Annotated in this window: 57 protein-coding genes and 2 tRNA genes; 30 read left to right on the forward strand and 29 right to left on the reverse strand. The window is 55.4% G+C overall.

All coding sequences use genetic code 11. The features are described 5' to 3' along the window. From VGK23_05225 to VGK23_05235, 3 genes are all read left to right on the forward strand, one after another. Positions 1–939, forward strand: a 939-nt coding sequence (locus tag VGK23_05225; GenBank protein HEY3419936.1) for a phage/plasmid primase, P4 family, incomplete at its 5' end; no start/stop codon positions are given. A 193-nt stretch (positions 940–1,132) separates the two neighbouring features. Then, positions 1,133–1,738 (forward strand): recombinase family protein, encoded by a 606-nt coding sequence (locus VGK23_05230; GenBank protein ID HEY3419937.1) that lies wholly within the window; start codon positions 1,133–1,135, stop codon positions 1,736–1,738. 230 nt (positions 1,739–1,968) lie between these two features. Further along, entirely contained in the window at positions 1,969–2,958 is a 990-nt protein-coding gene (locus tag VGK23_05235; GenBank protein ID HEY3419938.1) for a site-specific integrase, read from the forward strand. 3 nt (positions 2,959–2,961) lie between these two features. Here VGK23_05235 and VGK23_05240 read toward each other — a convergent pair. Further along, positions 2,962–3,034 (reverse strand) — tRNA-Gly (locus VGK23_05240). A 147-nt stretch (positions 3,035–3,181) separates the two neighbouring features. On the opposite strand from VGK23_05240, the gene VGK23_05245 reads away from it, so the two are divergent. Further along, complete coding sequence (locus tag VGK23_05245; protein ID HEY3419939.1) at positions 3,182–3,553, forward strand: hypothetical protein; 372 nt, start codon at positions 3,182–3,184, stop codon at positions 3,551–3,553. A gap of 33 nt (positions 3,554–3,586) precedes the next feature. Here VGK23_05245 and VGK23_05250 read toward each other — a convergent pair whose 3' ends face one another. After that, entirely contained in the window at positions 3,587–6,211 is a 2,625-nt protein-coding gene (locus VGK23_05250) for a valine--tRNA ligase (protein ID HEY3419940.1), read from the reverse strand. 492 nt (positions 6,212–6,703) lie between these two features. Between VGK23_05250 and VGK23_05255 the strand changes: the two genes are divergently transcribed. Then, a complete protein-coding gene (locus VGK23_05255) occupies positions 6,704–7,081 on the forward strand; it encodes a YciI family protein (GenBank protein HEY3419941.1) in 378 nt (125 codons plus the stop codon). Positions 7,082–7,193: 112 nt separating this feature from the next. On the opposite strand, the gene VGK23_05260 is transcribed toward VGK23_05255, so the two are convergent. From VGK23_05260 to VGK23_05280, 5 genes are all read right to left on the reverse strand, one after another. Continuing rightward, complete coding sequence (locus VGK23_05260; GenBank protein ID HEY3419942.1) at positions 7,194–8,381, reverse strand: CBS domain-containing protein; 1,188 nt, start codon at positions 8,379–8,381, stop codon at positions 7,194–7,196. A 90-nt stretch (positions 8,382–8,471) separates the two neighbouring features. Beyond that, positions 8,472–10,208 (reverse strand): glycine--tRNA ligase, encoded by a 1,737-nt coding sequence (glyS, locus tag VGK23_05265; GenBank protein HEY3419943.1) that lies wholly within the window; start codon positions 10,206–10,208, stop codon positions 8,472–8,474. A 33-nt stretch (positions 10,209–10,241) separates the two neighbouring features. Continuing rightward, complete coding sequence (locus VGK23_05270; protein ID HEY3419944.1) at positions 10,242–11,081, reverse strand: CBS domain-containing protein; 840 nt, start codon at positions 11,079–11,081, stop codon at positions 10,242–10,244. 5 nt (positions 11,082–11,086) lie between these two features. Beyond that, positions 11,087–11,527, reverse strand: coding sequence for a universal stress protein (locus tag VGK23_05275; GenBank protein ID HEY3419945.1), 441 nt, complete (start codon positions 11,525–11,527; stop codon positions 11,087–11,089). 7 nt (positions 11,528–11,534) lie between these two features. Then, positions 11,535–12,602 (reverse strand): amidohydrolase family protein, encoded by a 1,068-nt coding sequence (locus tag VGK23_05280; GenBank protein ID HEY3419946.1) that lies wholly within the window; start codon positions 12,600–12,602, stop codon positions 11,535–11,537. A 240-nt stretch (positions 12,603–12,842) separates the two neighbouring features. Between VGK23_05280 and VGK23_05285 the strand changes: the two genes are divergently transcribed. Together VGK23_05285 and VGK23_05290 are read left to right on the forward strand one after the other, a co-directional pair. Next, complete coding sequence (locus VGK23_05285; protein HEY3419947.1) at positions 12,843–13,277, forward strand: universal stress protein; 435 nt, start codon at positions 12,843–12,845, stop codon at positions 13,275–13,277. A gap of 139 nt (positions 13,278–13,416) precedes the next feature. Further along, positions 13,417–13,587 carry a 4Fe-4S binding protein gene (locus VGK23_05290; GenBank protein ID HEY3419948.1) on the forward strand — a complete coding sequence of 57 codons (171 nt, stop codon included), beginning with the start codon at positions 13,417–13,419 and terminating at the stop codon, positions 13,585–13,587. Positions 13,588–13,691: 104 nt separating this feature from the next. Here VGK23_05290 and VGK23_05295 read toward each other — a convergent pair whose 3' ends face one another. From VGK23_05295 to VGK23_05330, 8 genes are all read right to left on the reverse strand, one after another. Then, positions 13,692–14,054, reverse strand: coding sequence for a hypothetical protein (locus VGK23_05295; protein HEY3419949.1), 363 nt, complete (start codon positions 14,052–14,054; stop codon positions 13,692–13,694). A 285-nt stretch (positions 14,055–14,339) separates the two neighbouring features. Further along, complete coding sequence (locus VGK23_05300) at positions 14,340–15,278, reverse strand: NAD(P)/FAD-dependent oxidoreductase (protein HEY3419950.1); 939 nt, start codon at positions 15,276–15,278, stop codon at positions 14,340–14,342. Positions 15,279–15,456: 178 nt separating this feature from the next. After that, the gene (locus VGK23_05305; GenBank protein HEY3419951.1) at positions 15,457–15,615 is read right to left on the reverse strand and encodes a hypothetical protein; all 159 of its coding nucleotides are present in this window, start codon (positions 15,613–15,615) and stop codon (positions 15,457–15,459) included. A gap of 278 nt (positions 15,616–15,893) precedes the next feature. Then, positions 15,894–16,061, reverse strand: a complete 168-nt coding sequence (locus tag VGK23_05310) for a hypothetical protein (protein ID HEY3419952.1) — start codon at positions 16,059–16,061, stop codon at positions 15,894–15,896. 212 nt (positions 16,062–16,273) lie between these two features. After that, complete coding sequence (locus VGK23_05315) at positions 16,274–16,603, reverse strand: hypothetical protein (GenBank protein ID HEY3419953.1); 330 nt, start codon at positions 16,601–16,603, stop codon at positions 16,274–16,276. Between the two features lie 198 nt (positions 16,604–16,801). Beyond that, a complete protein-coding gene (locus VGK23_05320; protein ID HEY3419954.1) occupies positions 16,802–17,197 on the reverse strand; it encodes a hypothetical protein in 396 nt (131 codons plus the stop codon). A gap of 97 nt (positions 17,198–17,294) precedes the next feature. Next, complete coding sequence (locus VGK23_05325) at positions 17,295–18,035, reverse strand: ABC transporter permease (protein ID HEY3419955.1); 741 nt, start codon at positions 18,033–18,035, stop codon at positions 17,295–17,297. Further along, positions 18,032–18,955, reverse strand: a complete 924-nt coding sequence (locus VGK23_05330) for an ABC transporter ATP-binding protein (GenBank protein HEY3419956.1) — start codon at positions 18,953–18,955, stop codon at positions 18,032–18,034. Before VGK23_05330 ends, VGK23_05325 begins: the two co-directional genes overlap by 4 nt. Before the next feature lie 176 nt (positions 18,956–19,131). Here VGK23_05330 and VGK23_05335 point away from each other — a divergent pair, with 176 nt between their 5' ends. Together VGK23_05335 and thpR are read left to right on the forward strand one after the other, a co-directional pair. Continuing rightward, the gene (locus VGK23_05335) at positions 19,132–19,305 is read left to right on the forward strand and encodes a hypothetical protein (GenBank protein ID HEY3419957.1); all 174 of its coding nucleotides are present in this window, start codon (positions 19,132–19,134) and stop codon (positions 19,303–19,305) included. A gap of 19 nt (positions 19,306–19,324) precedes the next feature. After that, positions 19,325–19,888: an RNA 2',3'-cyclic phosphodiesterase gene (gene thpR / locus VGK23_05340; GenBank protein HEY3419958.1), complete on the forward strand. Its 564-nt coding sequence runs from the start codon at positions 19,325–19,327 to the stop codon at positions 19,886–19,888. Here thpR and VGK23_05345 read toward each other — a convergent pair. After that, a complete protein-coding gene (locus VGK23_05345; protein HEY3419959.1) occupies positions 19,876–21,264 on the reverse strand; it encodes a biotin carboxylase N-terminal domain-containing protein in 1,389 nt (462 codons plus the stop codon). The genes thpR and VGK23_05345 overlap by 13 nt on opposite strands. Before the next feature lie 522 nt (positions 21,265–21,786). Here VGK23_05345 and ftsZ point away from each other — a divergent pair. Then, positions 21,787–22,974 (forward strand): cell division protein FtsZ, encoded by a 1,188-nt coding sequence (ftsZ, locus tag VGK23_05350; protein HEY3419960.1) that lies wholly within the window; start codon positions 21,787–21,789, stop codon positions 22,972–22,974. A 117-nt stretch (positions 22,975–23,091) separates the two neighbouring features. Here the strand turns inward: ftsZ and VGK23_05355 are convergent, their stop codons facing one another. From VGK23_05355 to VGK23_05375, 5 genes are read right to left on the reverse strand one after another with little or no spacing between them, the layout of a single operon-like run. Then, on the reverse strand, positions 23,092–23,631 hold the full coding sequence (locus VGK23_05355) for a thiamine pyrophosphate-dependent enzyme (GenBank protein ID HEY3419961.1): 540 nt from the start codon (positions 23,629–23,631) through the stop codon (positions 23,092–23,094). Positions 23,632–23,636: 5 nt separating this feature from the next. After that, positions 23,637–24,161, reverse strand: a complete 525-nt coding sequence (gene comD / locus VGK23_05360) for a sulfopyruvate decarboxylase subunit alpha (GenBank protein ID HEY3419962.1) — start codon at positions 24,159–24,161, stop codon at positions 23,637–23,639. Then, positions 24,158–24,784, reverse strand: a complete 627-nt coding sequence (locus tag VGK23_05365; protein HEY3419963.1) for a (Fe-S)-binding protein — start codon at positions 24,782–24,784, stop codon at positions 24,158–24,160. Before VGK23_05365 ends, comD begins: the two co-directional genes overlap by 4 nt. A 4-nt stretch (positions 24,785–24,788) precedes the next feature. After that, positions 24,789–25,487 carry a GTP-binding protein gene (locus tag VGK23_05370; protein ID HEY3419964.1) on the reverse strand — a complete coding sequence of 233 codons (699 nt, stop codon included), beginning with the start codon at positions 25,485–25,487 and terminating at the stop codon, positions 24,789–24,791. Next, entirely contained in the window at positions 25,484–25,903 is a 420-nt protein-coding gene (locus tag VGK23_05375) for a pyridoxal-phosphate dependent enzyme (protein HEY3419965.1), read from the reverse strand. Before VGK23_05375 ends, VGK23_05370 begins: the two co-directional genes overlap by 4 nt. 549 nt (positions 25,904–26,452) lie before the next feature. Here VGK23_05375 and VGK23_05380 point away from each other — a divergent pair. From VGK23_05380 to VGK23_05420, 9 genes are all read left to right on the forward strand, one after another. Then, positions 26,453–26,683 (forward strand): sulfurtransferase TusA family protein, encoded by a 231-nt coding sequence (locus VGK23_05380; GenBank protein HEY3419966.1) that lies wholly within the window; start codon positions 26,453–26,455, stop codon positions 26,681–26,683. A 5-nt stretch (positions 26,684–26,688) separates the two neighbouring features. Continuing rightward, entirely contained in the window at positions 26,689–27,108 is a 420-nt protein-coding gene (locus VGK23_05385; GenBank protein ID HEY3419967.1) for a DsrE/DsrF/DrsH-like family protein, read from the forward strand. Between the two features lie 9 nt (positions 27,109–27,117). After that, positions 27,118–28,278 carry a cysteine desulfurase family protein gene (locus VGK23_05390; GenBank protein ID HEY3419968.1) on the forward strand — a complete coding sequence of 387 codons (1,161 nt, stop codon included), beginning with the start codon at positions 27,118–27,120 and terminating at the stop codon, positions 28,276–28,278. A gap of 9 nt (positions 28,279–28,287) precedes the next feature. After that, positions 28,288–28,929 (forward strand): iron-sulfur cluster assembly scaffold protein, encoded by a 642-nt coding sequence (locus VGK23_05395; GenBank protein ID HEY3419969.1) that lies wholly within the window; start codon positions 28,288–28,290, stop codon positions 28,927–28,929. A 153-nt stretch (positions 28,930–29,082) separates the two neighbouring features. Next, positions 29,083–29,496, forward strand: coding sequence for a hypothetical protein (locus VGK23_05400; protein HEY3419970.1), 414 nt, complete (start codon positions 29,083–29,085; stop codon positions 29,494–29,496). Next, entirely contained in the window at positions 29,483–29,851 is a 369-nt protein-coding gene (locus VGK23_05405; protein HEY3419971.1) for a hypothetical protein, read from the forward strand. The genes VGK23_05400 and VGK23_05405 overlap by 14 nt, the downstream gene beginning before the upstream one ends. Before the next feature lie 332 nt (positions 29,852–30,183). Beyond that, positions 30,184–30,660 (forward strand): carboxypeptidase-like regulatory domain-containing protein, encoded by a 477-nt coding sequence (locus VGK23_05410; protein HEY3419972.1) that lies wholly within the window; start codon positions 30,184–30,186, stop codon positions 30,658–30,660. Between the two features lie 4 nt (positions 30,661–30,664). Then, entirely contained in the window at positions 30,665–31,114 is a 450-nt protein-coding gene (locus VGK23_05415) for a hypothetical protein (GenBank protein HEY3419973.1), read from the forward strand. Next, entirely contained in the window at positions 31,114–31,356 is a 243-nt protein-coding gene (locus tag VGK23_05420) for a hypothetical protein (GenBank protein ID HEY3419974.1), read from the forward strand. The genes VGK23_05415 and VGK23_05420 overlap by 1 nt, the downstream gene beginning before the upstream one ends. A gap of 158 nt (positions 31,357–31,514) precedes the next feature. Here the strand turns inward: VGK23_05420 and VGK23_05425 are convergent, their stop codons facing one another. Then, the gene (locus VGK23_05425; GenBank protein ID HEY3419975.1) at positions 31,515–32,726 is read right to left on the reverse strand and encodes a cysteine desulfurase; all 1,212 of its coding nucleotides are present in this window, start codon (positions 32,724–32,726) and stop codon (positions 31,515–31,517) included. Between the two features lie 137 nt (positions 32,727–32,863). On the opposite strand from VGK23_05425, the gene VGK23_05430 reads away from it, so the two are divergent. The 5 genes from VGK23_05430 to VGK23_05450 all read left to right on the forward strand — a co-directional run bounded on the left by VGK23_05430 (position 32,864) and on the right by VGK23_05450 (position 37,139). After that, entirely contained in the window at positions 32,864–33,646 is a 783-nt protein-coding gene (locus VGK23_05430) for a hypothetical protein (GenBank protein HEY3419976.1), read from the forward strand. Between the two features lie 134 nt (positions 33,647–33,780). After that, entirely contained in the window at positions 33,781–34,944 is a 1,164-nt protein-coding gene (nifS, locus tag VGK23_05435; protein HEY3419977.1) for a cysteine desulfurase NifS, read from the forward strand. A gap of 1 nt (position 34,945) precedes the next feature. Continuing rightward, positions 34,946–35,392, forward strand: a complete 447-nt coding sequence (locus tag VGK23_05440) for an iron-sulfur cluster assembly scaffold protein (GenBank protein ID HEY3419978.1) — start codon at positions 34,946–34,948, stop codon at positions 35,390–35,392. 69 nt (positions 35,393–35,461) lie between these two features. Beyond that, positions 35,462–36,376, forward strand: coding sequence for a dihydroorotate dehydrogenase (locus VGK23_05445; GenBank protein HEY3419979.1), 915 nt, complete (start codon positions 35,462–35,464; stop codon positions 36,374–36,376). After that, the gene (locus tag VGK23_05450; GenBank protein ID HEY3419980.1) at positions 36,369–37,139 is read left to right on the forward strand and encodes a dihydroorotate dehydrogenase electron transfer subunit; all 771 of its coding nucleotides are present in this window, start codon (positions 36,369–36,371) and stop codon (positions 37,137–37,139) included. The genes VGK23_05445 and VGK23_05450 overlap by 8 nt, the downstream gene beginning before the upstream one ends. Before the next feature lie 9 nt (positions 37,140–37,148). Here VGK23_05450 and VGK23_05455 read toward each other — a convergent pair whose 3' ends face one another. Further along, on the reverse strand, positions 37,149–38,309 hold the full coding sequence (locus tag VGK23_05455; protein HEY3419981.1) for a 2-isopropylmalate synthase: 1,161 nt from the start codon (positions 38,307–38,309) through the stop codon (positions 37,149–37,151). 91 nt (positions 38,310–38,400) lie between these two features. On the opposite strand from VGK23_05455, the gene VGK23_05460 reads away from it, so the two are divergent. Then, a complete protein-coding gene (locus tag VGK23_05460) occupies positions 38,401–38,943 on the forward strand; it encodes a hypothetical protein (GenBank protein HEY3419982.1) in 543 nt (180 codons plus the stop codon). On the opposite strand, the gene VGK23_05465 is transcribed toward VGK23_05460, so the two are convergent. From VGK23_05465 to VGK23_05475, 3 genes are all read right to left on the reverse strand, one after another. Next, entirely contained in the window at positions 38,839–39,717 is an 879-nt protein-coding gene (locus VGK23_05465) for a hypothetical protein (protein ID HEY3419983.1), read from the reverse strand. The genes VGK23_05460 and VGK23_05465 overlap by 105 nt on opposite strands. 73 nt (positions 39,718–39,790) lie before the next feature. Then, the gene (locus VGK23_05470; protein HEY3419984.1) at positions 39,791–40,477 is read right to left on the reverse strand and encodes a hypothetical protein; all 687 of its coding nucleotides are present in this window, start codon (positions 40,475–40,477) and stop codon (positions 39,791–39,793) included. Positions 40,478–40,642: 165 nt separating this feature from the next. After that, complete coding sequence (locus VGK23_05475; protein HEY3419985.1) at positions 40,643–41,881, reverse strand: ComEC/Rec2 family competence protein; 1,239 nt, start codon at positions 41,879–41,881, stop codon at positions 40,643–40,645. An 85-nt stretch (positions 41,882–41,966) separates the two neighbouring features. Between VGK23_05475 and VGK23_05480 the strand changes: the two genes are divergently transcribed. Together VGK23_05480 and VGK23_05485 are read left to right on the forward strand one after the other, a co-directional pair. Then, positions 41,967–42,848 (forward strand): hypothetical protein, encoded by an 882-nt coding sequence (locus VGK23_05480; GenBank protein ID HEY3419986.1) that lies wholly within the window; start codon positions 41,967–41,969, stop codon positions 42,846–42,848. Positions 42,849–42,928: 80 nt separating this feature from the next. Beyond that, positions 42,929–43,017 (forward strand) — tRNA-Cys (locus VGK23_05485). 2 nt (positions 43,018–43,019) lie between these two features. On the opposite strand, the gene VGK23_05490 is transcribed toward VGK23_05485, so the two are convergent. After that, complete coding sequence (locus VGK23_05490; GenBank protein ID HEY3419987.1) at positions 43,020–43,634, reverse strand: hypothetical protein; 615 nt, start codon at positions 43,632–43,634, stop codon at positions 43,020–43,022. Between the two features lie 202 nt (positions 43,635–43,836). On the opposite strand from VGK23_05490, the gene VGK23_05495 reads away from it, so the two are divergent. Beyond that, positions 43,837–45,075, forward strand: coding sequence for a PQQ-binding-like beta-propeller repeat protein (locus VGK23_05495; GenBank protein HEY3419988.1), 1,239 nt, complete (start codon positions 43,837–43,839; stop codon positions 45,073–45,075). 62 nt (positions 45,076–45,137) lie between these two features. Here the strand turns inward: VGK23_05495 and VGK23_05500 are convergent, their stop codons facing one another. Then, complete coding sequence (locus VGK23_05500) at positions 45,138–45,563, reverse strand: NIL domain-containing protein (protein HEY3419989.1); 426 nt, start codon at positions 45,561–45,563, stop codon at positions 45,138–45,140. Continuing rightward, the gene (locus VGK23_05505) at positions 45,560–46,726 is read right to left on the reverse strand and encodes a homocysteine biosynthesis protein (GenBank protein ID HEY3419990.1); all 1,167 of its coding nucleotides are present in this window, start codon (positions 46,724–46,726) and stop codon (positions 45,560–45,562) included. Before VGK23_05505 ends, VGK23_05500 begins: the two co-directional genes overlap by 4 nt. A gap of 725 nt (positions 46,727–47,451) precedes the next feature. Between VGK23_05505 and VGK23_05510 the strand changes: the two genes are divergently transcribed. Then, on the forward strand, positions 47,452–48,234 hold the full coding sequence (locus tag VGK23_05510) for a cobalamin-dependent protein (GenBank protein ID HEY3419991.1): 783 nt from the start codon (positions 47,452–47,454) through the stop codon (positions 48,232–48,234). Positions 48,235–48,251: 17 nt separating this feature from the next. Then, the coding region (locus VGK23_05515) for a methyltransferase MtaB domain-containing protein (GenBank protein HEY3419992.1) at positions 48,252–49,109 on the forward strand (858 nt) is incomplete at its 3' end.

Genomic DNA, 49,109 nt, shown 5'->3' on the forward strand with positions numbered 1-49,109 from the left:
CCATCTGATAAGGATTTACTGTATGAAATAATGGGTTATTGCCTTCAACCGGGTTATCCATTCCAGAAGGCTTTCCTGTTCATCGGCAACGGCGATAATGGGAAGACTACATACCTCAACCTTCTCAGAAGATTTATTGGAGAACGTAACTGTTCTCATGTCTCTCTCCAATCGTTGGATTATGATCGCTTCGCGATTGCCGACCTGTATCAAAAAATGGCCAACATATGCGCCGACATTTCGGCAAACGACTTAACTCAGGTTAATCGGTTCAAAGAACTTACAGGCAACGATTGGATAAGAGCGGAATTTAAAAATCAGCAGGCTTTCAATTTTCAGAATCATGCTAAACTAGTTTTTAGCGCCAACATGCTGCCCCGCACCGCCGATGACACAGACGCGTTCTTCAAAAGATGGATAATCCCAATTTTCCCCAATTCTTTTCCTACTGGAAGTCCGAAGAGGGATGAAGACAAACTGGAAAAGATAACAGTTGAACGCGAGCTGTCTGGATTATTCAATCGTGTGGTTGCAGCATATGAAGGCGTCGTTGCACGCAGGTACTTCACTGGTTCTTCAACTGTGGAAGAGACCAGAGCTAGATGGCTGCAACTGAGCGATTCGTTATATTGCTTCTTGCAGGAACGCTGCCACATTGACACCGGCGAGGTGCTCGAAGAGGAAGACGTAAGGACTCCAATCCGGCATGCACCCAAGACCATCAAGCAGGATTTTTTGGATGCCTATTTACAGTACTGCAAGGAAAAGAAGATTCCGCCTATTCGTGAACGTGAACTGAAAAATCGTTTATTCAAGCTGACCAACGGTGTAGTGATCGGGGGCCAGGTCAGCAATAAAAACGGGATCAAAGTTTGGCGTAATATCGAATTGTTGGAATCGGAGGAACAGGAGAGGGGGGAGCAGTTATCTATCCTCTAGCAACTTGGCCGAATCTATCGATAACTCTGGCCAGCATCGCAGGGTTATCGATGTTATCGACTTTTCTCTATTCCCTCTGTAGAATGAAAGGTGAAAGTAGAAATGGAGATGTGAAAGAATCGATAACTGGGATAACCAAGCCTGGCTGGCACGGGTTATCGATAAGTAGGTTTCACTTCGGGGGATGGTTCTCATGAAGGTCGGCCTCTATGCCCGCGTATCCAGGCATGACAAGGATCAAAATCCAGAGAATCAAATCATTAAGCTAAGAGAGTTTGTTGAGAGACATGGCTGGAAAATTCATGATACTTATATCGATTTTGCTAGTGGAGCAAAAACCACCAGAATAGGGTTCGATCAGATGCTCAGGGATGCCCGGGCACGAAGATTCGACGCAATCCTTGTAGTCCGGATTGATCGTCTAGCGCGGTCGACAAGGCAGCTCCTGAACCTGCTCGATGATATGAGGCAGAAGGGCGTCGAGTTGATATGCACGGATCAGCAGATCGACACGACCACCTCGGCGGGAAAGCTGCTATTTACGGTCCTAGGGGCTGTCTCCGAGCTAGAGCTTGATCTGATAAGGGAAAGGACCAAGGACGGCCTAGTGAGGGCGCGGGCCGAAGGCAAGAAGCTGGGGAGACCGCCCTCAACGGCAAAGACGGACCAAATTATGAAACTTAGAGCCGAAGGGCTGAGCCTTCGCGAAATAGGCAAAGTAGTCGGTCTGAGTCATCAGGCGGTTAAACAGCGACTCCGCCGGAACCGGGTACAAAAACGGTCGGAAAAATTGGATTGAGGCCAGGTGTGAAAATGAAATCGTCCAGCAAACAGGCTACAAAAACGGACGATAAGTTTACAGTCTGTTCCGTCAATCGTTCCATCGAGGGTCTATATGCTACGCGAGATCGTAGCGGCAGTAAGCCCTCCGTGGACAAAACGGTGCACAGACAGCGTGGACCTAAGAGGGGGGCGAGGTCAATGGGCCGATACCCTTTCTTAGACGCTGCCAACCAGTATCTTGAGGCGATGAAAGGATTACTGGCGGAAGCAACTTGGATTGAGTACAAAAGACGGCTGAGGCGCATGGACAAGGATTTCAGATCGTTGGTGGAATCTGGTGAAATTAGCCAATATAGTCCATGGAAAATGAACGAAAAAGAAATACTGGCATACCTGAAACTATTGAGGGCTAGAGGGTTGAAGCCATCGGGAATTAGTCACAATATTGACTCGCTTAACAGTCTGCTCCATTTCATCGGAAACGGTGCGATGGACATGACTAGGATGCGATTCGCCCAGAGTTTCCCTAAAAGGGCATTCCAGAGATATGACCCGATTTCAGATGAGGACCGAACGAAGATAATCCAGGCTGCCAACATAGCGAACGAATCTGACTGGCAACTAATGCTCGGCTACGGGATAACTGTAGTCGGTATCTGCACCGGTCTGAGACCAAAAGAGCTAAGATTGGCAAATATCGGAGATCTCAACCTGGTCAGAGGAACAATCCATACCGAGCACGTCAAGGGAGAAGACAGCTACGGGCTGGCCAGAGATACTGGTATTCATCCCGATGGAATACCATTTCTCATACGGTATGTCAAGGCTAGGGCTTCTGTCATCGCCAAGAAAGCTCCAACCTGTGAAGCACTTTTCCCCGCCGTACAAGACATCAAGAATGGCGGGGACGGGTACTACTCCCCGAACAGCCTGACCAAGCTCAGAGCGAAGGTAATCGCGCAGATCGGAGTCAAGTTCGACAATCGCGCCTGTCGTCGAACTTTCGGCCAGACAAACGTTAACTTGGGCGTCCCTATCGATTCCGTGTCCAGGATGATGGGGCATTCAAGCACGAAGACCACGGAGAAATATTACTGCCGGAAAACAACCGAATCCGCTATCTCGGATGCACAAAAAGTGTGGGGAAATGCACCGAAACCCCAAGAGGTAGCCAGATTCGAAAAGGTCAATACCCCCCTGATTGAAAAGAAATTTGACTTTACTGGATATGTATAAGAGTGCGGGCGTCGGGATTTGAACCCGAGTCTCGTGCTTGGCAAGCACGAGTGATAACCAGCTACACTACGCCCACACGGTGTGTGCCTATCCACGAATATGCAAATCCCATTTAAACTTATTGCCCCTGACTGGCACACCCATCTCCAAGTAAATCAGCAAGAAATAAAGTTTGTTTCGTCTCTTTTAATAAGCAAAACTCCATTCTGCGTTAGGGATGGGAATGGCGAGACGTAGGAAACGCTATCGTTCAGTAAAACCGATTATCTCAATGTTCACCTTCGGTCTCTTCGGCACGCTGGGCTTCAGCCCCGGCGGAGTGCTGTTCAACACCTTCGTCAATGAGACCGAGAAGTACGTGCAATACGCCGCCATCATCATGCTCCTGATCATCGTGTGGTTCATGCACGATTCCATCCTAACGCCGATCAAACAGATGTGGCGCGGCTACCGGGTGTGCGGCGGGCTGGGCATAATCGGGATGCTGTTGGCCTTCCTCTCCGGATTCACCATTGTCGGGCACCTGCAATCCGGCCTGATCCTTCTCGGGGCTGGACTGGGCATATGGTTCGTCGCCATAGTGGCACAGAGATGATCGGGAAAATATGATGTAAGGTGTTTCAGCCGTTCAAGGCTGGATGGCGATGAGCAGTTCCCCGACCTGGACGGTATCGACCGCCTTTCCCTGGAGCGTCATCTTCTTCTCGATGTCGACCAGCTCCCGGCTCAGGACGACCTTGGTGCCGTCGGACAGTTCGAACTCGTAGGTGCCGTTGGCCACCGCCTCGGAATCCTTCTCGGTGTCCAGCGCCTTGATGCGGTCAGTCACTTCCTTGGCCTTCTGCTTGAAGGTGGGGCCGATCTTCGCCAATAACGGTTTCAGCGCGATGACCTTCTCCTCCAGGTTCAGCTTCGACGCCAGCTTGAGCTCCTTGGCCCGGACGGTCGACGAGATGTCCTCCTCCGAACCGACGAACTTCTCCGAAGCGTCGCCAATGATCTCCACCATCTCGATCTCCGAGTTGAGCGACAGCTTCCGTTCTGACTTGTAGGTGCGTATCGCCCCGATGACGTCCCGGACCAGGTCGCCGTCCTTCTCCGCCTGCTCGTCGAACAGGACCGCGACGGGCCATTTGGCCACATGGATGCTCTTCGCCCCGTCCAACGCGGCGAAACCGGACTGGTAGGCATCCTCGGTCACGTGGGGCATCATGGGCGCCATCATCTTGATGATGCCCAGGTAGACAGTGTAGAGCGTGTAACGCACTCCTTCGTCGTTCTCGTCCTTGACCCTCGACTTCACCATCTCCACATAGTGGTCTGCGAACTCATGCCAGGCGAACTGCTCGACCTCCTTCATCGCCTTGTCGAACTGGTAGTGGTCGTAGCATTCGGTCGTAGCCAGCACCATCTTGGAGAACTTGGTGAGGATCCACTTGTCGATCAGGTGCAGTCCCTTCTCCTTCGGTCTCTCCTTGACCACCATCTCCACGAACTTGCCCAGGTTCCACATCTTGGTGGCCAGCTTCTTGCCGTGGATGACGTCCTTCTCCCGGAAGGCGTTATCTTCGCCGAGAGCGCAGGTGCATGCATAATAACGGATCGCATCCGCGCCATACGTTTCCAGCAGCGGCATCGGGTCGATGACGTTGCCGGCGGAGGTGTGCATCGGCGTACCGTCCGGCGCCATGATGAACCCGTGGATCATGATGTCCTTCCAGGGGATCTGCCCGGTGAGGAGGCACTCGCGCAGTATCGTGTAGAACGCCCAGGTGCGAATGATGTCGTGCGATTGCGTCCTCACGGACATCGGGTAGAGCTTCTTGAACTTGGCCTCATCCCTCATCCAGAAGGTGTTGTACAGCGGCGAGACGGAGGAGTCCATCCAGGTATCGAACACGTCCGGGCAGCCTATGAGCTTGCCGGTGCCGCACTTGGGACATACGTCGTACGGGGCGGGCGTCACCGTGGGGTCGATGTAACAGTCCTTCTCCTGGGCGGCGACGACATGCTTGCAGGTATCGCATTCCCAGACCGGGATCGGCGTGGCAAAGTAACGTTGACGGGAAACGACCCAGTCCCACTGCAGGGAGTTGACCCAATCCTGAAGACGGACTTTCATGAACTCGGGGAACCACTCGATCTCGTCCGCCTTGGCCAGCACTTCCTTCTTGAAGTCCATGATCTTGACGAACCACTGCTCCACCTGCAGGAACTCGATCGTCTCATGGCATCTCCAGCACACCGAGACGTTCTGCGGTTGGACCTCCTGCTTGATGATGAGGCCCTGCTTTTTCAGCAGCTCGATCGCCGCTGCCCGGGCCTCCTTGACCTTCATGCCGGCGAACGGTCCGGCGATCTCGGTCATCTTTCCCTGCTCGTCGATCCCCTTCTCCAGCGGCAGGTTGTACTTCATGACCCATTCCAGGTCGGTCTTGTCGCCGATGGTGCAGATCATGACGATGCCGGAGCCGAACTTTGGGTCCACCTTGTCATCGGCAATGATCTTGACCTTCTTGCAGAATATCGGCGTCTCTATCTCCTTGCCCACCAGGTGCGTCAGCTTCGCGTCCTTCGGATGAACGGCGATGGTCTGGCAGGTGCAGATGAGCTCCGGACGGGTGGTGGCGATGACGATGTGCTCGTCCGAACCGGCCACCTTGAACTTGATGTAGTTGAGGTTGGTGACCCCTTCCTGGTACTCCACCTCGGCGTCAGCCAACGCCGTAATGCAGCGGGGGCACCAGTTGACCGGGTACTTGCCTTTGTACGCCAGCCCGCGTTCCAGCATCTTCAGGAACGAGATCTGGGTTATTCGCCGGTAGTAGGGCGCGTCGGTCTGATAGTAGACGCTGGGGTCCATGCTCTCGCCCAGTATCTCGAACTGCTTGGTCATCTCCCCGATGAAGGTGTTGGCGTACTCCTCGCACAGCTTGATGTACTCCTGGCGCGGCTTGGTCAGCTTGGTGATGCCGTACTTCTTCTCCACCTTCACTTCGACCGGCGTCCCGTTGACGTCGAAGCACAGCGGGAACATGACGTTGAAGCCCTGCATTCGGTGGTAGCGGGCGGTGAAATCGATCAATGAATATCCAGTGGCGTGACCCAGGTGCAACGAGCCGGAAGCGTACCGCGGCGGGTTGTCGATGGAATATACCGGAGCGTCCGATCCCTGGTCGAACTTGTAGAGCTCCCACTCCTTCCATTTCTCTTGCCATTTCCTTTCGGTCGGTACCGCCTCGTATTGCGCCATGGACAGGAGGGGAAAGGTGGAAGGGGTAAAAAGGATTGCGTAAAATGTGCACGAACCAGAAGTGGGGGGGGGCGCGGGAGAAGCCAGAATTGATAAGCGTCAGAGTTTGGAGGAATCTGAGGGTTAGAGCTTATCCCGCGCTTAAAACTCCCATATCTTCCGGATTAATAAATCTATTTTTTATATCGTTCACATAAATTATAATATTCTAATCATTATCGTATTTAACGACTGGCTATTTTCCAATTTTTCCGGAGCAAGTTGCCTGGATGTATTAGCCACCCGACCGAAAATTGGACGATCTCATGCCCTATTTTTGAGTCGTAATGGAATTCGTTGACTATTGTGAAGACTCGTTCGGAACGGTCCCGGCGGTCATGAATATCTTGCGTCTCGTCGGCTCGGTCCCATCCAATGATGGCAGAAGAACCGCTCAATTCCGGCGCATTGCATCGAAAAGCATTTCACCGGGCGGCTTGACTATATCGACCGATGCAAGAGTTCATGCTGCTGATCCGCAACCAGATCGACCATCAGAAGGACTGGTCCCCAGAGAAGCACGAGCAGTTCCTCAGGGACTGCCAGGTCTATATCATGAAGCTCAAGCAACAGGGCAAGCTGATCGCCGCTCAGCCGCTGGTGATGGACGGAATGATCATCTCCCGCTCCGACAACGAATGGAACGTCCGGCCCATGCGCCCCAAGGGCGAGGTACAGGTAGGCTATTATCACATCCTTGCCGAGAGCATCGAAGAAGCGATCGAGCTGGCCAAGGGAAACCCGGAGTTCGATTATGGGGCCCACGCCCGGATCGAGGTCCGTCCGGTGCAGACCGCCGAGGCCGATACCGGCTTCGTGTATCCGGAATGATGGGCCGGATCGTTTTGCGCTCAGCCTAGGGTGGAATCCCGGGAACGTACGGTGTCGGAGAAGAACGCCAAAAATAATGGATATTGAAAGGGTTTGGAACGGGGCTCGAGGATCACTGCATCTTCTTGCGCTTCTCGATCTTCGATTCCTTGTTCTCCGTGACCATGTCGTCGAACCTCTTCATGAGGTCGGCGGTGGCCGCCATTAGGGACCAGTCGACGCCGCTGGCGATGTAGGTCTTCTGCGCCGTGTGCATGCGGGCGGTCAGCGAGTACTTGGCCGTGTTCCCGGAGGCGTTGTACTTCTGCACGTGCATGTTGAACAGCATCGGCTTCTGGATCTTGGCGATCTTGGCCAGTTCCGTCTGGATCTCCCTCTCCATCTGGTCCAGGTTGAAGCGGTCCTCTTCCTCGAGACCGGAGATCTGCATGTAGACCACATCCCTCTCCTTGACCGAGGCCATCAGTTCCAGCACGTCGTACGCGGTCAGGACGCCCTTGATGACGTCCTTCTCGACCACCGGCAGCGTGGAGATGTTCTTCTCCAGCATCAGCTTGACGGCGTCGTTGACGGTCGTCTCCTGCTTGATGGTGGTGACCGAGGGGTGCATGATCGACTCCACCTGGATCTCCACCGGGTCGCGGTTGCCGACCTTCTCCCCGCGGGTCTCCTTGGGCTTGTTTCCGCCAGACCAGGAGAAGTTGACTATGTCGCGGATACCGATTATGCCGGCCAGCTTGAACTTATCATCGACCACCGGTATGGTGCGGACGTCGATGCGCCTCATCATCTCCAGCGCGTTGCGGATCGGCTCCTTCATCTCGACCGCGGTGATGTCGTAGGTCATGATGTCCGTGGCCTTCATGTCCTTGAACTCCTTGATGCCCTGGACGATCTTGATGACGTCGGCCCTGGACAGTATGCCGACCAGGTTGGACCCCTTCACGACCGGCATGTTACGGTAGTTGGTGGCGATGAACTGTTCCGCGGCCTCGGTGATGGTCGTTTCCGCCGTTATCCCCGGCGGGATGTCCATCATCCCCTTGACCTTCATGCCCGCGACCATGGCCCTCTTCTTGACCATCGAGCCGAAGCTCAGTACGCCCACGAGCTTCTTCTTCTCCACGACCGGTATCTCGTACAGGTCGGCCGCCCGCATCTTCGCCACCGCGTCGGAGAGCGCCGTCTCCGGGGTGATCGTCTCGAACTTTGTGTTTATGAGCTCGGAGATCTGCTTCTTGTCTATGACCGACCGGAGCATCTCCCGCCTCTTCAGTGCTTCTAAGTTCTCTCCAACCATTTTTTTCACCTCATGTTAATATTGTCAGCTGGAAGCTTTAATAGCTTCTTACGAATCTTCGTCCCCGATATCACTGGAGCCTCTGGGTGATTATACTTTCGTCTCACCCTTGAGCTCGCTGAACGGCGTACCCTTCAGCAGCGACTCGACGTCCTTGACCACGTCCTCGAGCGGGATCCACTTCTGCTGGGTGGTGTCCCGGTCCCGGATGGTCACCCGGCCCTTCTCCTTGGCCTCGTAGTCCACCGTGATGCAGTATGGCGTGCCCACCTCGTCCATGCGCGCGTAGCGCCGGCCGATGGAGCCGGAATCGTCGAACGCGGTGGTGATGCCGTTCCTCCTCAGCTTGGCGTCGAGTTCCGACGCTATCCTGTCCAGTTCGTCCTTGGACATGAGCGGGAACACCCCGACCTTAATAGGGGCGGTGGCCGCCTTCAGTCTCATCGTCACGTAACCGTCGGCGCTGATGTTGTAGGCATGCTCCAGGCACGTGTACAAGATGCGGTCCAGCCCGTGGGACGGTTCGATGACGTGCGGGACCACCTTCTCGCCGTTCACCTTCTCCTTGACCTTGACCACGTCGAAGTACTTCGATTCGAGCGTGATGCTCTCGCCGTCGACCTCGACCGTCACCTTGCCGTCCACGATCTTCGACGGTTCGGTCTGCTCCAGTGCGTTCGCTACCTGCTTGGCCTTGCCCTTGTAGGCCGGACCCAGCACCCCGAACTTCGCCTTGATGACGTCCTTCTCCACTTCCGTCGGTTCGTCGAACCGCTTGAACGCCGTCAGGTCGGCATTGGAGAATTGGATGTGGCGGGACAGGTCCCACGAGCCGCGGTCGGCGATGCCGGTGATCTCGGTCCAGCCATAGCTCAGCAGCGCTTCGGCGTCCCAGCAATCGCATGCGTAATGGGCCATCTCGGTCTTCAGATGCTGCCGGAAGCGCAGTCGAGCCGGATCGACGCCCGCTTCGGTGAGGAACCTCTGCGTGACCCAAAGGAAGTACGCGATGGTCTGGTGGGCGATGACCTGGTCCTCGACGGCCTTTCCAAAGGTGGTCTCGACGACGGTCTCGACCTTCTCCTCAGTGTCCATGTAGCTGTTCGGAACGAGCGTGACCTTGGTGTCCTTGATCGAGTCGAACGCCGGCCAGCGCTTGTCCAGCGGGTCGACGAACAGTTCCGCCTCCATCATGTTGAACTCCCTCATCCGGATGACGCCCTGGCGGGGTGATATCTCGTTACGGTAGCCGCGGCCGATCTGGATGACGCCGAACGGCAGCCGCTCCCGGGCGTGCCGGTAAAGATTGGCGAAGTTCACGAAGATGCCCTGAGCGGTCTCCGGGCGCAGGTAGCCGACACGGCCCTTGCCTGGACCGATCTTAGTCTTGAACATCAGGTTGAACTCTTCCACGTGGGAGAGCTCGCCGCCGCAGGCCGTGCAGACCACGTTGTTCTTGCAGATGAGCTCCTCCAGCTCCTTCTTCGGCAGAGCGCCCGGATTCGGGTGAAGCTCCTTGCACAGATGGTCCGCCCGGTACGACTCCTCGCACTTGACGCACGATACGATCAGGTCGGCGAAGTTGTCCACGTGCCCGGACGCCTTGAACACCGCCTCCGGACCGATGGTCTCCCCGTCGATCTCCAGGAAACCTTCCTCCAGTGCGTAGATCCTGCGCCACTGGTTCATGACGTTCGTCTTCATCGTGCAGCCCAGCGGGCCATAGTCGAACAGCCCGGCGATGCCGCCGTATATCTCGTAAGAGGGGTAGATGAAGCCTCTCCGCTTGCATAGGGAGAGGATGTCCCCTGAATTAACATCGGCCATGTGATCCTCCTCCAATGATTCAACCGTGATATCTTAATCTTCCGCCAATATCGAAATGACGTCGTGGTCGTAGATCATCGCCTGCAGGTTGTCCTTCGAGTCTCGGACCGGCAGCTGGCCGAAGTCGTTCTTGCGCATGATGCGCGCCGCTTCGGAGATCGACGTCTTCTTGAACACGGTCATCGGGTTCCGCACCATGATGTCCCTCACGGGCAGGCCGGGCAGGTCGATCTTCGAGACCTCGTACCACAGCTTCATGACGTTGCGCAGGCCGTCCCAGGTCCATTCGTCCTCGTCCTGCGGTATGCCCAGCTCCTCCATGGCGACCGAACCGTTGACGTAGCTCTTGTTGAATATGTCCCGGTCAGTGAGTATGCCGATCAGATGGCCGTTGTCGTCCAGGACCGCCAGCGCCGACGCCTTGCTCACTTTTAGAGTGACGGAAGCGACCGCCAGCGGTGCCCCGTGATAGATCGGGATGCATGGCGAGCGGATGACCTTCTCGACCGGCGCGGAGATGTTCTTCTTCTCCACGACCGACAGCAGATCGGTCGGTGTCAGGATGCCGACCAGCTTGTCCCCGTCGATGACCGGCAGGTGCCTCAGGTTCTGATGGAGCAGGATGCGAGCAGCTTCCTCCACCTCCGCCTTCGGTCCGATGGTGACCGGCTCGCGGTTCATGATAAGTGCAGCCTGGTCCTCGTCCGGCTTGTCGAAGATGTCCTGCCTGGTGATGATCCCTGCCAGCGAACCGTCGCTGCGCCTGACCACCGGCAATCCGGTCAGGTTGTGCTTCACCATGACCTTGAGCACCTCGTTACGGGATCCGGGCACCTGGGCCACTATCGGGTTCGACGTCATTACCTCGCCCACGGTGGTCAAGGCTCTACCTCCCCTTCCGGCTTCACCACTAGGACCGGGCACTTGGCGAAACGGATGACCCGCTCCGCCACCGAGCCCAGCAGCAACTTTGAGAATCCGGTCCGGCCGAGCGTGCCCATGACCACCAGGTCGTGATCGGAAGACGCTTCGACGATCTTGCGGGCCGGTGCGCCCTCCACGATGGATACGGTGACCTTGACGCCCAGCTTCTCGCCTTCCGACTTGACGTAGTCGACCGCGTCCTTTCCTTCCTTCTCCAGGAGCGAGTATACGCTCACCACCGTGGAGTCCATCGGGAAATTGATGAACGAGGTCTGGTCCACCACGTACAACGCCGTCACGTCGGCTCCCATGAGCTTTGCCAGTTCCAAACCCTTGCTGATCGCTGCTCTGGTGTATTCGCTACCGTCCGTGGGTACCAGTATGTGCTTGAACATGTTCACGTCACTTCCTCCAAATATGTTTCCCGTAACAGACTAGACACGGGTCTTCCGGGCTGGACCTCAGCACCAGATCGGTCAAAGGATCTCCCCCTTTGGACCGCAGGACCATGAAATCGCATGGAGACCCTGGTTGTATGTTAAATGAGTCGTTTCGATTTAAAAGTATTCGTGCATTTGTAAATGCCATATCCAAGAGGGGGGTCAGTTCCTTCATCCCCTGGGAACGCAGTATGAGCGCCGCGGTCTCGATCTCCTGGAGCATGTCCGGCATCGATACCATCGCGTTGTCCGTGCCCAGCGCCACCCGGGCGCCAGAGTCCAGCATCATCTTCAGCGGCGGGACCGAACCGAAGAACAGGTTCGAGCGGGGGCAGACGACGATCGGGGCCTTCGCATCGCTGCAGGCGACCACGTCCTCCCTGGTCGCCTTGGTCATATGCACCACGAACCGCGGCTTTAGGTCCAGTATCTTGCCGATGTCCTCCCGAACCCGTTCCGACGCATGGATGGCGAAACGGGCACCCTTCCTGTTCACGTGTTCTGCCAGGGCGCTCAGCTCCCCGTAGTCCCAGTCGGATATCGAGGAGACGGCGATGCCATTCGCCACCTTCAGGAGCGCGTTGATCTCCGATGACACGTACTTCAGTCCTGCCGGGCGGGCCATGATGATCGGTTCGGCGCCGTTGCCTTTGGCGGCCGCCAGGGCCTGCGCCCCCTCCACTCCGCCCTCGCGGAAATCGACGTAGCTGGAGACACCCCTGGAGAACATGGACCGGGAGAGCCGCACCATCGAGGCCGTCAGATGGTTCAATGGCATGTTCCTCAGGATGCGGTGCTTCAGCCCATCGGGAGGGGCGACCAGCTCCTCCAGCGAAAGCCGCGTGTCCACCGGGACCACATAGTCTGCGATGTGGGTATGGCAGTTGATGAGGGTGGGAACGATGACGCCCTTCACGGTGGCCATCTTTGAGGTCCCCTCGCCGACGCTCCTCACCAGGCCGTTCTCGAACTCCACGTGCCCATCGATGAACCCGTCGGCGGTAAGCAGTTTACCGGATGCTAGCTCCATGGGGAATGTCATGCCCTCGTCATTATTTCAAGATGCCCAGTCCGGTGGTCGGTGGCGAACGTTTAATAATCCGACCCAGGTTCTCGCGCCCTCCTCCGGATGTCATCTTCGCTCAGGTGGGGCTCTCTAGCAATCTTATTAACTCAGACCAGTTCTCTATTATTGTGATGTTGACCGTCATGAGCGCAGTGATCCCGACATTGGTGGCCCAGCGGTGCTTTGATCCTAGGGGTGAGAGGAATGGTGACTGACGCCGAAAGGCATAACCTCATCATCGTTGCCGTGGACGGTTCCGACGGCAGTTCCAAGGCCACCCATAAGGCGGCATCATTGGCCAGGGGAATATCGGGAACAAGACTGACCGTGGTCCACGTCATAAATACGAAGGATTATTCGATATTGATCTCCGAAACGGATGACCGGGAGGCGGAAGCCCGGGCGACCTGCATCATCAATGACGCACTGGAGATCGTGAACTCCGAGGGTGTAGTGGCCAGATCGGCGGTGCTCCACGGCCACCCGGTGGCGCAGATCATCAAGTATGCCGAGGACCACCGGGCCGACCTGATAGTGACCGGGAGTCGGGGCTTGCATGGGGCAAAGGGTATGTTGGTCGGGAGCATCTCGGAAGCACTGACCAAGAGAGCGAAATGCTCGGTCCTGGTGGTGCGATGAGCGGTTCTGGAGGATCGATCCATAGGACATCGATTCTGCAGCATCACTTGGCCAGTTAATGTCCAAGGAAATTCGTCCGAAGATTCGTGAGAAACAAATTTATAATATGCTTTTTGTTCAGGGCCTAAAGGTGCTTTCAATGGCTGCAAAGATCAAGGCAGAAGAGTGCGTAGGATGCGGTGCTTGCGAGGATGTCTGTCCACAGGGATGCATCAAGGTCACAGAGGTCGCGGTCGTCAACGAGAAGGACTGCGTCGACTGCGGCGCTTGCGTCGATGAGTGCCCGAACAACGCGATCACCGTAGACTAAACGGGTCTGTAACAAACCCCTATTTGACGGCCGTCGCGGTCATAGCGCCGTTCGTCACATTCCATTATTTTTGATCCTATTCTTCAATTCTCTGACATCGTGACTTAAGCAAACAAGTAGAGGCCGAACCCCATCACCAGAGCGACGAGCCAAGAGAAATAGGTCAGGTTCATGACCTTCCTCCCTTTACACTTCTTGAACGATTTCCCATTCCAAAGCCATCTGATCACGATCCACACCGCTAGTATCTCCGCTATCCCTCCGAGAACGGCGTGTACCGAAATGATCGCGATGATCGGGTCGATCGATCCGGTCTTCAGGTCCACAAGCAGGAAACCAGGCAGCATCAGGAAGAGGATGGCGGCCGTGTTGAGAACAGTGGCGGTCGTGAAAATAATTCCATGGTCCCGGAGCTTGTGCCGAAACTTGAATCGGTGATATCCGTACAGCAGCAACCCTAGTATCACTAGCTGGACCACAATGTCGATGTCCGATGCAAGACTATCTCCCCAAATGTGATCACACCCGACCTCTTGTCCCCTGATCCGAACAGGGCAAAGGACGTGAATGGGCAAGCTCTATGCATTGCCTTACCGTAGAACGTCTTGGAACGAGATGATTAACTATTTTTGGGAGAATGGAGAATGCAAGATCTATCGGTTTCGATGCCAATGAATGATCATCCTTTCGGGAAGATCGTCTCTCCCACGATCGAAAAACAGACAGGAATAGAGTTGATAGGACTCTGAAATTCATGCCCAGTACGGCTTCATCACGTACTTGTACACCGAGTTCGCTGCGGTCGCCCCTTCCCCGCAGGCGACCACTATCTGCCTGTATTTTCCTGGGTAGACGACCGTGTCCCCACAGGCGAACACGCTTCTTCTTGATGTCCTCATCTCTGTGTCCACCTTGATCTGGTTTCCTTCAAGCGCGACCTTCCACTTTTCCAGGAACTCCAGCTCGGGCGTGACGCCGATGTTGATCACCACCATGTCCACATCGAGGCGCATCTCCTGGGGGGGATCGCCGACGTTGAGGACCGCGCCATCGACCTTATCCTCTCCTAATATCTCCTTGACCTCGGCGGACATGATGGTCTTTATGTTCTTGGCCACCACACGATCGACGATGCACCCGTCCGCCCGGAAACAGTCCCGGCGGTGCACGATGTAGACCTGGGCCACCTCGGACGCCAACAACGCCATCTCCAGCGCGCTGTTGCCTCCTCCGACGAAGAGGATGCGCTTCCCGGCCAGGTCCTTTTTCTCCGGGAGTTTGTGGAATACGCCCCTGCCCTTAAGGCGTTCCTCTCCTGGTGCGCCCAACATCTTGGGCATGAACAGACCGGTCCCGATGGCCAGGATGACGGTTTTGGTCTCGTATTCACCCTTATCGGAGATGACGACCAGACCCTCGCCCTTATCGACGATGTCCTTCACCACCTCGTGCTCCCTGATCTCACAGCCGGAGCTCTTGGCATGGTCCACCATGGACCACCCCAGTTCGTGGGCATGGATCTCGGTGACGCTCGGATAATTGGCTATGGTCTTCTCGGGATAGACATTGATCAGCTGGCCGCCGGCATCGCCGGCATCGATGATCAGGGTCTTGAGCTTGCGTGACATCGCATAGACGCCCGCGGTAAGTCCGGCCGGACCTGCCCCCACTATCACCAGATCATAGACCATTCGGCCATTGAATATTGGGTGATATTGATAATCGTTTCCCTAGGGAAAAGTTTCCAATTATCTATGGATTTCAATCGCTGAGTTTGAAATCGTACGAAAAACATATACAAGATAGCCTGGGGATTCCAAGCCTCTTGGAAGATGATATGTCAGGGGGCTTTACCCTCTTGGCTCTTGATCACTTCCTTTTTACCCTCGTTCGAACTTTCTTTACTTCCTTATCGACGGCCTTTCCCACATCACGGGCGCCTTTCTGGACTTCCTTTATGCCTCCTTTGACTCCTTTCTGTACATCCGCTATTCCCTTGTCAACATCTTTCTTTAAGTCGCCTTTCATCTTGTTCACCTTTTGTAGACTGGTTTCTGTCCAGCTATCCAATGTCCGTTGGTATCATCGACTATAATAGATGCACCAGATGCAATATCCAACTTCAGCCAGAAGGTCGCTATAGGGGCGAAAAACTTCGTCAGCCCAGAATAAGATCAGCGCAGAATTATCGAGCGTTCATCCATATTGCGAAAAAATAGATGATGAATTAAGTGGTCGTTTGTCCTGGAATACGATACATCCAAGCTTAGGATTGGGTGAAGCATCAGGGGATCTCGAATGATTGTTTATGCTTTATCTCTTCGAACCCTCTTCGCCTCCTTATCGATGGTCCTGCCATCGGCTCTGGAGTCCCTGTCAAGATCCTTGACGCCACCCTTCACGCTTTGAGGAATATTCTCAATCTTCTCGTCAATTATGTCTGTTTTTGCATTTGCTTTCAAGTCATGCTTCATGGAATCACCTTTACGTCAGGAACTTCCCGGCCAAATACCATTTGAGAACATCGAGTACTTCAGAAGTGGTAGCAATAAATTGCAGACTATCATACAAAAACCGTCGTCAGGGCGGGTAAATAGCAACCTAATCTAAGCGTTGATTTGAATAAAAACAATGTTCATGGCTAGTAGAAAAAATGATGGGGAAGTGGTTTACCTCGCTACCAATCTTACAATGGTCCGGAGAGAGTAGGAAGGAAGAAACCGATTATGGTGGCGAATATCCAGATCAGCACCGCGATGATGAGCGCCTTGACCCAGCCGATCTTATACAGTCCTTTCAGCGCCAATAGCCAGACTATCCCGGCCACGACGGCCGCCAATAGACCATTTCCGATCACAAAGTAGACCACAATATAGACAACGGTACCGATGATGGCAGCTACCAGGGCTGTACCCAGGCCCTCCTTCTCTCCCATTATTTTGGTGACGAAGTAAATGATAACTGTCGATACCACTAATGCGACCAACAGATAGAGTATGCTTGATGCATCAACCATGACCATCATGTTTGAACAATGGCTATAAGGCTCGAGCTCAATGAAATAGTGGAATTCGATGAAAATCCCGCTATCGACCCCTTGAATCCTCTAAGAATTGATAGAAACGTGAATGGAACTTGAAAAGGATCGGACCGGTTCGAAGAAGAACCGGCCCTGCTAGGGCTCTAGGCATTTATAGGGTCATGGCGGGATCGATCACAATCCCAGTACGCCCACTCCCAGGGCTACCAATATCGCCGCTATGATGACCACTATGATCACAGCGAATATCACTGCCAGGATCGCGATCGCCAGCGCCCTGAGCCATCCGACATTGAACAGCGTCTTATAGAGCCCGAGGAACGCTAGGAAGGCGACGATCGCAGCCACGATAAGTGCCACGCCCGAGCTGGTGAATATGTTCGTGAGCAGGAACGTTCCCACATAGACCAGCGCAAAGACGATGCCCCCCAGGAGCATTCCGAGCATGGCCGCCCCCATGGTCGCCGTTCCTCCGGTCATTACCTTTGCGGCAAGCCACAGCGGGATCGATATGATGACCCATCCGATGATCAATACGATGATCGCAATAATCAGTTGTACGAGATCCATGTTTCTACCTTCAGGTCGTTTCGACCGACCAAGTGACAATTTGAGTTTTAGCTATAAAACCAAATCGTCCAGGATAGAGTCCACCTGGTATGGGATATCACTTCTCCCTCCATCTGGACTTGGAAATCCCGATCCAAAGGAACACTAGCGATAGGCTGATAAGTACAGCCCAATCGATGATCAGTTCCTCGTTGGTCGATACCAAGGACCCGCTCAGGTTCTGTACTATCTGTGCCGCGTATGTGGTCGGGGAAAGGTAGGCCAGGTACCGATACGGCATCGGGATGTAGGTTATCGGATAGTACACCGGGGCCAAGGTCGAGAACAAGGTGGTGAGGAGACGGGTGAAGGCGAAGCTCTGCACTATATCAGAGGAGAGAGTGGCCAGAGCGAATCCGAGCGACACCGAGGTGACGAAGACCAGCGCCAACACCACGACTATCCCCCCCAGTTGCACCAGCGTCACCGGCACGAAGAAAAAGAACAAGGTGGAGAGGATGGCTATGGCCGGCATGGAATAGATGAGCTCGGAGATCGCTATCCCGACCACGTAGACGGATGCGCTGGTCGGCGAACTGACCACCATGTCCTGGAGCTTGAAATCGTTCTTGAGGTGGGACAGGTCCGCCTGCAGCGATGTCCCGCTGGAGAACATGGTCATGATCAGGCCGCCTATGATCGCCGGTCCCAGCAGGCTGCCTTGGCTGACGAACCAGATGAGGGTGAGGAACGAGAGCGGGGCCAGGACGGTGTTCAGCAGCACCACCGGGTAGTTCTTCATCTCGTAGATCGCGTTCACCAGTATGGACGCGAGCAGCTGCCCCCTGATGCGTCTCATTTGCCGCCGTCCTCATCGTTCATCGTTCCCCCGCCAACGACATCGGAGAATATGTCGTCCAGGTCTATCGGGTTGAGGGAGAACTGGGTCTTCTTCTCGATCAGTATCCTTGATAGCCTCAGGGCCTCGTCCTGGGTGGTCATGATCTGTACCTGACCGTCCTTCCTGGCCAGGACCTCGCCCTCGACCTCCGGCAGGTCGACCCCATGGGGCACCTTGACGCTGTACTGGTGCCTGATCCTCTTCCTCAGATCGTTCATGCTTCCCAGCGCCAGCAGCCTTCCGTTGTCCAGGATGCCGATCCGGTCCGCGACCCTTTCCGCCTCCTCCAGGTAATGGGTCGTCAAGAACATGAACCGGTCCTTGCTCAGGTCGGTCATGAGGTTCCATATCTCCTGACGGGAGATGGGGTCCAGGCCGGTGGTCGGTTCGTCCAGGAAGATATAATCGGATTCAGCGGCGATGACCATGGCCACCAGGACCTTCCGCTTCATCCCGCCCGAGAGGGTCCGGTTGAGCCGGTTGGCAACCTCTGCCAGACCGACCCTGGCCAGCGCCTCGCTCCCTTTGCTCCGGGATTCCTTGTAGGTCATCCCCCGCCATAGAAGATACGAGGAGACGCTCTGCAGGGGGGTCATCCATTGGACCGCCCTCCCCTCCTGTGGGACGATGGACATCCTTTCCCGGAGGATCTTGGCGTCCGCCATCACGTCCAGTCCTTCTATGGTGGCCTTGCCTGATGATGGTTCCAGCAGGGTGGAGAGTATCCGGGTCAGTGTGGTCTTGCCCGCCCCGTTCCTCCCGATCAGGGCGAAGATGCCGTTGGCTGGTATGGAAAAATCAACCGAGGTGAGGGCCTTCTTGCCCGTGCTGAAAACCTTGCCGATGTCGCTGCAGACTATCTCGCCATCACGCACCATGGAGGATCGATAGGTTCTTCCAAACCCCTCAACGTTCTGGATATCACACAAGGGATACTATTTCAAAATGTTTGTTCTCGGCAGGTCCGACCAAGTCCTTGACCTAAGAGTTAGACGTTGAGCTTCGCCGGGGCGGCATGCAATAGGTTATAGGACAACGGAACCTTTCCTTATCAATGGCGCCCAAACCGAAAAAGGCTGCGAACTCCGAAGACGAAGAAGGAGAAGAGCAGGTGTCCTGCGAGAAATGCGGAAGCACAGAGTACGTGGCAGTTCTAAAACAGAACGGAAGCGGCAAGCACTATTCGGTCAAGTGCAAGAAGTGCGGGACCGAGTTCTCAGAGAAGTAGTTCGGAAAGGTGAAGAACAATGGGCCTTTTCAGAGGTTTCATCTCCGTCGACATCTCGGAGATAGGAGAACTGGTCAAGCTCGATCGCGAGCTGCAGAAGGTGGGAGGCGGCATGAGGCCGGTCTCGATGGACATCATCCATGTGACCCTCAAGTTCCTGGGGGAGACGGACGAGGCGGCCATCCCCAAGATCATCGAGGCCATGGACAAGGCGGTGAAGGGAGTGCCTCCCTTCGAGATCGCCTTGAAAGGAATGGGATCTTTCCCTTCCCCGAACAATATCCGGGTGGTATGGGTGGGAATGCAGGGGGCGGAAGCCCTGGTCGGCATCGCCAAAGTATTGGACGATGAGCTCGCAAGACTGGGTTTCGAAAAGGAGGAGAGGCCGTTCTCGCCGCATCTGACCGTCGGCAGGATGAAGGACCCGACCGGAACGGAACAGGTCAAGGGCATCATCGAACGGTTCAAGGACCACGACTTCGGCACCAGATCTGTGAGATCCATCAGGCTGAAGAAGAGCGTGCTCGGTTCAAAGGGCCCGACCTACACGACCGTTGCCGAGGTCGTTCTTCAGGGATTGTAGTTCTCGAACATCGAGAACTCGGTCTGTTTCAGCATGTCCGCCGGGGGATGGTCCTTCACGAACTCGATGTTGTAGTTCCCCTCGATGAACTCCGGGTTCCGGAGGACCAGCCGGTGGTACGGGATGGTGGTCTTTATGCCGGTGACCGTGTAACGGTCCAGGGCGTCCCGGGCCTTGTTGAGGACCTCGGTCCGGTCCTTGCCATAGACGATCAGTTTGGCCAGAAGGTTGTCGAACTCGGTGGGGACCACATACCCTTCGTAGGCATGAGAGTCGATGCGGATGTTCTCGCCGGCCGGTTCCACGTATTTCTCGATGCGACCCGGCGTCGGCATGAAGTTGTTGAACGGGTTCTCGGCATTGATGCGGAACTCCATCGCACATCCCTTCGGATGGACAGAGCTCAGTTCTTTGGTGACGTCCTTGTCGGTGGCGATGGAGAGCTGCATCTCCACCAGGTCCAGCCCGGTGCACGCCTCGGTGATCGGATGCTCCACCTGGATACGGCAATTGGCCTCCATGAAGTACAGGTGTCCGTCTCCCATCAGGAACTCGAAGGTCCCCAATGATGTGTAGCCGGCCTTCTTCACCGCCTCCTTGACCAGGGTGCTGATGCGTTCCCGCATCTCCTCGTTGACGGCGCAGGACGGCGTCTCCTCCAGGATCTTCTGGTGACGGCGCTGGACCGAGCATTCCCTCTCTCCCAGGCAGTAGGCGTTGCCCCTTGAGTCCCCGACCACCTGGAATTCGATGTGGCGCCCCCGAAGGAACGCCTTCTCCATGTAAATGGTGGGGTTGTTGAACGCCTTGGTGGCCTCGTTCCTTGCCGAGGTGAAGGCGTCTTCCATCTCCAAGTCGTTGTTGACGACCCTCATACCCCGTCCGCCGCCCCCGCCGGAAGCCTTCAGCATGACCGGGTAGCCGATGCGGTTGGCCTGCTTCTTGGCGTCCTCGGCGTCCTTTAGCGGCTCGAGCACGCCTGGCATGACCGGCACGCCGACCTTGGTCATGAACGCTCGCGAACCGAGCTTGGTGCTCAGCAGCTTCATGGCTCGCGGGTTTGGACCGATGAACGAAAGGCCTTCCTCCTCGCAGCGCTCGGAGAACTCGGCCTTCTCTGACAAGAACCCGTATCCGGGGTGGATCGCCTCCACCTTCATCCGGTTGGCGACATCGAAGATGGCGTCCATGTCAAGGTAGCCTATAATGCCGGGCTTTGACTGAAGCTCTACCGCCCGGTCCGCCAATCCGACATGCTTGCAGTGCTTGTCCGATGGGGTGTAAACAGCGACCGTGGGAACACCAAGTCTCTTGCAGGTCTTGATGATCCTTATCGCGATCTCGCCTCTGTTCGCCACTAGGACACGGTTGAACATTCTGACGCACCTTAGACACGTCGTGGCATGCGACGCTCTCCCTCGGTATAATCATTGTTTAGATAAAGCTTACCCGTTTGGATGCCACCATTTCCTTGCCGATATTCGTAGCGGGACTTCGGGTTGCGTGCATTCTTGATCTTGAACGCGTCACTTTCGCCGCATCCAGATGCCAATTGCGAAATGCGGAGGCGACTGGACGGATTTCGAGCTTCGAGTTCTCCCCCAAACCTATCGAAAAAGTATCATGCAACCCTGTGGTGTCCACACTATTTTGGCTGAACATGGGAGGGATGAATTCAATATTGGTCGCGTCTTCCCGTCGACAGTTCATATCAATATTGTGGTCTGAGAATTGACAATTCGAAGTATCGTATTATTTTCACATTACCATTATATTTTTTGTGCCATACTATTTATATCGACAGTCGCCGTAGTATTGTTCCGGGATGCACTATGCCAAGTTCATTAGTTAGAGAAGCACTAGCGAATGCTGGAATCAAACAACCCGTCAATGGCGTTGTGGATAACCAGCAAGCGGCACCAGCACAGCCGGTCTACCAACAAGCATCGTCTTCAGCGCCGACAGTGAGCGCAACGGACGAGGAATTGATCCGTATCGCCGCCCAGCTGGATGTCTGTATCAAGATCATCGGTTGCGGCGGTGGGGGCTGCAACACCATCAACCGCTGCGTCGATGCCGGCATAAGCGGAGCACAGCTCTGCGCCATCAACACGGATGCCAAACATCTCCTTACGATCAGGGCTCCGAAGAAGATCCTAATCGGAAAGTCCCGGACCAAAGGTCTGGGCGCAGGGGCGAGGCCAGAGGTCGGGGAGGAGTCCGCCCGCGAGAACGACGTCGAGATCAGGAGCTTCTTGACCGGTGCCAACATAGTTTTCGTTACTGCGGGCATGGGAGGCGGAACCGGAACAGGATCGGCACATTATGTCGCCGGTATCGCCAGGGAGCAGATCAAGGCTTTGACCCTGGGTGTCGTAACCATTCCGTTCAAGGCCGAGGGGACCATCAGGATGGAGAACGCAATGGCGGGTCTGGACAAGCTAAGACAGGCCTGCGATACGACGATCGTCGTTTCCAATGACAAGCTTCTGGAAATGGTCCCTAAGCTTCCGGTTGAAGCGGCATTCAAAGTGGCGGACGAGGTCTTGATGCAGACCATCAAAGGCCTGACCGAGATCATAACCAAGCCCGGACTGGTCAACCTGGACTACGCCGATATCCAGACCGTCATGAACGAGGGCGGGGTGGCATTCGTCGGTATCGGAGAGGCGAACAAAGATTGCGAAGACAGGGTGAAGGAAGCGGTCCACGAGGCACTTTCCTCTCCGATGCTGGGAGAGATTGACCTCAAGGGGGCGAAAGGCGTCCTGATCCGGGTCGTCGGAGGGTCGGACATGACCGTTGGAGAGGCCCAGATGGCCGCGGAGATCGTCAACAAGGCGGTCAGTGACAGGGCCAGGATCATATGGGGATGTTCCATCGACCCGGAGCTCGAGGGAACCATCAAGATATTGTTGATCGTCACCGGTGCCAAGAGCAAGTACATGCTGGACGCACGAGGAGTTCACGGCATGAACACCCAAGGGGTACAGAGGGAGGTCCAACAGCACGATCCGAATGCGATGCCCCAGCAGTACCAGCAACCGAGGCAGAGCAATGATGACGGTATCGACTTCGTGCACTGAACTTGAGCAAAAGAGACCGGCGCTTCCTTGGCATTGACCGGTAAAGCGCACCAATTTCCCCCTTTTTGCTGGCCGGAAACATGATTTGGAGTCGTCCGACCACCCGTGAATTTCCGTCTATGGCGATGCGGATCTCATGAAACGGTCGATGATCGTCCTGGGGTCCATACCAACCAATGGGCATTCCATCACTTCCGGGGTGACCTTTGCCACGATAAGTCTGGTTTTCCGATCCTGGAGCGCTTTGAGAAGGGCCTGTTCATCGGAAACGATCGAAACCTCCTCAAAGCCAGCCCCCAGGGCGATGGAGGCCAGGTCCGCTCTCCTGGAGGACAATGTGGCCTGGCCCCCGGTGGACCCATATGACCCGTTGTCAATGATGACCAACAGGTAGTTCTCCGGCGACCTGTCCGCTATTGTGGCCAGCGAACCGAGGTTCATGAGAACCGAACCGTCACCGTCGATCGCTATGATCCTCTCGTCTTGGCATGCCATGGCCAATCCCAATCCGATGGAAGATGCCAGTCCCATCGAACCGAGCATATAGAAGTGTCTGGGCGAGTCCCTGATCGAGAAAAGTTCCCGTGATGGGTCGCCGATATTGCAGACGATAAGGCTTCCGGATTCCCGTTCAGCGATGACCCATAGTGCATCCACTCTCTTCAAGATCGGCACCTCCAGTATTCCAGGTCGAAGAGCAATGCGACCGGCTTCCTCTCTCTGGAGGCGGTGGCCGCCGCCTTCGCTACGCGGTCCTCCGAATCGACCGGATCGGGCGACCAATGCTCTATACCGATCGCATCAAGCAACGGGACCGTGGCCTTTCCCATCGGTACCTGGCCGTCCACTTTTTCCCCCATCGTCCCCCGGTGGGAGATGATCATCAGCAATGGTATTCCGTAGAGCATGTTCAAAGAGGTCAGGGCATTGACCGAATTGCCCAAACCGGAGTTCTGCATCAGGATGGCTGGCCGTTTGCCCCCCATATAAGCGCCGGCGCATACGCCCACTCCCTCCTCCTCTCTGGTGACCGGGACATGGACCACGTCCGGGTCGTCAGAGATCAACTTGAGAAGGGGACCGAGCTTGACGCAAGGTACGCTGGTGACGAAGTCGATCCCCCCGCGCTTGAGCCCGCGAAATATCCGCTCACTGTTAACGTCATCGCGGTCGGTACGAACGTTCATCCCCAGACCTTCAGGTCCACGCTCTCTATCCTGACCTTGTCCCCTTCCGATTTGACCACCACCCCGGAATGCACCTTCTGCATCATGCAACGGTGGGGAATGAACCTAACGGTCTCGCCGATCTCCAGGATCTTGTCGTTCATGACCACTCCCTCGAACGCGGCGACCATGCAGATGCCGACGTCGACGGGCGGCCGTTCATCGATCCCGATCCGGGATTGAGGGCCGATCACCTGGACGGTCAATATCGAGTGGTCAAGGGCGATGACCTGGGCGAAGTGCACTATCGGACATCCCAGGCAGCGGTAGGACACCTTGTCCCCGATCCCCACCTTCGCCTCCCGGTCGAATGGGAAGATGTGCTCCCGGCACGAGGGTTCGCCGGGCAGTGGCGCCAATATCACGTCGGACGAGCCCCCGCCTACCAAGGCGGAGACGCTCTCCCTTTCTCTCCTTTCCAGCGACTCCCTGAGCTTCTCCAGGTTCTCGGCGTACCGTTCCTGGGAAAGCATCGAGCAGTCCTCGAGCTTCGATCCCTTCCCCAGCGCCGCAGCGAAGCGGCGGCAGTTAGGCAGTCCACATTGTCCACAGTTGAATCCCGGCAACAGTTCCACTATTCCCATGTTCTCACTCTCCCGAATAAAAGACCGACCCATCGATGTGTCTGAGCACACCACGGTGGTGCTCCTTCCCAGTTCTCATCTCCCCGGCGCATAGGGTGCATATTCCAAGCGGGGGCGTGTGCCTGAGCCTCATGTCATCGTCGACCTCGACGGCCTCCAATACCAGCTCGGCAAAATCCGCCGAGCCTTTCCCAGTGAGTCCATTGGCCTCCACCAGCATGCAGGCCGGGTTCACTTCCAGGACCCTTTCCCTGAACACCTCCCTCTCTGCCTGGGAGACCATGTCCCCCTTGGTGATCACGACCAGGTCGGCTGTCACCAGCATTGGCCCGATCTTGAGCGGGGTGTTCGGTCCCACCGTCGCGTCGATCACGCAAACCGCCAGGCACTTGTTTGGATAGGGGGCGCAGCGAAGGCAGAGCCCGGCCGTTTCCACCAGCAGGACATCCGAGTTCTCCGATCTCGCCCATTCCACCATGCCGTCCGTGTTGAAGGCGGCGAAGTGGTCCGGGCACATGTCCCGCGATAGTCCGACCTTGATCGGTATTCCATAGGCCTGGAGCCTCTTCTCATCATCGGTCCAGAGACAATCGATCTTGACCAACGCCGGTCTGAGGGCCTTTCGTTTCAAAACTTCGATCAGCCCTATCAATACCGATGTCTTTCCCGATCCCGGGGTCCCGGCCACGACCACCAGCCTCATGATGAGTTCACCACCCCGCCGTTGCGGATGATCTCACGAAGACCGAGGATATGCTCGTCCATCTCGGTAAGCCGATGGCATGCCTGCTCCTCTTGGGAGCTACGCTCCAGTACAGCACGCATCCCACCGCCGGCCATGATGATACGGCGTTTCGCCACCATCGCCAGCCCGAAGCCGGTGTTGCCTGACGTGCTCTCCACCAAGGACGATCCTTCTTTCAGTTCACCCGACGACTCGGCCTTTGTCACCATGGACAGGGCTATCCTATCCTTCGAGCTGCCGCCCGGGTTCATGAACTCGAGCTTGACCAATACGGTGGCATCGAGCCCTCTCGCTAGCCGGTTTAATTTCACCAAAGGCGTCCGGCCGATGGTCTCAAGTATGCTGTTGCTCCACATGTTCAAAACTCTCCACAACACACGCCCATAAGCGGAATCCTGCATGAGGTGTGAAGAACGAATTCCCTACGTGCGTCTGGACGCGCCATGAGAAGGTGAATCTCGAAGGAGGATTGCCGATCCTAGAATCGTTGACCGAGTTGGCCAGAATTCCTTTGACAACAAAGACAATCCCTTCGATACATCCATTGAGGGAACGGTAGTGCAATATATAACATTAACGATTGTTAATTGTTATTGACTCGGTCAACATTACTGGAGCCGAACAATATGTTATAGATGCATCACCGAGATCGAATTTCTATCGATATTCGGGTCAGCGGTTCCTTTTCAGCGTCTATCAGAATTCTTTGTGATGAAGACCTCGATCGAACAAATCTCAATCAAGAATCCATCTCGCTAAGCGATCGATCCTCGATGATAACAAGGCACAAGTCGCCAGTTGTTGATCAGATTTGCGCTCCAGTTGCCACGTTTGTTTGAGTCCCTTATTATTGAACGCTCAGGTTAAATAATTAACAATAGTTAAATATGAAATATAACCCATTCTCCTTATGGGTGGATTCTATGGCAGAGATCAAGGTCGATTGCATGGGCAGGAACTGTCCAACGCCACTGGTTGAAACCAGGAAAGCGCTGCGAAGGGCGAAGATCGGAGATGTCATTGAGATCACCGGTGACCATCCAGCTTCCAAGAAGGAAATTCCCATGGCAGTTACGTCCTTGGGACAGGAACTCCTTGACATAAAGGACGAGGGAAAGACCTGGCGAATACGGATCAAGAAAGTGAAGGAGTGAGATAAATGGCAGAAAGGGCTACGATAATCCTTCACAGCGGGGATATGGACAAGGTCTATAGCGCGCTCATAATCGGGAATGGGGCGCTCTCCATGGGCATGGAGGCGACCATCTATTTCACCTTCTGGGGCCTCCAAAGGCTAAAGAAGGGCGGGTTAGATAAAGGAAAACTCTCAAAGATGAACATGCTCGGCCTGGGACGCTCCATGGTAAGATCAAGGATGGCCAAGGCCGGAGTCGCTGAGCTTGAAAAATTAATGAGCGACTACAAAGAACTGGGCGGAAAGATAATAGCATGCGAGATGACAATGGAGGTCATGGGCATCAAGAAAGAGGACCTGAGGCTCGAGCTCATCGACGAGTTCGGAGCTGTAGGTACATACGTCAACGATGCTAAGGACTCCAAGATAACGCTCTTCATTTGAGGTGATGACATGAAAGACAAGGTACATTATTTGGACAATTCGGCCACCACAAGGCTGGATGATCGAGTGCTGGAGGCGATGAGGCCATACTTCCTCGAACATTATGCGGTAGCGACTTCCGAGTTCGGATATTCCATGGGGTTGGATTCGAGGGAGGCGCTTGACGAAGCCAGGGCATCGATGACGAAATTCCTGGGGGCAACCCCGGAAGAATTGGTCTTCACTTCGGGCGACACGGAATCGAGCAACACGGCGGTCAAAGGCGCGGTCAAGGCGAACCGGAAAAAGGGAAAGCATATCATCATTTCCAAGCTCGAGGACTTCCCCGTCCTCAACAGCGCTAAGACGCTGGAGCAGGAAGGAAATTCGGTCACCTACCTGGACGTTGACGCCGAGGGCTTTGTGGACACCGACAAACTTCAGTCCAGCATCACACCCGAAACGGTCCTGGTCTCCATCCAACACGCCAATCAGGAGATCGGAACGGTTCAGGACATCAAGGCCGTGGCGGACATATGCCATGACAAAGGCGTCCTATATCATGCAGACGCCACCCATACGTTCCGGCGCCTTCCGCTGGATGTTTCTAAGATACCGGTCGATCTTCTTACGATCGCCGCCCATACCATTCACGGACCAAAGGGCGTCGGTGGACTCTTCATCCGGAAGGGAACCCAGATATCCAAATGGATGGACGGTGGATTCCAGGAAGCCAACCGGAGGGCAGGCCTGGAGAACATCCCCGGAATCATCGGGTTCGCGAAGGCCGCCGAACTGGTCACGGATGAGGAGAATGAGTACATCAGGGGTTTGCGGGACGGTCTGATCAAACGCATGATGGAAGCAGTGCCCCAAACCATTCTGAACGGCTCAGCGTCCAAGAGGACCCCGCAGAATGCCAACATCACCTTCCACTACGTCGAAGGCGAATCGATCACCCTGCACCTGGACATGAGGGGATTCGAGGTCAGTACAGGCTCGGCCTGCTTCAGCCGGACATTGGAGGCCAGCCACGTGATTATGGGCATCGGCGGAAACCACGAGCGGGCCCATGGTTCGATCCGGTTCACCTTCAGCCGGTTCAACGACATGGAGGATGTGGACGCGGCCGTCGAATCGTGCGCAGAGATCATAGCCAACCTGAGGAAGATCAGTCCATTGAAGAAGTAAGGTGAAAAAATGAAATTCCCATACAACGAAACGGTGCTGGAGCACTTCAAGAATCCAAAGAACGTAGGAAAGATCGAGAACGCGGACGGCAAGGCCATGGTGGGCAGTCCTGCCTGCGGCGACATGGTGGCACTCTATGTAATGGTGGACGAGGCGACAAAGGTCATAACCGACATAAAGTTCGAGTCGTACGGTTGTGCCTCAAACATCGCCACCGCTTCCATCATCACCGAGCTCGCCAAGGGCAAGACGATCGACAAGGCAAAGGAGATCAGCTGGAGGGATGCGGCGGATGCATTGGGAGGGCTGCCGAAGGTCAAGGTACACTGCTCCGTGCTGGCGGTCGAGGCTCTCCACGAAGCCATAACCAACTATGAGGAGAGGCACGGGCTGGTCAAAGAGAAGGTACCGACCACGGTGGAGATCGTGCAGCGCCGGCTGAAGACCGTCATGAACCCACTCGCCGGCCTGGACATCGTCCGGACCGAGATGGTGAAGGACATCAAAGTGGAGGATGGAGTTGTTTCGATCGACCTCGATCTGGCCGTGAACAACCTGTTCGCTTCCAATATCGAGGAGGAGATCAAGGAGAAGATCGGGAACATCTGGGACGTCAAAGAGGTCAAGATCAAGTTCGGGGACCCGGTGTGAAACGCCTTATCTAATCTCTTTCGTCTTTTCCTTCTTGCCATCACAAATCGATAGAACCGGAATACCCTTCTTTGATGTAGTTACATTCTTCACAATCGTTAATATGATATAATGATTCACCATTTGCGGTCGTGACAGACCTGGCAGGCAACCATGAAAGAAAACGAGGTCGCGAAGTCGTTGGTGGAGAAGAAAGCATCACTGCTGCTGGGCGGACGGGTAAAGATACCTTCGGACATGAAGCTCCCTTACAGGACTAGTTGTTCCACCGCCGGACCAGGAGCGGGGAGCACGGGGATAGTGCTCACCTTCGGCGGCATGAGGGTCAAGAAGGCGGTATCCCGTGAGGATGGGGACTTCGAACTGGTCCCTCACGACGGCCGTTACTCCCTATGGCGCAACGGCAAGATGTTCATCGAGGATGTGGAGATCAAGCCCGTGGTCTTCCATGCACCGGGACAGGCGTTCTTCAACCTTGACAATCGCTGCATCTACGGCTGCACCTTCTGCTCATCCCCTCTTCTGGATGAGGGACTGGACAAGGCAGATGGGAATGGAGAACGATGACTTTGCCATTTATTTGGGCAGAGAGCTGGGCAGGGCGTTCAAGGACCTTGGCAAGGAAGAGAGGGACTGGACGAGACAGATGGTGTTGGACAATGAGGAATTTGCCATGTATCTGGGCCGGGAATTTGGACGATCGTTCAAGGAACTCAGAAAGGACGAAAGGGAGTGGACATGGCAGCACGCCATGGAGAACTATAGCTTCGCAATATACCTGGGCCGGGAGCTCGGAAGGGCATTCAACAAGCTGGGCAGTGAAGAGAGAGACTGGGTGATGAAGAGCGAGCGCTTCGCCAAGGGCCTGGGCTGGGGCATCGGGGATTCGTCCGATGACCTGAGCAAGGATAGAAAGACGTAGGGAGCTGTCCGAATCAACCAAAGGCACCGCCCCCGAGTATCTAGATGGACGGCTTCAGACCACTGAACCTGTTTGGGGGGCTCCCGCTCCGACACCGTGTATCGACGGGATCCTGTGGAGGTTCAACGATCTTGGCCAGCAGAGGTCGGATCTTTCTTTTACGGACCGTGCAAGGGTCTTGTTCCATTTCTGAACCATTATTTTCGATTTCACATTAACTTGATGGTATTGTTCGGTCGAGAAGAATATCATCCGTTTTCTTCAGCGTGTAGCCTTACTGTAACGGCTCGGGATATCGACCCCGGGACCGGTCTGCCTTCAGAGGCACTCACATGAGGATGAGAACACAATTCAAGAGAGACCGGAGCGGTGGGATCGAGGGACTGCCGTTGCAGTTGATGATCATGGTATTGATAGCCGGGATCGGCTCTGCCGTCCTTCTGGGATGGATGGGCAATCTGAACGCACCTCAATCGATCGGTTCCGTCACCGCGACGCCGATGGAGCTGGTGGCCCACGATGGGAACGGCGATGGCATCTTTGAGGCCAGGAATGTTGATGTTACCATCACGGTTTCAGATGCGAAAGGAGATCCGGTGACAGGGGCAACCGTCGTGCTGGACGGGTGTAACATCGCCAAACAGGATGGTACCCGGCCATATGGAACGACAGATTCCAACGGTCGGATAACGCTCAACAACCTTCAGCTCACACAGACCGGAAAGGCGGTCGGGTTCGTATCTGTGACCGTCACCAAGAGCGGATACGGCACCGATTCCGGCCTGAGCATCCCGGTCATCTCGGGGTGATGGCTTGGCGATTAAGGACCGGCGAGGGCTTGAGGGGATGCCCCTCAAGCTCCTTATCGTTTCTCTTCTGATCTCCCTTTCGGCACCGGTCGTCCTTTCCAGTGTCAGCACGTTCCAGTCCGGGACCTCAGAGTCCCAGGCTCTGAGCGCGGCTGAGCATATCAGGCAAACGATAACCGCGGCGTACCTTTCCGGTCCCGGCAACCACCGGGTCATGGATTCGCCTTTGACCGACGGCAAGTGCACCATCACGATCGGCGGTGATCTCAACCAGACCGAGTCGATGGTCATTAAGGTGATCCATGAGGGCGGGGTCGACCGCATCTACTTAACAGACCCGTCCATCAGGGTCACAACCGTCAGTGGCCATCCTTTCCAATTGACCTCGGACACGGTTCGGATATCGTTCACCTGCGTATCCGGCAACGGGACCTATGTGGTGGTGGGCCTATGATGGAGTTCTTTTTATCCAAGGTATGGCTGTTCGTGTGCGGCATCGCCGTCACCAGCGTGCTGGTTCTGGCGTTCTCCGGGTTGGGCCATTCCGTGACCGACGACGAATCCCAGCGCCGGGTCGCTCAGATGGCAGATGCCCTGGACTCCGTTTCTGATTCACCTGACAATGTCCATATGACCATAAGGGTGGCGGACTACCTGCCGGATGGGAAGTCCCATCTCCTGATGTCGAAGGGATAAATCTGCATCGAATCCGGAGGCGTACGGAAATATGCGATAATGCACTCCTCTATATCCGTTAACGACAGCAATGGCACCAGCTCGGACAGCCTTACACTGGTCCATGGTGATATTCTCATTGTAACCAAGGACCCTGCGGGTAAAGGTATCATCCAGGTTCAGGTGGCGAAGGAACGTACCGTCTCCTTGACCGCCTGAACAAATCGTTCGCAATCGTTCTTGCTGGTGTAGAGATAAAATGATGCGCGGGCTGCCCCGTCGATCTCCCTTTTCAGGAAGAACGGATGAACGCAATGCATACCCGACCGGATCATTATCCCGGACATCTCGTCCAGGATCATGGCCACGTCGTGCGAGCGCATGCCGCTGATGTTGAACGAGTAGATGCTGCCGCGCGATTCCGGGTCCTCAGGACCTATGACGGTTATCTTCTCCTCTCCCGCCAGGCCTTCGGTGACGATACGGTTGCATTCGATGTCGTGCTCCATCACATCGTCCATACCGATCGTCCTCAGGTAGTCGACAGCCGTCCCGGAACCGATGATGCCAGCATAGTTCAGCAGACCGGACTCGAAGCGTTCCGGTATGGGGAGCAGGTCCACCTTGTCATAGGTGGTCAGGCTCACCCCGCCGCCGCCGACTATCAGGGGATCGACGTTATCGAGCAGTTCCTTCTTGCCGTAAAGGACGCCCACCCCGGAAGGGCCGAGCATCTTGTGCATCGAGAATGCGAAGAAATCAACGTCCATGTCCTCCATGTCGACCTTCATGTGCGGTGCCGACTGCGCCCCGTCGACCATGACCAGCGAGCCATTGTCATGCGATATCTCGCAGATCTCCTTGACCGGGATGGTAGTGCCGGTGACGTTGTTGGTCTGGACCACGCTGACGAGCCTGACCTTCTTACTGAGGGCCTGCTTGAGCGCTTCAAGGTCAAATGACCCGTCCTCCGGTGTGTCGACTATGACCCGATCCACGCCATCGGTCTTCTTAAGCAAAAGCCAGGGGACATGGTTGCTGTTATGCTCCATGTCCGTCGTTAGCACCGCATCCCCTTTCTTGAGGCCAAGGCCGCGGGCGATCAGGTTGATCGATTCGGTCGCGTTCTTGGTGAAGATGACCTGGTCGTACGAATCCGAACCGATGAAATCAGATATCTTCTCCCTCGCTTCGTCGACCTTGATCGAGACCTGGGTGGCCAGGCGGTGCACGCTCCTCCCGCCGCAGGCAGGATATTCATAATAATATGAATCCATGGCCTCGACCACCTGTCTGGGCCTGAGGCTCTGGCACGCCGTATCAAGGTAGACCGGGCTCTTCTCCCCTTTTGAAAGAATGGGAAAATCGCCCCTTATCCTATCGATGTCCATCGGACACGAGAATCAGGAAGAGCATATATCTATCCTTTTGGCAGACAGTTTTAGATACCTTCGGTGGAAATTGTATCATGGGATGCGTTCCAAATGATGCCGGTCCATGTATCTATGGGCCGGATGGGGGCAGATATATGAAGGATGGAATTGGGTCAGAAAAGGAAATGGACCGGACGCTGCAGCCACCGCGTGAATTACAGAAGAACGAACTCCATAGGCGAGTTATCCAAAGGACTAGACGGAGGAACAGGAAGGGTGGACCGACCGTTGGACCGGATAGTTCAGCTGCCAACCCCGATACCCCTCTAAGCCGTTTCATACGGAGCATAATAATCGATTACGAGAAGTGGCACGACGGGACCGGCTATGACCTGGATGCGCTGGAACAAGCCTCCGCCGACGAACGTTCAGCCATCGAGAAGGTCCTGATCACCAGTAAAGGACGCGACTGGCGCGACATCGAGGCGCTGGCCGAGCTGGACACTCCTCGTTCCCGGAAAGAGCTCCGCGACGCGTTCGCGACCGGTGATCTGCGGGTGCGAATGGCGGTGATAAGCTATGCACCGGACACCGTCAATCATAATGAGAAGCTCGAAGCCATCGTCCATGCGCTGCGCGTGGGGAACATCTACGGAGGGCTGTCACATGCCCTGGACCTGGTCGAGGAATTCCATCCACCAGAGGTGGTGGAGGAGCTGTTCCGCGGAGTCCAGGTACGGGAGGGGGAGGTAGCGGTGAACTTCGCAGCCATGCTCCTGTTCATCCATGGCAAGGCCCAGGAGCCCTTCGATTGGGCGCAGAGGCCGTTCCTGCTTCGCTTCAACACCGACGATGCGGATGAGCGCAGGACGGCGTTCGTGGAGCTATGTCAGATGATCGGAGTCAAGGTCGAGGACCATTCCGTCAGGATGACATGATGTGGGATTCGGTCAGCCATCGACAAGGTTCTGAAGGGCTCAGAGGGAAAGCGGTGGTTGACCAGTCAGTTTATTATATCGGATTTTGTGTTATCGATTGTTAAGGTACCGTCAGGAGATGATTTGCATTGAACGTGACGTATTTCGACAACAGCGCGACAACGAACGTCGACCCGAGGGTCCTGGAAGCAATGAAACCATTCTTCCTCGAGAGGTATGGTAACCCATCGAGCCTTCACAGCCTTGGCAGGAGCGCGGAAGAGGCAATGACCGCCTCCAGGGAAAAGGTCGCCAGGGCGATCAACTCAAATTCCAGTGAGGTGGTCTTCACCGGCGGGGGCACCGAAGCGGACAACATGGCACTGCAAGGCTACGTCTTCGCCAACCGGAAAAGGGGCAATCATATCATCACCACCAGGATCGAGCATCACGCGATCCTGAACACCTGCGAGTTCCTGGAAAGAGAAGGTTTCAGGGTAACATATCTGCCGGTGGACGAGTTCGGATTGGTCGATCCGGAGAAGGTCAAGGAGGCGGTCACCCGGGAGACCCTGATCGTTTCCGTTATGGCGGCCAACAACGAGATCGGCACGATCGAGCCGGTGAGGGCTATAGCGGAGATCGCCCATGACAAGGGGGCGGTCATGCACACCGATGCCGTCCAGTCCATCACCAAGGTACGTACCGACGTGGTCAAGGAACATATCGACATGCTGTCCATGTCCGGCCACAAGTTCCATGCGCCGAAGGGGATCGGAGCTCTATACTTGAAGACCGGGGTCAAGATACGGCCGCTCGTATACGGCGGGGGTCAGGAGCGTGGGTTGCGCTCATCCACCGAGAACATCCCAGGTATCGTGGGCACCGGCAAGGCGATCGAACTGAGCATGGCCGAGTTCGACGATGATGTCCAGAAAATGACCCGGATGAGGGATAGAATGATCAAGGGAGTCCTGTCGACCATCTCAGACTCTCACCTGAACGGCCACCCCACAGAACGGCTATGCAACAACGCACATTTCCGGTTCGATGGGGTGGAAGGCGAGTCGTTGCTGATCTACCTGGACCAGCAGGGTTTCTGTGTCTCCACCGGATCGGCCTGTTCCTCCAGGTCGACCGGGCCCTCGCATGTGCTTTCGGCTCTGGGACTTCAACGCGAGCAGATGCACGGCTCACTCCGCGCGAGCCTGTCCAAGTTCAATACCATGGAAGAGATCGACCGCTTCCTAGAAGTAGCACCCTCGGTGGTAAAGAAATTAAGGGAGATGTCTCCAATGTATGATGCGAAGGTGTGTTAGAATGGGCTATTCCCGAAAAGTATTGGAGCATTTCACCAACCCCAGGAACGTGGGAGAGATCCCAGACGCAGACGGCGTCGGAAAGGTAGGGAACCCTGCCGACGGGGACCTGGTCCATATATATATCAAGGTCAAGGACGACGTCCTCGACGATGTAAAGTTCAAGACCATGGGGTGTGCCGCGGCAATCGCCACGTCCAGCAAGGTCACCGAAATGGCCAAGGGGATGACCCTGATGCAGGCCCTGCAGCTGACCCGCGAGGACGTCGCGAACGCATTGGATGGACTTCCCCCAGGGAAGATGGAATGTTCCAACCTTGGTGCGGACGCGCTGCACATGGCCATCCGGGAATACCTGATCAAGGAAGGCAGGGAAGCGGAGGCACCGGCGGCGATAGACGAACGCGGTGACCAGTGCGTCGTAGGAGCTCCTATCAGGCCTCACTGAAAGAAGGACATGGGGGCGCTGGCGTTCATCTGCGAAGATGTTATTAGTCCAGAGATTATGCCCATCATCATGTCCTCGTTGCAGGTCGATGTGGCCGGTGTTCGTCTAAAGAACCCGACCATGCTCGCGTCCGGGATGGTGGGGGAGACTGGCGGTTCGCTGCTCAGTGTCGCCGCTGCCGGGGCTGGCGCGCTGGTCACCAAGTCCATCGGAATGGAACCCCGTAACGGTTATGGAAACCCGACGCTGGTGGAGCTGGAGGACGGCTACGTCAACGCAATGGGGCTGCCCGGTCCGGGCATTGATGATTTCCGTACCGAGATGGAAGTGGCGAAGAACGGCAATGTACCGATCATCGGCTCGATCTTCGCTTCCAGCGCCAAGGATTTTGCGTTACTCAGTTCCAAGATGGAGGAGTATGGGGCATCCGCCGTTGAGCTGAACCTGTCCTGCCCTCACGCTCACGGATATGGCATGGAGATGGGTATCGACCCCGAGGTCGTGTCCGCCATCGTAAAAGAGTGCAAGGATTCGGTCTCGATACCGGTATTCGCCAAGCTTACCCCGAACACTCACCGGCTGGTGGAGGTGGGCAGGGCGGTGGAGAAAGCCGGTGGGGACGCAGTGGTCGCGATCAACACGCTCAAGGCGATGGCGATCTCGGTCGAGTTCAGAAGGCCGGTCTTAAGCAACCGGTTCGGCGGGCTTTCCGGACCGGCGGTGAAACCGGTCGGGCTGCGTTGCGTGTTCGATCTCTATGCGGCACTCGAGATACCGGTCATCGGTGTTGGCGGGATAGAGACCTGGAGGGATGCGCTCGAGTACATAATGGCCGGTGCGAGCGCTGTACAGATCGGCAGCGCGATAGGAAGGCGCGGCATCGGCGTGTTCTCCGAGATAACGACGGGTCTGGAAAGGTATGTGGAACAGGACCGCTGCGGCAATATCCAGGGACTTGTGGGGGTGGCTCACGAACATGCATGAGACCGTGGAGATACTGCAATCCGAAGAGGTGGGCAAGGGCGTGCGGACGCTCCGTTTCGAATACCATCATAAGGTGTCACCGGGCCAGTTCTTCATGGTCTGGCTTCCGGGGGTGGACGAGATCCCGATGTCCGCCTCGTACTGCGAAGGCAGGAAAGGGATCACGGTCAAGGATGTGGGTCCGGCGACCAGGTCACTGTGCAACCTCCGTTCTGGGGACAGGATAGGGATACGCGGCCCTTATGGCCATGGCTACACCCTGCACGACGGCAGGATACTGGCGGTCGGTGGCGGCACCGGCATGGCATCGCTGCTGCCGGCGGTGGAGGCCATAGGCGACCCATCGCGAGTGGACGTCGCCATCGGGGCCCGGAACGTGTCCGAGCTGCTGTTCATCGACAGGGCCAAGGCAGCGTCCAAGAACGTACGCACGTCGACCGATGATGGAACCAACGGTCTCAAGGGTACGGCCGTCGACCTGGTGGCGGACATGCTGTCCAAAGAACGTTACGATCTCGTCCTGGCGTGCGGTCCGGAGAAGATGTTGTTCTACCTGCTCCCGCTGCTGCGGAAGCACAATGTCCGGTGCGAACTATCGCTCGAGCGTTACATGAAATGCGGTGCCGGCCTATGCGGATCGTGCGCACTGGATGAGAAGAGGGTGTGTGTCGACGGGCCGGTGTTCACCGGCGAGCAGGCGCAAACGATGATCGATTTCGGCAAGTTCCGCAGGAACGAGGCAGGTCAGCAGATAAAGCTATGATCCGTTCGTTCAACCGCTAAGGACCATCGACACCAAATGCCTGAACTCCTCATCGGAGACCCGTCCCTTCTTTTCCCCGAGCTTCTTTACTTCGCACAATAGCTTGGCCAGCTGTTCCTCGGTAGCGGTCAGTTCGAGCTCCTCTACCCGCTTCCGGACATAGTTGAGACCGGTCTTCTTGCCCATGATCAGATGACGCTTGTTGCCGATCTCCTCCGGGGGGATCGGCTCATAGGTCATGGGACAGTTTAGGACCGCGGCCACGTGAATGCCGGACTCATGGGAGAACACGTTCTGGCCTACCAGGGGCTGGTTCTTAGGCAGCCCCAGCCCGGAGTATTCAGCTACCAGGTCGGATAGCCCTTTCAGTTTGGTGGTATCGATGCCCAGATCGCAACGGTAGACGTACTTCAGCGATGAGATGAACTGCTCCAACGGGACGTTCCCGGCACGCTCTCCGATGCCGTTGACCGTGGTGGTGACGGCCTTGGCCCCCGCCTTGACCCCGGCGATGGCATTGGCCAGTGCCAGCCCGAAATCGTTGTGCAGATGCACCGAGATCGGTGTCCTGAGCTGGGACTTGGCGGTTGTGACTATATTGTAGATCGCTTCCGGCGAAGCGCACCCCAGTGTATCCGTTACTCCGATGCGGCAAGCATGGCACTCCTCTGCCTTTCTATAGACCTCGAGCAGGAAATCCATTTCCGTCCGGGTCGAGTCTTCCGCGGAAAGTGCTGCTGCGATACCCCTTTCATGACAGTAGTCCAGTCCTTCCGCGATCTTCTCCAGGACGAACTCCCTGGGTTTGTTGAACTTGTACTTCAGATGAATGTCGGAGGTGCCAATGAAAAGCAGTGCCAGGTCCGAACCGGCATCGACACAGGCGTCAATGTCCGGCTTTGTGATGCGGGACAGGGTCAAGATACGAGCATCCAGTCCGAGGGAGGTGATCGCTTTGACGATCTTTTGCTCATTCTCCGATACGGCCGGGAAACCCGCCTCTATCTCGGGGACATGCATCTCGTCCAGTTTGCGGGCGATGGTAACCTTCTGCTCCTCGCTGAAAGCTATCCCCGGTGTCTGCTCCCCGTCCCTCAAGGTTGAGTCGTATACGACCACGTCCTTGACGTCCAGTTTGGGGTTGTGCGGCCCGAGGGCGATCATGTCCATGCGGGTCCCTAATCCAACTGTGTTAATTATTCTTTCGCGAACTACCGATTGAGCAGCAAAACCTAATAGTCACTTCTCGTTTTTATGGGACATGACCATCTCGAACCAGAGCGATGAGCGTTCTTCGGTGAACCCTAACTTTCTCTCTGTCAGCCACGGAAAGATGGTCATCAACGTCCCGTATTCAGTTTTTCGCGATAGGACCTATCATCTCATCCCTGGAAAATGGGAGGATCTTCGCCATAATCTCGCGGTCAAATATCCATGGCTCTCCGTCCATGCCCTCGACGTCATAAAGGAGGAGATAATGGATACGATGAAGGCCAAGATCCTGTCGGAGAAGACCGCCGCCCAGAGGGCCAGGGACATGATCGCCCGGGACGATCTTCAAGGAGCGTTGTCATGGCTCGAAGGTCATTTTGAGATAGAACCGGAAGATGCTGACTCCTGGTATGTTTACGGTGAAGCGCTCATGAAGACCGGGAAGAAGGAAGAGGGGTTCGCTGCCCTGAGAAAGGCAAGGCAGCTTTCAGGGGTCCGCCCGACCGAGCACAAGCGGGCCATACGGTCGGTGTCCGAAAAGAGAGTTGATGGCGCCGACCACGTCAAGCACCGTCGCCCCCCAAGGGACTGAGGCCAGTTCCCCTTCGATCATGAACCCTTCCTTGACGCCGCAGCACTTAACCAATGTCTTGCCCTTTACCCTGGACAGGTTCTTGGGGCACATGTCCAGCGATTCCGGGTCCTTCCGATAGACCGAACGGAAGATGCGCCTGGAAAGGTCACATCCGATTAGGGTCACCTCTCCCTTGATCACTGGTGTCTCGTCCAGGAAGTATACGTCACGTTCGGATTCCAGCCCGGATGCCCTGCACGGGAACATCACCGCCTGGGTAGTGAACTTCTTTTCCAGTTCGTTAAGGTCAATGTCCTGGTAGTGGGGGACGATCGGAAGCTCGATCATTCCGGTTGAGAAAGCCCTTTCCACGAGCACCGACAGTTTGGATGGTGATGGCGGGACCACATCGACCACGAACAGGTCCAGCAGGATCTCCTCCTGAAGGAACGAGACATGGTTGAACATGCCAGAGACCACGACGGTCTTGCCCGGACGGGCTCTGGCCTGGCGTGCCATCTGCGATGCGTTCAGAACGTCGATCTCCTCATCCCTGATGTAGACCGTGTCCCGCGGAAGCGAGACGATCTGGTATTCTTCAATGGGTCGGAACAGGTCCTTCCCGCCTGCTTTGACCACCCTGATGACCGCGACCTCCTCGTCATGTTTCAGGATCATGAAATCGGTGCGGGTGTAGGCCTTCTTTCCGACGATGTCCCTGGAGATGTTCTCCTCCGTCAGGGAGAAATCGACATGGCGCAGCGAGACATCCTTGCAATGGTCCGGGTTCATTCATCTCTGAATGGTCAAGCCTCTAATAATCTTGACCTTCCGTCGTCCAGGTCGACCTCAGAAGGGAAGGTGATCAGCCTATGCCTGTCACCATCCAATAAAGGAGCAAGGCGGAGATCACCTGGACAGCGAACAGCGCTAAGGTCCCGTATAGGGACAGCATGTAATAGCTGTTCCACCTCGTCCTCGGTTTGGCGTGGATGTATGGGTTTCCTATCAGGCTGTTCTCCCGATATCCCATGGCTACCAGGAAGAAGAAAAAGACGGCCCCATATATCGTTAGGAACTGGCCGAACACCGCGAGGCTCCGCAGCTGGGCAGGCAAATGCGATTGAACGAGATTCATTGAAAGGGTCGGATTTCCGGGATTCGATTCGTGCCCGATGACGACGATGTCATAAACCTCGACCGAAGGGTCGATGTTGATCGAAGCGGAGAAATGGGTCACGTTCATTTGAGATGCCGAAGGTATGTACTCGAACGATCTGTTCGAGACCATCTGGATGTAATTATCGTAGGTCATGAAATAGACGTCGATCAGGTAACCTTCGGGTACGCCGACATCCATGTTCAGATCGTTGCCGTCCGCGGTACGCACGCCCCAGCCGATGAACTCCCCTGGGTCTGTCCCGTTTCCGATGCTTTGGGTGAAGCCCGTCTGTTTGTAATTGGGGATGACAAGATACCCAAGAATAGCCTGGACGATCAACATGACCACGAACAGGATGGCGAATACATTGAGCCGCCTTCTACTGACCATCGAACACTTCCCCCGGGCTAATTATTCTTTGCTAGAATATTTATAATGTATCCGGATCGACCGATCATTCGCGGTATGTATCAGAGATAGCATGCCATTTCATAGGTCCGGCCGAGAGATGATCGTTCCTCACCGATGTGCCTCATTCCGTGAACCATATTACAATTAAGCGGTTATGTCGATGGTCCCCATCTGGTCCGTCCGCAGGACGGTGACATCATGGGCGAACAACCTTGTCAGCGTATCGTTCGTAGGGTGCCCGTAAGTATTCACCCCCACGCAGATCACCGCCGTCTCCGGGCTGGTGGCGTCAAGGAAGGCATTGCTGGTGGAGGTCCTGCTGCCGTGGTGGCCCACCTTCAGCACGTCGACGTCTAGATCGAATGAATGGTTCGCGATCAGCCTGCTCTCCACATCGGTGCTGATATCGCCGGTGAACAGGAAGCTCTTGCCCGAGGTGCGCATCTCCAGGACGATGCTGGCATCGTTTACGTCGTGAGCGGTCGGATCGATGTTGAGCACCTCGATGGTCGCCGAGGCCGTGAGGTTAAGGTATTCCCCCGCATGGGTATCGGCTGCGGTATGGACCGGACAGCCCTCGTCCTCAGCAGCTCGGATGAACGATGAATAGGCCGATGTGCTCTTGGCCACTCCAGGATGGTAGATGGAAAGGACGGTGAAGTCCCGGAGGATGTCGGCCGCCCCTCCCAAATGGTCCGAGTCCGGGTGGGTGACGATGAGCGCGTCAATTACCGAAACAGATCGGTTATGCAGGTACGAGATCAGTGTGCCCGCCGCCAGTGGCGGGCCGGCATCGATCAGGATGATATGGCTATCGGCGGTCGAGACCAGGACCGAGTCACCCTGGCCCACATCTATGAAACTCACCAGGGTGGTATGACCTGTTCTGTTCTCGAATGAGAAGAAGCAAATGGATTCTTGGTCCCTTAGGAACGTGACCCCTATGACCATGTCGGTCGCTGTTTCGTTCCCGTCCTTGGTGACTTGGATGCGGTCATCAGGTCCCATCTTGCGGTCCTGATCCCGGTCACTGATGATCACCGAGGGATCGACCGCCACCAGCCTTTGGACTCCGGCCTGCCAATTGCCCGCGTTGACCGTGTAACTCGGTCCCCATGTCAAGCCAGATGCATTCTCATGCCCCAAGCGTATGACCGCACCGTCAAGATACAGGTCATGTCCAGACCCCACACCATTGAGCCCTATGACAGCGGTTGATGCATCGCTGGAGATGGTCCTCAACGTAGCTACGCCCTCTGGCCTGTCCTCTAGCTTACCGAAAGACACGACGATCGAAGCCAGGACCACCAGCATCACCACTACGATAACGATCAGAAGTAGCTTCGTCCGGCTCCTCATCTCGAATGCATCCCAAGCATGCATTGCAGTGAAAGGGCATAAACATTGACCCCGGTGAACGGACCAGATAACCTAATTATCCGGTCGGCCGATACCGGGGCGGGATAGGATGCAGTCAAGCAACGGTCTCAGCGTCAGCATAGCCTCGCTCAGGAGACGGCTCTTCGAGGCCCGGCTCAAGGCCATAAGCCCTGCCGATTACGAACGCTATTCGCAATTGGACGAGGGGCAGAAGGATGCTTCCGTCGAGGCCAGCTGGGACAGGGTGATCCCTCCGGTCGATCCCGTTATGTGCAAGGCCCTCTCCCCCATAGTGGCTGGATTGTTCGCCAAGGTCAAGGACCCAGCGGTCCTCGGGCACATCCAGGGGCAGATGCTGCCGCAGATGCAGGCCAAGATGCACAACACCACCGAGTATTACATCCTGATGACGAAGTACGGGAACGACATCGATTCCCGCACCCCGGAGGAAGAGACCCGGCTGATGCTCCACTACTATCTGATGCTGGTAGAAGGGATATACACCACCCAGCTCAACATGCTCACCATACTGCTGTCCAAATCCGGCCATCGTTACGAGGTAAGCTCCTGCCGTCCTGGGACATCCGAGATGGACGCCATCGCGGAGGACAGTCTGGCGAACAAGCTCCGATTCCTTCAGGACAATGGCCTTGACCTTGTGTCAGGGGCATGCGACCGGCAGCTGCGCAACAGCATCGCCCACGTCGAGTTCGTGGCCTTCACGGACGGATCGGTGGCATATAGCGTCAACAAGGACCGCCCCAGGATAATTTCCAGGAAGGAGCTCGAGTCACGTGTCCTTGAGCTCAGAAAACTGTCGGATGCGCTTGGCGACCTTTTGACAAAGGCGCTAGCATCTCCGATCCCAGCCAAGATATCGGAACCTAAGGAAGAAAAGGCCAAACCACAAAAGAGGCCATCCAAGATCACGGCCCCGAAGAAAAAGCCTCTTCGCAAGAAGGCGGGATGATCTCTTTATAAAGTGTTGTTATCCCAGAGTAACCCAGTAGAAGATAGGCTAATATATGTTGAACAGAATTAGCCCGATACGCAGGGATGACAGAGCGGCCATGTGGCGGACTGCAGCCTTCAAAGGCGGATATCCGCATACCCGTGTTCAAATCGCGGTCCCTGCTCCATTTCACTTCTCATCTCTCAGCGTATCCAGCCATGCATTGAGCTTTTCATAGAACTCCGTGAGGGAGGCGATCTGTTCTTCATCATAGTGATCGTAGCGAAGCTTCGCGTACTTCGCCCGTTCGTTCTGGTCGATGTGCACGATCTCTTCCCGTTCCATGACGCCAAGCATCGTGTCGGAACTTCCATTCCAAGAACGGTTCATCTTGAATCCTGCTTTTCCTAGAGGAACATCATAGGTCGGATCGAGAAGGACCAGATTGCCGTCGATCTCCGCCTTCAGCGCCGTGTGGAAAGAGACCGGAATAGCCCTGATGTACTGCCTCAAGCTCGAAGGGTACTCCACTCTCAGGTTCTCCCAGCGGAACGAGTAGGTAACGTACATCACGCGAATCTTCAGCATCTCGAGCATCGTTCCCAGCAATATGCTCTTCGCCTCGCTGCTCCCGAAGTTCTGGGCGATGATCCTGTCTGGGGAATCCCTATCCCCGTAGAGACTGACCGTCGGCCGGAAGGGTATGTCCCGGACCCTCTCGAATAGAGCTATCCTCATCTCGATCGGGTCGAGACCATCTGTCCAGGAACGGAACTTTGCCATCAGCGCTTCGTAATCGACCATGATAATCTCCCCCGGTGCATATGCGCTACAGAGGCCATCCTGTTTAGGTCTGCGAGGATAAGAACTTGGTGGTAGCTCAAGATCCGATCGGTCCATAGGGTCGCTTCAGCCCTCCGATCCGTTGGATGGTCAAGTTGGCGGTATTGCCCATTCGTCCGTGGAAAGTATTATCTCCAACTATCCTGGTGAGTACCAGGATCGGATGAAGTTCAGGACACTTTTGATCGTTACGGCCCTGCTGACCTTGACCGTGTCATCCATGGCCGGTCAAAATGCATCTGCTGAGGCCAGTTCGGCACCTTGGCCCATGTTCATGGCCGATCAGGCCCATACCAGCCGGTCCTCGTTGGACACATCGGCCAATCCGGGACATGCGGTCAACTGGGTACCGATATGGGCCACTGGAAATGCATCCATCGTCATTTCCGCCCGCGGCACGTACTTTGCCAGCTCGGGGGCGGTCCTTTATCGTCTGAGCGCGGACCACGCGTCCATGAACCGATATGTAGGTAATGACAGCCTGGTAGGGACGCCCGCGGTGGGATGGAACGATAGCGCCTATGTCGGCAGCCTGGACATGTTCATCAACTGTCTGGATGGCAACGGCACCAGGTGGTGGGAGTATAACACCAGCGCACCGGTGTGGTCATCACCTACCATGGTGGACAACACCACTCTCTATGTCACCTCTGCCGGCCTTATGTCGTTCACATTGGACGGCAGAATGAATTGGCGGGTTCTGCAGAACATATCCTCGCGGTCTTCGCCGGCTGTGTCCGCCGAGGGCGTCATCTATTTCGGAGCGGAGGATGGCAGGCTGTACGCGGTGGCTCGTAACGGAACGCCACTATGGTCGTACCATACCTCAGCGCCCATCCGCAACTCGCCATCGATCGACGGCGATGGCAACATACACTTCGGAACCGATGACGGCACAGTGTTTTGCCTAGGTCCATCAGGCAATCTCCTTTGGTCGTTCCAGAGCGGCGAGTCTGTCAGGTCTTCGATCGGCATCCGTTCCGACGGTACTTCGATGTTATTGACCGACGACGGCAGGCTTGTGGCGATCGAGCGGAACGGTAGCGTGGACTGGAGCCTGAAGCTCGAGGGATTCAATGTGTCCAGGTCCCTGGCCATAGACTCGAAAGGAATATGTTATGTGGGCTGTGACAACACCATATATTCTGTCAATGAGGACGGGACGCTGCGTTGGACGTACCGGATCAGCACCGGTTATGTAGGGTCCCCGGCCATCACCTCGAACGGCACGGTGGCCTTTGGCTCATCGACCGGCCTCTTCGAGCTCGGTCATGTGGACGAAGGCAACGAATGGATCGTCCTAGCTGGGACGATCCTGCCGCCGCTCGTCCTATGCGCGGTCCTTATACTGGGGGCCCGAAGGCTTAGGAGAGGAAAGACGGTCGAGAGGAAGTCGGAGTGACCCCACCCCTTACCGAATGGAAGCATTCAGCTCAAGTGTGCTTCTCCTAGCAATGGTGGTGTTCAGGGGGACAGTATCGATGAACGGCCCTTTGTTAGTGCGCCGGGAGGGCAGGCATCGAGGCAGCGTCCGCAAGCAACGCATCTTTCCAGATGGAACACGACATGGTAGTCAGATATATCCATCTCATAGGCCTTCACCGGACAGATCGACACGCACATCCCGCAATCGGTGCACTTCTTGACATCCCTGCGGACATAGTTCTTCAGCTCCTCGACCCGGACATGGTTCCCGGCCAGGTAATCCAAGGCCTTGGCGATCTCTTCTGGCTCGCCGGTCAATTCAATGATCAGCCTGCCTCCGCTTTCGTCAATGTCCGCCTTCAGGATGTTGACCGTGATGTCGAAGTTCCGCCATAGGCCATGGGTGACCGGCTGGTTGGCCATGGCTGGCGGGAACATAAGCAAGAACTTTCTGACCGCCATCATACCAGCTCCCAATTGGCGTGCGCGTCCAGCGTCTTTAGCACCCGTTCGTCCGGCATCAGTTCGACCGGTGCTGTCAGAAGGAACTCGCCATTTCTGATCCAATCACGCAACTTGGTTGCGATGTCCCTCGCCTTCCGGTAACTGGAGAGGGAGGAGGTGCGCACTTCTTTTCCATTGATGTCGATGGTTCCGCTCTTGAGGTCTTCATAGGTGACCTCCATGATGGACTTCCTGTCCCGTGATTGTACCCCATAATCCAGGACTGGTGTGAAAATCTCCGCATCCGTCCTGGCGGCCGATCGCATGATCTCCTCGTCAAGTATGGGGATAGGTACCCCGATACCGACCCCCAGAGATACTCCGTATTTTGTGAAGTAAAGGGCCCGTAGATAATCTGGTGACATACCCCTCAGGTCTCCGATGACCGCCAAAGCCCTGGCCGCCATCGTAGGTATCCCGTTCCTGGTCGGTACGTTGGTCTTGAACTGGGTCCCCTCCCAGGAGACATATCCCTTCCCTCCACCGAGAAATATCCTGGTCCCTATACCTATTGTGCGTAATGTCGGGTCCTTCAATAATGGCGAGAGTTGGCCGGCGCTGCTGAAGGTGGCATTGCCATTGCGCGGGAGTAACTTTCCCATATATGTATACAGAGTTCTGTCCGAGGAATTTGTGGCCACTGCGTAGTTCTGGTACATATTCCGCGGGTTGAAGAGGTATGCTTGGTTGATCGTCTTCAATGAGATATGCGTCTCGATCTCCCGTCGAGGATAGCAGTCCGTTCCATAGGATGTCGCCCTAAGCTTTATCGATTTACCGCTGACCAGGTCTTCGATGATGTGAGCCCCACCATAACTGATGTCACCGTTCTCCCTGATCTCTGTGGCGCCGACATAGGCGTCCACGGCCGCTAAGCCAGTGAATGCCGGAACATCGTTCAGCCACACTTTCTGCATCTTAATGGGCGGTTCTGCATGGCCGAAATTCAGGAATGCCCCCGACGAACACATCGCACCGAAGGTTCCAGTGGTGACAACGTCCACCTCTTCGGTCGCCTGCTCAATACCTTCCTTTTTGACCAAATCGATGACCTCTTCCGCCGTCATCACTACCGCTTTACCCGCGGCGATCTTGGAGTTGATCTCTTCATAGGTACGTTTCAAGGTATCACATTCTATTTTTTAATGATAAACAGGACACATCCATATAGATGTTCCAACAATCGTTAACTCCAAAGTCATACCTTTGTTGATTATTTCAACCTCTCGGTCGACTTAAAAAAAATTCAGATATGAATCGAACATCATGATGAACAGTGGTTCCCATACAGATCACTGGTGGGGCATTGATTATGAACCTTTATTCGTCTGGTCACTGTTGGATCTTATCATTTGGTGATGATAACTCTGGCCGTCATCTGGCTGATTGTCTGATCAAACCTTAAGGACGATTCTGATAATGGATGATGGGAATCATTAGCACGAATCAAATATTCCAGATATGATGTGATTATTCCATTATGCAGTGTATTCAAAACTAAAAATCTCACGCATTGCCGTTTCTCCCTGGACACGATTCGCATTCTAGGGAATTAGAAAAGATTATTGATTATGAGAATCATTATATTATTAATTACTGATACAATATAGTTGTCAAAATGCAGTATTTAAAGGGTATAATTAATAATTATTTTTCATTAATGATAACCAGTATGAAGAATTTATGATGAAATTTTGGGTTAATTGTTGGGTATTATTATTCACGATATCGAGTTATGAATTTATCGCATTAACAATTGATTTATATACCCGGAAAATGAATCCCCTGCCCCGGAGGAGACCCTAAGATCCTCGATTGGGATTTTAGGATATCTGAGGTGTATAAAATGATGGACCTAAGTAGTGTAAACTACGACCAGATCTTCAAGCGCTACGATATACTCGTAGAGGCTAAAGAGAAGCCAGAAGACATAGCGGCAAAGATTCTCCCGAAGGACGCTTTGCTGAAGAAAGTCGCCGAAGACGTTGTATTCATGAAGTACAAAGACGTCGAGGCTGATGCAAAGGCCGCATTGGCCAAGCACACTCCGGAAGTCCTGGTTGAGCAGGGACTCCTGAAGGGAATGGATGTCGTCGCCGAGCTGTACGGACGGGGTATCTACTACCTGCCGCACGTCATGGTCGCCGCAGACGCATTCGACAAGGGCATCAAGGTCGCTGAGAAGGCAATGAAGGGCGACAGGGTCATGAAGGGCCACGTCGTCATGATGGTCGCCGAGGGTGACCCGCACGACATCGGCAAGAACATCGCCGCCGTCATGCTGAGATCCAACGGATACGGTGTCACTGACATGGGCCGGGATGTACCGGTCGATGATGTAGTGAAGACCTGCCTGGAGACCAAGCCCCAGCTCGTTACCGGAACCGCACTCATGACCACCACCATGTCCGCATTCCCGAAGGTAGCCCAGAGGCTCGTCGAGAACGGAATGGAGATCCCGTTCATCTGCGCCGGCGGTGCAGTGAACAGGTCGTTCGTAGAGTCTTACCCCCTCGGTATCTACGCTGCAGCTGCAGCTCAGGGACCGGGAATTGCCAACAAGGCAATCGAAGGCTGGGACTGGAAGAAGATCCGCTCCAAGTGGGATGAAATCATCTCGGGGAAGGCGTAAATTAGGAGGTGCGAAAAATGGCAGTTAAGAGATTCACAAAGATGGAAGTCAAGACCGCAGACGACCTCGTCTTCGGTGACGCAAAATACCCGGTTTCATACGGTCTCGGAATGAAGGCCGGTGCGGGATACGTAGTGCCAGAGATCAACTTCGCCCCAAGGCCCGGCGCAGAGAAGAACCCGGACACCCTGAGGCGCGAGTACGTCGACTACATCACCAAGGACATCATGGACAGGGCAGTAACCCTCGGATTCCCAGCAGTTCAGCTGGAGAACGAGTGGATATTCCAGCTCGGAAACGACCCAGAAAAGTTCGCCAAGCCGGTCGTTGCGGGCCAGAAGGAAGTCATGAAGAAGTACCATGATGAGTACGGCATTGCAACTGCAATCAGGCACACCCTGCCTGACATGAGAGAGGCCGAGAAGGGCCTGAGGGAAGGCATGGACAAGAAGTCCTCCTACCCGGAGAAGGTCATCGAGGACATAGAGGTCGCAGCCAAGAACGGCGCCGATGTGCTCTCGATCGAATCCATGGGTGGCAAGGAAATGTCCGACTACGGTATCCTGCACCAGGATATCCGCGGGTGGCTCTTCGGTATTGGCTACCTGGGTTCCATCGACATGGAGTACATGTGGACCAAGATCGTGGACATCGCCAAGAAGAACAAGGTCATCGCCGGCGGAGACACAAACTGCGCAGGCGCCAACACCTCGATGTTCATGGCCGGTGGCTACCTGGACAAGGATATCCCGAGGACCTTCGCGGCAGTTACCCGCTGCATCGCTTCCGCCAGAACCCTGGTGGCAATCGAGTGCGGTGCAACTGGCCCGGACAAGGACTGCGGCTATGAAGGCCCGATCCTGAAGGCAATTTCC

It is taken from the genome of Methanomassiliicoccales archaeon, from assembly GCA_036504055.1.
Lineage (GTDB): Archaea > Thermoplasmatota > Thermoplasmata > Methanomassiliicoccales > UBA472 > DASXVU01.

What these genes read in the sequence shown, in the direction of transcription:
- VGK23_05230 (HEY3419937.1), top strand. Translation starts at nt 1,133, where the DNA reads ATGAAGGTCGGCCTCTATGCCCGCGTATCCAGGCATGACAAGGATCAA.
- VGK23_05235 (HEY3419938.1), top strand. Translation starts at nt 1,969, where the DNA reads ATGAAAGGATTACTGGCGGAAGCAACTTGGATTGAGTACAAAAGACGG.
- VGK23_05245 (HEY3419939.1), top strand. Translation starts at nt 3,182, where the DNA reads ATGGCGAGACGTAGGAAACGCTATCGTTCAGTAAAACCGATTATCTCA.
- VGK23_05250 (HEY3419940.1), bottom strand. Translation starts at nt 6,211, where the DNA reads ATGGCGCAATACGAGGCGGTACCGACCGAAAGGAAATGGCAAGAGAAA.
- VGK23_05255 (HEY3419941.1), top strand. Translation starts at nt 6,704, where the DNA reads ATGCAAGAGTTCATGCTGCTGATCCGCAACCAGATCGACCATCAGAAG.
- VGK23_05260 (HEY3419942.1), bottom strand. Translation starts at nt 8,381, where the DNA reads ATGGTTGGAGAGAACTTAGAAGCACTGAAGAGGCGGGAGATGCTCCGG.
- glyS (HEY3419943.1), bottom strand. Translation starts at nt 10,208, where the DNA reads ATGGCCGATGTTAATTCAGGGGACATCCTCTCCCTATGCAAGCGGAGA.
- VGK23_05275 (HEY3419945.1), bottom strand. Translation starts at nt 11,527, where the DNA reads ATGTTCAAGCACATACTGGTACCCACGGACGGTAGCGAATACACCAGA.
- VGK23_05280 (HEY3419946.1), bottom strand. Translation starts at nt 12,602, where the DNA reads ATGGAGCTAGCATCCGGTAAACTGCTTACCGCCGACGGGTTCATCGAT.
- VGK23_05285 (HEY3419947.1), top strand. Translation starts at nt 12,843, where the DNA reads ATGGTGACTGACGCCGAAAGGCATAACCTCATCATCGTTGCCGTGGAC.
- VGK23_05290 (HEY3419948.1), top strand. Translation starts at nt 13,417, where the DNA reads ATGGCTGCAAAGATCAAGGCAGAAGAGTGCGTAGGATGCGGTGCTTGC.
- VGK23_05300 (HEY3419950.1), bottom strand. Translation starts at nt 15,278, where the DNA reads ATGGTCTATGATCTGGTGATAGTGGGGGCAGGTCCGGCCGGACTTACC.
- VGK23_05305 (HEY3419951.1), bottom strand. Translation starts at nt 15,615, where the DNA reads ATGAAAGGCGACTTAAAGAAAGATGTTGACAAGGGAATAGCGGATGTA.
- VGK23_05310 (HEY3419952.1), bottom strand. Translation starts at nt 16,061, where the DNA reads ATGAAGCATGACTTGAAAGCAAATGCAAAAACAGACATAATTGACGAG.
- VGK23_05315 (HEY3419953.1), bottom strand. Translation starts at nt 16,603, where the DNA reads ATGGTTGATGCATCAAGCATACTCTATCTGTTGGTCGCATTAGTGGTA.
- VGK23_05320 (HEY3419954.1), bottom strand. Translation starts at nt 17,197, where the DNA reads ATGGATCTCGTACAACTGATTATTGCGATCATCGTATTGATCATCGGA.
- VGK23_05325 (HEY3419955.1), bottom strand. Translation starts at nt 18,035, where the DNA reads ATGAGACGCATCAGGGGGCAGCTGCTCGCGTCCATACTGGTGAACGCG.
- VGK23_05330 (HEY3419956.1), bottom strand. Translation starts at nt 18,955, where the DNA reads ATGGTGCGTGATGGCGAGATAGTCTGCAGCGACATCGGCAAGGTTTTC.
- VGK23_05335 (HEY3419957.1), top strand. Translation starts at nt 19,132, where the DNA reads ATGGCGCCCAAACCGAAAAAGGCTGCGAACTCCGAAGACGAAGAAGGA.
- thpR (HEY3419958.1), top strand. Translation starts at nt 19,325, where the DNA reads ATGGGCCTTTTCAGAGGTTTCATCTCCGTCGACATCTCGGAGATAGGA.
- VGK23_05345 (HEY3419959.1), bottom strand. Translation starts at nt 21,264, where the DNA reads ATGTTCAACCGTGTCCTAGTGGCGAACAGAGGCGAGATCGCGATAAGG.
- comD (HEY3419962.1), bottom strand. Translation starts at nt 24,161, where the DNA reads ATGAACGTTCGTACCGACCGCGATGACGTTAACAGTGAGCGGATATTT.
- VGK23_05365 (HEY3419963.1), bottom strand. Translation starts at nt 24,784, where the DNA reads ATGGGAATAGTGGAACTGTTGCCGGGATTCAACTGTGGACAATGTGGA.
- VGK23_05370 (HEY3419964.1), bottom strand. Translation starts at nt 25,487, where the DNA reads ATGAGGCTGGTGGTCGTGGCCGGGACCCCGGGATCGGGAAAGACATCG.
- VGK23_05380 (HEY3419966.1), top strand. Translation starts at nt 26,453, where the DNA reads ATGGCAGAGATCAAGGTCGATTGCATGGGCAGGAACTGTCCAACGCCA.
- VGK23_05385 (HEY3419967.1), top strand. Translation starts at nt 26,689, where the DNA reads ATGGCAGAAAGGGCTACGATAATCCTTCACAGCGGGGATATGGACAAG.
- VGK23_05390 (HEY3419968.1), top strand. Translation starts at nt 27,118, where the DNA reads ATGAAAGACAAGGTACATTATTTGGACAATTCGGCCACCACAAGGCTG.
- VGK23_05395 (HEY3419969.1), top strand. Translation starts at nt 28,288, where the DNA reads ATGAAATTCCCATACAACGAAACGGTGCTGGAGCACTTCAAGAATCCA.
- VGK23_05400 (HEY3419970.1), top strand. Translation starts at nt 29,083, where the DNA reads ATGAAAGAAAACGAGGTCGCGAAGTCGTTGGTGGAGAAGAAAGCATCA.
- VGK23_05405 (HEY3419971.1), top strand. Translation starts at nt 29,483, where the DNA reads ATGGAGAACGATGACTTTGCCATTTATTTGGGCAGAGAGCTGGGCAGG.
- VGK23_05410 (HEY3419972.1), top strand. Translation starts at nt 30,184, where the DNA reads ATGAGGATGAGAACACAATTCAAGAGAGACCGGAGCGGTGGGATCGAG.
- VGK23_05420 (HEY3419974.1), top strand. Translation starts at nt 31,114, where the DNA reads ATGGAGTTCTTTTTATCCAAGGTATGGCTGTTCGTGTGCGGCATCGCC.
- VGK23_05425 (HEY3419975.1), bottom strand. Translation starts at nt 32,726, where the DNA reads ATGGACATCGATAGGATAAGGGGCGATTTTCCCATTCTTTCAAAAGGG.
- VGK23_05430 (HEY3419976.1), top strand. Translation starts at nt 32,864, where the DNA reads ATGAAGGATGGAATTGGGTCAGAAAAGGAAATGGACCGGACGCTGCAG.
- VGK23_05440 (HEY3419978.1), top strand. Translation starts at nt 34,946, where the DNA reads ATGGGCTATTCCCGAAAAGTATTGGAGCATTTCACCAACCCCAGGAAC.
- VGK23_05445 (HEY3419979.1), top strand. Translation starts at nt 35,462, where the DNA reads ATGTCCTCGTTGCAGGTCGATGTGGCCGGTGTTCGTCTAAAGAACCCG.
- VGK23_05450 (HEY3419980.1), top strand. Translation starts at nt 36,369, where the DNA reads ATGCATGAGACCGTGGAGATACTGCAATCCGAAGAGGTGGGCAAGGGC.
- VGK23_05455 (HEY3419981.1), bottom strand. Translation starts at nt 38,309, where the DNA reads ATGGACATGATCGCCCTCGGGCCGCACAACCCCAAACTGGACGTCAAG.
- VGK23_05460 (HEY3419982.1), top strand. Translation starts at nt 38,401, where the DNA reads ATGACCATCTCGAACCAGAGCGATGAGCGTTCTTCGGTGAACCCTAAC.
- VGK23_05465 (HEY3419983.1), bottom strand. Translation starts at nt 39,717, where the DNA reads ATGAACCCGGACCATTGCAAGGATGTCTCGCTGCGCCATGTCGATTTC.
- VGK23_05470 (HEY3419984.1), bottom strand. Translation starts at nt 40,477, where the DNA reads ATGGTCAGTAGAAGGCGGCTCAATGTATTCGCCATCCTGTTCGTGGTC.
- VGK23_05475 (HEY3419985.1), bottom strand. Translation starts at nt 41,881, where the DNA reads ATGCATGCTTGGGATGCATTCGAGATGAGGAGCCGGACGAAGCTACTT.
- VGK23_05480 (HEY3419986.1), top strand. Translation starts at nt 41,967, where the DNA reads ATGCAGTCAAGCAACGGTCTCAGCGTCAGCATAGCCTCGCTCAGGAGA.
- VGK23_05490 (HEY3419987.1), bottom strand. Translation starts at nt 43,634, where the DNA reads ATGGTCGATTACGAAGCGCTGATGGCAAAGTTCCGTTCCTGGACAGAT.
- VGK23_05495 (HEY3419988.1), top strand. Translation starts at nt 43,837, where the DNA reads ATGAAGTTCAGGACACTTTTGATCGTTACGGCCCTGCTGACCTTGACC.
- VGK23_05500 (HEY3419989.1), bottom strand. Translation starts at nt 45,563, where the DNA reads ATGATGGCGGTCAGAAAGTTCTTGCTTATGTTCCCGCCAGCCATGGCC.
- VGK23_05510 (HEY3419991.1), top strand. Translation starts at nt 47,452, where the DNA reads ATGGACCTAAGTAGTGTAAACTACGACCAGATCTTCAAGCGCTACGAT.